The organism is Photorhabdus khanii NC19 (assembly GCF_000517265.1).
Lineage (GTDB): Bacteria > Pseudomonadota > Gammaproteobacteria > Enterobacterales > Enterobacteriaceae > Photorhabdus > Photorhabdus khanii.
Genome location: NZ_AYSJ01000004.1, coordinates 486,278 through 543,948 on the forward strand (window position 1 = coordinate 486,278; position 57,671 = coordinate 543,948).

Consider the following 57,671-nt stretch of genomic DNA (forward strand, 5'->3'; position numbering starts at 1 on the left):
GCCGGTAGCGTGGCAGGTTATTTAGGGACGCTGGTCTCCTTCTATGATGCCAATAACGCTTTCAAAGTGGGTAATAGTGTAGAAGCTTACAGTGATATCGCTATCGGAACAGGCTCCATTATCCTAACAACGGTAGGATTAGTCTTCTTTGCCGCCGGCTCGGTCATGACAGCAGGACTGCTGACATGGCTGGTTGTGGGAGCCAGTTTGCTTATCGGGGGCAGTATTGTCCAGGCCAGCAGCGCCTGGTCAGATTTGGAAAAAGTGCTGAATAACTGTTTTTGGGGGGCTGGAGATAAGTATGATTTTTGGCCTGTGGATGAACGACCATCTATATCAAATCAGTTACAAGATGCTAGAGAAATGAGTGATGTTATTAATAACTGTTTTATTATAGAAAACCAAGAATTTCTAAATCTGTTTATTCAGCCACAACTAAAAATACAGCAGGGATTTGGTGTCACCACCTATTGTTTTACCCTGCCAGCTTTTCAGATGGGTCTCTCAAATATCTGCGAGATCTTTGTGACTCCATTCAGAACTCCTCACTACCGGGAAGGAAAAATCAATTATGTTGAAATTAACCACCGCAAATATATCCCTGATACCTTCCGTAGTACCAAATTCAGGGAAGCTAAGAAGCAGGCCAAACTGACCCTGAATGGCGATACGGCAACGCTGGAAGTAGTCATCTCAGAAACAATGGGCGTTTACCCTCGCAGTAGCAAACTGTACTGGTATTATGAGCAATCAGAAAATGTCGTCGCCCCTATGCGTTATCTCCAGGGAGAAGAACCTACAGCAGAAAATACCATTAAGGGCAGTTTTGACGGAGAGCGCACACTATGAAGCAACGACTAAAAAGTTTACTTAAAAAATGGTTTCCTACTATTCATCCGCTGCCAGCTAAACGGCTGGCCCGCTGGGAAAAAGAACTTCTGGCCGCACCACCAGATATTAAGGATGAAGAAACCATTAAGCATGTGGAAATACTGGACTACCTTGATAATAAAGAATGTCATATCCGTAATCCACAACGCCGTTTTAGGAGCATTAATCTAATCCCAGTCACACTAGGAATTATCAGTAGCCTAGTGTTAAACATTAATGATTTCATGGAATCGCGAAAAAAAAATGAGGAAGCTATTCATCGATGGGTTGGTTATGCAAAAAAAAATATGGCGAAGAATTTTATCTGCGCAATGATCTACCTGCTGATATGGAAGATATCCGTTATATCGGTAATGATAAAGAAATTTCACTAAGAAAATATTTATATTATCGTTATACTTTTTACCCAAGTAGTACTCGACTCCTCATTATTGATATAAGCTTCCTGCTGCTCTATCTGCTGATTATTCCACCTTTTGTCTATTGTGTATTTTTCTGGCAGAGACAGGCACCATTAATTATCGATCGGGAACGGCAGATCTTTTACACCTGGTATAAAGGTAAAGCCTATGCTGCCCGTTATCCACAATTAGGCATGTTGGAAAAAACTAATATTCTGTATTTCAAAGTCTACGGACTGGATGAAAATAATAACCTTATCGAGCGTGTCTTTATCCCTAATGTCAGCAGTTATACCTTTGCTTTCTTAAGCAGTGGCAATGATAAAGCGCTGGCAGTCGCCTTTATGGTGAAATTCTTATTAAACGGCAAAGAAGCTGTCAGTAAGGTGGATTATAAACGCCGTGGACCGCTTATCTGGTGGAGCAAAGATAAAAGACCCGCGGATTTAGACGCACAAATTCCGTTGATTTTGGCAGAATTGGATCGCTTAGGTCCCCCTGATGAAGATCTTTCCGAATGAACGCAACATTAAAAAATCTACTCAAAAAATGGTTTCCCACTATTCATCCACTGCCAGCCAAACGGCTGGCTTGCTGGGAAAAAGAACTTCTGGCCGCACCACCGGATATTAAGGATGAAGAAACTATCAAACATGTGGAAATACTAGACTACCTTGATAATAAGGAATGTCATATTCATAATACTCAACGCCGCGCCCGGAGTATTGCCTTGATCCCGGTTACATTAGGAATTATCAGTAGTCTTATCCTAAATATTAACGCGTTTATCGGAGAGAGAAGAAGTGGTGAAGCATACATTCACCGTTGGGTTAATATAGTCAAAAAAGAATGTGGTGAAAAATTTTATCTACGCAATGATTTTCCGGATTATATGAAAGGTGCCCGTTATATCGGTAATGATAAAGAAATTTCTCTAAAAAAATACCTGCACTATCGCTATAATTTTTATGAATATAGCAATGATATTTTAATAACCGATATGACATTTTTACTGCTTTACCTACTGATTATTCCACCTTTTGTTTATTGTATCTTTTTCTGGCAGAGACAAGCACCATTAATTATCGATCGTGAACGGCAGATCTTTTACACCTGGTATAAAGGTAAAGCCTATGCTGCCCGTTATCCACAATTAGGCATGTTGGAAAAAACTAATATTCTGTTCCTCAAAGTCTACGGCCTGGACGAGAACAATCAACTTATCGGGCGTGGTTTTATCCCTAACGTCAGTAGTTATTCCTTTGCTTTCTTAAGCAGTGGCAATGATAAAGCACTGGCAGTCGCCTTTATGGTGAAATTCTTATTAAACGGCAAAGAAGCGGTCAGTAAGGTGGATTATAAACGCCGTGGGCCCCTTATCTGGTGGAGTAAAGATAAAAGACCCGCTGATTTAGAGGATCAGATTCCGTTGATTTTGGCAGAACTAGATCGCCTAGGTCCCCCTGATGAAGATCTTTCCGAATGAAGTTTGCCGACATCAAGACCATCATTGAGAAAGATATCAATGCACTGGATTTAGCTGACATCAGAATTGATACGTAGACCATTCAGGAAAGCTAGATGCTTCATCCGCGGAGTCGATAATATTTTACTGGGCATAGGACATTTCCGGCAACCGTCCGCGCTCCTCCCGGTCAAGTAAATTATGCCCATCAACTTCCTCAGAAAGCCATCAACCGGATAACCCAACAATTCGTTCGCCCTGTGTTTTATGACAGACGGGCTTTAAACTGTTATTAAAAGTCATTGTTTTAACTTACGGTTTTAATCAGTATAAAGTTTTCAACGTTGTTTTTACCGATTTTAATGCCTGCTTTTTATTAAGTTTAATCATCATCGGATATCATGTTCTATGTTTAACCAACGTTAATCATACTCACCTTTTATCTTTACTGATGCTGTTTTACCCGTAATCTTAAACAATTTTAATAAGCCACCATTTTCTGTTTTTTTCAGATAATCACTTCCTTTTTCAGGGCTTAAATCCTGCTAAATTAACCGTTTTATCCATTTTTTTATTGCATTATTTTTAAGGTTTTCTTCATAAAATAACAACGAGAAATCGCTTAAATACCCATTTGATCAGATAATATTTTTTACATGCTGATTTTTCTCAACTCACTATTAATGGTTTTCAATTAAATGCAATTAACTCTCTTTTTGAAAACTTAAATTTATTGAGTTAAATCCACTATTTATATAAAAGTTTTAATATCTCTGCATTCGTGCTTTTAAATGATTATAACAGGTTAGGTAAATATATGATGGGAAAGCTTTAAATGTTATTATTTTATATAATTTTAATCAGTATAGAGTTTTAACGGTTTTTTACTACTTTTAACACCTGATTTTAATCATCATGGGGATATCGTGTTTTACGTTTAATCAACGTCAATCATACTCACTTTTTATCTTTACTGATGTTGTTTTACCGGTAATCTTAATAAGTTACCACCCTTTATTTTGTCTTCATAAATCAGCAAGTAAATGATCTGATGAGATAAAAACACCCCTTTTTGTTTTTATAGTTTTCTTCATACAATAATGACGAGAAACCGCTTAAATGCCAGCCTAGTAAAATACTATTATTTTGCATACTGGTTTATTCTCAATTCTCTATTAATGGTTAATGATTTTTTATTAAATGCAATTAATTCTCTTTCTGAAAAGTCGTATTTATTTAAATCCACCATTTATACAAAATTTTTAATATTTATTCATTCACTCTCTTAAATAATCATAGCAAATTAGGTAAATGCAAAATAAACCGAGTATATAATCTCTGATAAATGAATTAAAAATAGCAGGGAATAACCCGCTTTTAGTCACCCTGTATCTCTTAAAAATCTGGCATTAATCGAGGATCTATTTTTTTCACCCTTGGCTGATAGATAACTGAGTTAATTACCGATAAAAAGAAGCTTGCAATCTCCCCAAAAGGGAAATGCAAGCAAAAATAGAAAGCGAAAAATGTTAAAATACAGGCTCAGCGAGTATAGTAATTATCATTCCGAGGATTTTATTATTTTTTAATTAAAAACTCATCTAATGAATGGCCTTCATTGAGCAGTTTTTGTAAACCTAATGGTCTTTTTCCGTTTCCTGACCAGTATTTAACCTCTCCATTTTCATTAAACTGATACTTAGGTTTTCTCGGTTTTCCTTTTCCTGTATTTGATTTTTTAGGTTTAAAACCAGATAGGGTAATAGGTATGTTAATGGTATTAATATCAAAGCCCATTTCTTCAATAATTCTTAATACTTCTAAACGTTTTTGTTCTTTTTCTTCTATTTCTAATCTGGCTAATCTGGAGGATTCCCGGCTTTCGTCAACGATTATCTCTAGTTTTTGGTAAACTTCTTTCAGCCAATCGAAATCTTTTGTTTGAGCAAATTTTCTTAATGTGGTTAATCCTGTTAAATGTTTTGATACAATCTCATATTCTTGTTCTTTGGTTAACTCTGTCATTTTGTCACCTTGTTAATATATTTAAAATCCGTTTTTCCTGATGTTTTCTCTTTCAATGTCAGTATATCACCGATTTTTTTACCTACTTAAAAAAATCCTTAATCATTTCTGTTTTACCTTTAATAATTAAAGTTTTTATCTGTTTCTTCGTAATACCCTTGCCCTTTTTTCAGATTTTAAAACCATACTGATTTTGTCTCAAAGCAATAGCCCTACGGATAAATCCGAAATCAACGGCAGTATCGATTTTACGAATCAGATAATTGTGAAAAACAAGATCTTCAAGCAAGCCCTTTCAACAAGAAAAGTTTTCGTGGAGGAGTATTCTTAACATGGCGGCAAGCTCCGTTTGGCGAACGGAACTTGATTAACATAAAGCGCCAGATAAATAATCAGCACTTCGTCTGTAATCTGAGCGCCAATAGCGCTCAATTATGACTGAGCAATTAAACCTGATACATTTTGCATAAATAGCAGGGAACAGCATCATTAGCATTTGAGCCAATGACGTCCATATCTGGCAGGATATCTTTCAAACGTTGGTGAGCATCCTGCATGATGCAGCCCTTACCAGCCATCGTCAGCATTTCCAGGTCGTTCATTCCATCACCAAAAGCGATGCAATCACTGAGTTTATAGCCCATAGATTTAGCTACCTGTTCAAGGGCATGACCTTTGGAAACGCCACCAGCCATGACCTCCAGGCAATTACGTAACGAGAAACTGACATTCACCCTGTCACCCCAACGTGCGTTGATTGATTCCTCTAATATGAGCAATAGATCATGATCTTCACAGGTAAAATAAACTTTACATACACCATCAGTCTTAAAATTATCACGCTCAAAAAGCCGATAATGAAATATTGACTCCTGGAAAAATTCTTCCTGCTCAGGACTTTCACGATTCATATACCAGTCATCATGACGGTAATAATTGGTCAGAATATCAGGGTTATCAAACTCCATCAGACACAAGTCATTCACAATATCAGGATCAACGTTGTGGCTGAAAACCAGTTCACCCGCGGTATTATGTACCCTGGCCCCATTGGAGGTGATCATATAGGCATCAATACCAAGCCCATCGCGAATTTGGGAAACATCCACATGATGACGGCCGGTAGCAAAAATAAAATGAATGCCTTTGTTTGTGAGTAAGTTAAGGGTTTCCTTGGTATAAGACGTTAATTTGTGATCAGGAGACAGCAAAGTACCGTCTAAATCTGAAGCAACAATGTGATACATAGTTATCGTTCCTATTAATTGAATCAATTCTGGTCAAAAAAGTCACAAATAGCATTGAGTGCCTGGCTGCGTAATTTATCTTTTTCAAATAGGATCTCATGATGCGCCCCCTGAATAATCAAAGGTGACTGCCCTTCAATGAAAGTTCTCTCTTTCCGATGTGATTCACAAAAAGCCCGTAGCTGCTGATTATTAACGACTTTATCTTCACTGGCTTTTAAGACCATCAGTGGCGTCTCAATTTTTCCTGCTTTTTCTATCAATATATTGCCGATCCGCATACTTTCCCGCATCCAATGATATGTCGGCCCGCCTATGCGTAATTCCGGGTAATCCGCGTAATAACGGAGATAGCGACTATAACGTTCATAACTGTGTGTCAGAAGATTTATCAAATAGGGCAACGGTCGCCATTTTCCAGTCAGTATTGCGTAGTTATTTCGTCTAGCCGGTCGCCTTTCTGCCCGGTTCACCAGCAAAGTAGCCAACCAGTGCGGCATTGGTAAGTTAATACCAAACATAGGAGCACAAAGGGCCACTGCATCAAAAATCTGACTGTGACGTAATAAGAATCCCCCTAATATTGCCGCGCCCATTGAATGAGCCAACGCATAACAGTGAGAATAATAACGAGGGAGAATTTCTCTTTCTATGAACGTTTCAACGTCATCAATATAGTCATCAAATTTTTCTACATGCCCTTTTTGTGGATCTTCAAGCATCCTGCCGGATCGCCCCTGTCCACGATGGTCAATGATAAAAACGTCGTAACCAAGGTGATAAAAGTCAAATGCCACCTCCGGGTATTTGACATAACTTTCACTACGGCCCGGCAAAATAACGACTGCTCTATGATTCCGGGTTGTTGCACAAAAACGGACATAGCGTATCAGTACATTATCAACACCGATAAACTCATGCTCTTCCCTGGCTTGCCAGAAATCTAACAGAGGCCCGTTGGCAAAAGCAGAAAACTGTATCTCACGATTAAGCCAGCTCTCTTTCAACATTTCGGGCTTCATAAATCATCTCCAAGCTATTCACACTCCTCCAGATGTTTACAGATCAAGGCCATAAAAACGCTACCAAAACGTTCTAGTTTTCGTTGTCCAACCCCGTTGATTAATAACATTTCTTCAGCCGTAACCGGGCATTGCTCTGACATTTCAATCAGCGTGACATCGTTAAATACAACAAAAGGCGGGATATTATCTTCGTCAGCAATAGACTTCCGTAATTTACGCAGCTTGGCAAATAATTTGCGATCATAATTGCCACTATATGATTTACTCTGCTGGCTGCGCCCTTTCAGGCTCTGTATCCGTGGAACAGCCAGTTTCAACGGAACTTCACCACGCAATACTGGCCGCGCAGCTTCTGTTAATTGTAATGCAGAATAATTGGCAATGTTTTGACTGATAAAACCTAAGTGAATAAGCTGCCTCAACACGCTGACCCAGTGCTCCTGGCTTTGATCTTTACCAATGCCGTAAACCGGCAAACGATCATGCCTTATATCGCGGATACGCTGATTATTCGCACCTCTGAGCACTTCAACAATATAACCGATACCAAAACGCTGACCAACCCGGTAAACACAAGAAAGCGCTTTTTGCGCATCCACCAAACCATCATAATTTTTCGGTGGATCAAGGCAGATGTCACAGTTACCGCAAGCGGTTTGTTGGCTTTCGCCAAAATAGTTCAATAACACCAAACGGCGGCAAGTTTGCGCTTCGGCAAAGGCCCCCATCGCATTAAGCTTGTGCCGTTCAATATCCTGCTGTGTGTCAGCCGTTTTCTCTTCCAAACAACGGCGAAGCCATACCATATCAGCCGGATCATAGAACAATACCGCTTCCGCAGGCAAACCATCACGCCCGGCACGTCCTGTTTCCTGATAATAGGATTCGATATTACGTGGAATATTAAAATGAACCACGAACCGAACATTGGGTTTATTGATACCCATACCAAATGCCACGGTCGCCACCACAACCTGCAAATCATCACGCTGAAACGCATCCTGTACCCGGGCACGTTGGCTGTTATCTAACCCAGCATGGTATGGCGCTACACTTAAACCACGTTTTTGTAAACGTTCTGATATCTCCTCAACTCGATTGCGACTGTTGCAGTAAACAATGCCGCTTTTACCTTTCTGACCGCGGATAAATAACCATAATTGATCTAATGGTTTGTATTTTTCTATCAAGGTATAACGAATATTGGGGCGATCAAAACTGCTGATATGAATAAGCGGATTATTGAGATTCAATAGTCGGGCAATATCATTGCGGGTTGTTTCATCAGCGGTCGCCGTCAACGCAATGAAAGGTAATGTTGGAAAGCGTTGTCTGAGTTGTCCCAGCGCCCGGTATTCAGGCCGGAAATCATGGCCCCATTGTGAAATACAATGAGCTTCATCCACAGCCAGCATAGCAGGTTGCCATTCCAAAAGCTGTTCAAGGAAGTTATCCATCATTAAGCGTTCTGGAGCGATATACAGCAATTTGATCACGCCCTGACGACAACGCCGGATCACATCCATCTGCTGTTCACGGGCCTGAGTTGAATTCAGGCAATCAGCCGCAACACCATTCGCCCGCAGTTGATCCACCTGATCTTTCATTAAAGAGATCAAGGGAGAAACAACCAGGGTTAATCCTTCCTGCACCAGCGCCGGGATTTGGTAACACAGTGATTTGCCACCACCCGTCGGCATAATGACCAGACAATCACGCCCCTCAAGAATGGTATTGATGACTTGTTGCTGACCAGGCCGAAATTGCAGATAACCAAAGGTTTCCCGCAATACTTGCTCTGCCAGTGATATCGTATTGATGACTTCTGCGGTAGACACGCTTTTCCTCAACCATTAAAAAATCACAGACGCTTAAGCATCTGCGCATTATGTTATCTTACTCTCGCAATAATTACTTCAACAACAAGCCCGCGACATAACAAACACCGTTGTCATTTATAAAGCGTCAAAAAGGCAACACAGATTATTTTACACACGAACTTTAATTTTGCTCAGATTGTTTCTCGAGACGCCTCGCAAACTGGTAAGGTTGGCAATAAAAGCATAACATTAACAATTTATTAACTATATAAAGTGGTATTAATAACACGTACCTTTATTTGGAGATAAATTAAATGTCGACAACGCAAGTCACCCTGGAGCAAGCCCGCCAGCTAATTGGTAATTTTTTTATTTACCATATGCCTTTTAACCAGATATTAGGGCTTGAGCTGCTCCGGTTTGAACAGGATTACGCAGAAATACAGTTCCATAATCAGAGTAAGCTGGTAGGGAATACCGCACAGAAGATTTTACATGGCGGTGTGATTGCATCAGTGCTGGATGTCTGTGCCGGATTGGTCTGTGTCGGTAATGCCTTAGCCCGTATAACACCCACTCCACGAGAAGAATTAGAAAAGCGAATATCAACAATGGGAACGATTGATTTGCGGGTGGATTATCTACGCCCCGGTCGTGGTGAAGTGTTTACAGCCACCAGCAGTATTATCCGCAATGGAAATAAAGTTTCTGTCGCCAGAGCTGAGCTGCATAACGAGCAGAGAGCACATATCGCCAGTGCAACAGCGACTTACCTGGTCGGTTAGTCATATCATTTTATATATTAATCCCTTGCGTAATATTCAGCCCGGTGACATATTATTTTCATGTTAACGGGCAGAAACCCATTACATCACTCACACCATTTATTAACATTAGGATAACATGAATAAGCCACAAACTACCAAAGGCGTTCTGTACGCCTTCGGTGCCTGCTTTATTTGGGGAATCGCCCCAGTTTACTTTAAGTACATTCAGCAAGTACCTGCCGACGAAATCCTGACGCATCGTATTATCTGGTCATTTTTCTTTATGTTGCTGCTGCTAACAGTAACCCGTCACTGGTCACAGGTATCCAACATTTTTCGTCAACCTAAAAAAGTACTGCTATTGGCAGTGACGGCGACCATTGTTGCCTGTAACTGGCTGATTTATATCTGGGCAGTGAACCACGGCCATATGCTGGAAGCCAGCCTGGGTTACTTCATTAGCCCACTGGTTAACGTTTTGTTTGGTATGCTGTTTCTGAGTGAACGTTTTCGCCGGATGCAATGGGCTGCCGTTGCTCTGGCCTTCACTGGCGTGTTAATCCAGTTATGGCAATTTGGCTCCGTACCTGTTATTGGGTTAAGTCTGGCCGTCACTTTCGCTCTGTATGCCCTGCTTCGTAAGAAGATGAATGTTGATGCTAAAACGGGTATGACGATTGAAACACTGTGGTTACTACCCGTTGCATCTATTTACCTGTTTGGTTTTGCCAACACCCCAACCAGCGACTTAAGTGCCAACTCAACGACACTGAATTTACTGCTGATTGCCGCAGGCATTATCACCACGGTTCCATTACTGCTATACACCGAAGCCGCTGCCCATTTGCGTCTATCTACGCTGGGTTTCTTCCAGTATGTCGGCCCAACGTTGATGTTTTTACTGGCAATACTGGTCTATGACGAGCAAATAGGTACGGACCGCCTGATTACTTTTGGCTTTATCTGGGCAGCATTAGTGCTGTTTACGCTGGATGCGCTTTATACACAGCGCAGGTTGAAAACATAGCAGAATCACTTTATTACATGGAAATAACCATCAGACTGGCCAAAATCGCAGAACGAGCTGCCCTTGAAGCACTCCAGTTACGAGCATCTCTCATGTGGGAAGAAGATCGAGAATTATTATTAGCCAATCCCCACATGATAGCGCTCCCTATAGAACATATTGAAGCAGGGTATGTTTATATTGCAGAACAAGCTGGCGTCATTTTGGGATTCAGTGTTGTATTACCACATTCTGATGGAGAGGCAGAACTTGATGGATTATTTGTTGAACCCACTGTCTGGCATCAAGGTATTGGCAGACAGTTGGTGACAACAGCACTGAATAACGTTCATACTAAAGGAGGAATATTATTATGGGTGCTGGCTAATCCTCAAGCCGCAGGGTTTTATAGTGCTCTTGGCTTTGAACGTTTAGGGGAAGAACGTACTCAATTTGGAACAGCGATTCTTATGATAAGTACGTCTCTGGAGAAATAAGTTATCTAGAGGAGAAATCGTTATTTATATAAGGGAAATTGCCAGGCATGGAAAAAATTAAGTTAATAATTTGGTTAACCAAATTGAGCATTATCAAGCTTTTCATTTGATTTATTGGCTGACTAAAAAAACCAGAACTAAAATAGTTGTCTCTTTTTTCCATTGTCTTAACTGACTTCGGATTAAGTATTTAATAATCTCAACGAATATTTTTGTCATTAAAATAGGCGTTGGTATTATCTGCCAACGCCTTTATTTCTACTGTGGCTTATCTATCTACAACCAATTCTTCCGCTTAAAGTAAAGATACGGCGCAAGACCAGCAGCGATCATCAGCCCGATCGCGCCCGGATAACCGAACGGCCAATGAAGCTCCGGCATAAACTCAAAGTTCATACCATAACTGGAAGCCACCAGCGTTGGGGGAAGGAATACCACAGATACCACCGAGAAGATTTTGATGATCCGGCTCTGTTCGATATTGATAAAGCCCATTGCTGCCTGCATCAGGAAGTTAACTTTCTGAAACAGGGATTCATTGTGTGGCAGCAGAGATTCGATATCCCGCAGAATTTCACGGGCCTGCTCAAGCTGGTCGCCCGGCAGACGGGCTCGCCGCACCAGAAAGTTGAGCGCACGCTGAGTATCCATAAGACACAAACGCACTTTCCAGCCAATGTCTTCCTGTTCAGCAAGGCTGGACAGGGCGATATCAAATTCATCTCCCTGCTTCCCTTCCATAATGACCCGGCTCAAGGATTCCAGAACGCTGTAAATATTTTCGATAACATCAGCCAACTGTTCGATTTTGGTTTCAAACAGATCCATCAGCACTTCATAGGCATTACCATCAACCAATGTCTGATTACGGGCCCGCATACGGTACAATCGGAATGCAGGGAGTTCACGCTCTCGCAATGTATAGAGACGACCATCACGAATAGTAAATGCAACTGTTGCGTTGCCAGCATGGTCTTCCGCATCTTCAAAGTAGAAGAACGAATGGACATGTATCCCGTCTTCATCTTCAAAGAAACGCGCTGACGCCTCAATGTCATCCAGTTCCGGTCGGGTTGCCAGAATTTGGCCTAATTCATTTTGAACTTGAAGCCGATCTTGCTCTTCCGGTTCGACCAAATCTACCCACAAGGAATCAGATAACTTTTCTCCCTCTTCGAACTCAAGGCGGAGCAGGCGATTATTCTCTAACTTAAATGCGCTCAGCATGTATCATAAGTCTCCTTTACTCCCTACGTGATCGTAAGGCGCGAATGTTACGCTTAGAGGAAAAAGCCTGTCAACATTCAACCTGGATATTATTTTCAGACCGTTTCAAGTCTGGCATAAGCAGCAACCAGCCACTTAATCCCTTCCCCATGAAACGCGATTTGCAGCCGGCTATGTTCACCACTCCCCTCCATATTGACAATGGTTCCTTCACCAAATTTAGGGTGACGAACACGTTGTCCAAGGGCATAACCGCTGTCATTGGCACTGATTGGCGTACCTAACCGACTGTGGTTGACTGGACGAGAGACTGTCGCACGCAACCGAACTTCTTCAATACATTCTGGCGGCAGTTCCCTAATAAAGCGAGACGGACGATGATAAACTTCTTTACCATATAAACGGCGGCTTTCTGCATAAGTGATTGTTAGCTTTTCCATTGCACGTGTCAGGCCAACATAAGCCAGTCGACGTTCTTCCTCCAGACGCCCGCCTTCTTCAATCGACATCTGGCTTGGGAACATGCCTTCTTCCATTCCAACAATAAATACCTGTGGGAATTCCAGCCCTTTGGCTGAATGCAATGTCATCAGTTGCACCGAATCCTGATAAGCGTCAGCCTGACCTTCTCCTGATTCCAGCGCAGCATGAGAAAGAAATGCCTGTAATGGCATCAGATCTTCGTCCTCATCCTGATAACTGAACTGGCGGGTCGCAGTGACAAGTTCTTCAAGGTTTTCGATACGCGCTTGTGCTTTTTCACCTTTCTCCTGCTGGTACATCGCTCTCAGGCCAGAATCGCGGATAATTCTGTCAGTCTGCACATGTAACGGCATATCGCTGGTTTCTGTCGATAATGCTTCTATCAGTTCAATAAAGCGCTGTAAGGAAGACGCTGCCCGACCAGCCAGCACTTTCTCCTGAAGCAATATTTGACAGCACTCCCACAACGTTTCCTGCCGTTCACGAGCAGCCTGGCGCACTATATCCAACGTTCTGTCACCGATGCCACGGGTAGGCGTATTCACCACCCGTTCAAACGCCGCATCATCATTGCGGTTAGCAATCAGGCGCAGGTAAGCTAACGCATCTTTAATTTCCTGGCGTTCAAAGAACCGCTGACCACCATAAATACGATACGGCATTGATGCCTGTAGCAACGCTTCTTCCAGTACACGGGATTGGGCATTGCTGCGGTAAAGTATGGCGCAGCTTTTCAGTGCACCGCCATTTTCAAGCCAGCTTTTAATCCGGCTGACAACATAACGGGCTTCATCAAGCTCATTAAATGCACAATACAGGGAAATCGGTTCACCTTCTACACCGTCAGTCCACAGATTCTTGCCCAGGCGATCACTGTTATTGGCAATCAGTGTATTGGCAACTTTCAGAATATTACTGGTGGAGCGGTAATTTTGCTCCAAACGGATAGTTTCTGCGCCGGAGAAGTCTTTCAGGAAACGCTGAATATTCTCAACCTGCGCCCCACGCCAGCCATAAATAGATTGATCATCATCCCCGACAATCATCACTTTGCCCGTTTCCCCCGCCAACAGATGGATCCAAGCATATTGAATGCTGTTGGTGTCTTGAAACTCGTCCACCAAAATATTCGTAAAGCGGCCACGGTAGTGTTGCAGGATCTGCGGTTTATTCAGCCACAGTTCATGAGCTCGCAGCAGAAGCTCTGCAAAGTCTACTAATCCCGCACGATCACACGCTTCCTGGTAAGCCTGATAAATTTTCTGCCATGTCGCCTCAACAGGGTTGCCATAACTTTCAATATGCTGTGGCCGCAACCCTTCATCTTTTTTACCGTTGATGTACCACATACCCTGACGAGCCGGCCATTGTTTATCATCCAGATTCATCGCCTTGATAATGCGTTTGAGCAAACGATGCTGATCTTCGCTGTCAAGAATCTGAAAATCCTGCGGCAAATTGGCATCCAAATGATGCGCCCGTAACAAACGATGAGCCAATCCGTGGAATGTACCAATCCACATTCCTCCCTGACTGGTACCGATCAAGTTTTCAATCCGGTGGCGCATTTCCGCAGCCGCCTTATTGGTAAAGGTCACAGCCATGATGGAAAATGGCGAAGCATTCTCCACCGACAACAACCAAGCAATTCGGTGTACCAGAACCCGGGTTTTACCACTCCCCGCCCCGGCCAGTACCAACATGTTGGTCCGCGGAGCAGCTACGGCTTCACGTTGTTTGTCATTCAGACTTTCGAGCAGATAGGAGATGTCCATAGTTACCATCAGTTGATTAAACAGCGACCACAGCCTGCTGTGTTTTTATACAGAATAATTTCATGATTATATCAATGCTGTCAAAGAAGCCAAATCGTAAATCTCAATGTGCGGCAGCAGGCGGCTCTCAATCGTCTGCAATAGTTTTTTATTTTCTGTATTAATCCAGCAAGCCTGCATACCACTACGAAGTGCCCCTTCCACATCAGTATTCAGGTCATCACCAATATGCAAAATTTTCCCAAGTGGTAAACCCAGGCGTTCTGCTGCCAGACGGTACATATCACTGTGAGGTTTTGAGCGCCCATCAGGGCCTGCTTTCAGCACAAATTTAAAATAGGGAGCAAGGCCACAGGCCGCAGGTTCTGCATTACCATTAGTAATGGCGACCAATGGCATCTGTTCAGCAAGCGCAGCAAGGGTTTTATGTGTTGATTCCGGCACATCAATCCGGCTGCGCCAGTGGGAGAAATGGGCCATGATATCATCCGCGCCCCGGCAGGCATCTTCACGGCTAAAACCGTAATGGCAAAACATCAGCTTTGCAGACTGCCAACGCCACAAGGTCATGTCATGGCAGATTTCAGGATCTTGCTCAAATATCACTTCACGGAAAGCATACAGATCCTGACGATCAAGGTGACTGAACTTAGGATCATATTGCCGTATAAAATTCAGCACCTCTTGTTCCGTCTTATCTAACACTGGGCGATTGTCATAAAGGGTATCATCCAGATCAAATGTCATTGCTGAGACTGGCGCAAGAGGCCGGTAAAAACGCATTACGATTTCCCCCGTTTGGCTCTGGGATGGGCCACATCATACACTTTTGTCAAATGCTGGAAATCCAGATGGGTATAGATTTGTGTGCTGGATAAGCTGGCATGACCAAGAAGTTCCTGAACTGCGCGCAAATCACCACTGGATTCCAGAATGTGTGTGGCAAAAGAGTGGCGCAATTTATGAGGATGAATATGGCTGTTCACCCCCTGACGTATGCCCCACTGCGCAAATCGTTTCTGTACATTACGGGTTGATATCCGCCGCCCGCGATTTGAGATAAAAACCGCATTATCCTCCGGTTCGAACAGTTCCCGCATCTCCAGCCAACGATTAAGCCATTCAACAGCGGTCTGTCCCAAAGGAACCTTCCGTTCTTTACTGCCTTTACCTGAAACCCATACTTCTCCACTTTCAAGATCCAGATGCAGGCAATCAAGCCCCACCAGCTCTGACAAACGTAACCCAGCACCATACATTACTTCCAGCATCGTCCGGTCACGCACTGATAATGGATCATTGAAATTGATGTTCAGCAGTTGATTCACTTCATCCACATCAATATTTTTCGGTAAATGTCGCTTGGTTCCCGGCGTACTGACGGTCTTTGCCGGATTAACGGAAATCTCTCCCTGAGTAACCTGCCAATCAAAAAAACTGCGCAGAGAAGATAAGCGTAAAGCCAGGTTAGCAGACTTCAAGCCAGCACGACGACTACGTGTTACCAACATTCTGATTTTCGCAGGATCAAAATCTTTCCATTGCCTGACACCTATTTCTAAAGCCATCCCAGCCAATGTGGAAAGCTGGCGTCGGTAATTAGTGATAGTCACCGGACTTAGCCGGCGCTCTACCCTGAGATACCTCAAAAATGCCTCAACCGGCTCCAGTAACAGATCAATTCCCTGCATCATATCCGTTTAATCCAACGAGAGAGTATATCCGGCAGTAATTTAGCCAGATGATCAAGCATGTCAGTTCCCATGCCGTCTTGATAATGCTGATAATTACGACTGTTAAATATCACCATACCCAGTTCTCCCCTCGTTCCCAGTAGAGATACAGCAACCGAACCGACATGACGAACCTGTGGTAACAACAATAAAATTTCCGGCCCGTTCAACATACCAAGATAATGGTTACTATTACCAAAACGATGAATACGGATTGGCTCAAAAGAGTTACGGGAAAGCGCTAAATCAGGCGCATTAAGCGGTGCGCCAATATGCCATTTATCACTGAAAAGACGAATACTGGCACTGTTTAACCCCAGATTCTTAGCCCATAAACTCAATCGACTAAGCATATCTTGTAAACTCTCTGCCGCCGCTAAATCAACAAGTAGTTTAAGCAACTGTTCGAACAGTTGCTCGTTCACTCTAGCCTGCTCCATTAGCAGGGTTATATTTTCTTCCAGATAAGCAATACGTGTTCTCTGGCGGCTCATATACCATTCAACCAAAGAAACCGTCTCTCTTATCGGGTGAGGAACCCGTATTTGTTCAACAATACATGCATTGCGGATAAAGAAATTGGGGTTTTCCAACAAATAATCCACAACAGTTTGATCATCAAGTGTACCACCGATGTTTAACTGCTCTTCTTTTTTCTCCATCTTCCGATGCCCCGCAGTTCAAAACAAAATCGATTACAGATGAATTGTGCCATCATAAACATGCGTCGCCGGCCCAGTCATATAGAGAGGTTTTCCCGGCCCTTCCCAACAGATAAGCAGTGAACCTCCCGGCAAGTCTACCTGAACATGACTATCGAGCAGTTGCTGCTGAATGCCGACGGCTACCGCTGCACAAGCACCACTACCACAAGCCTGCGTTTCACCAACACCACGTTCATAAACCCGTAAGCGAATATGACCACGGTTTAGAATTTGCATGAAACCAATATTAGCCCGCTCAGGAAATCTTTCATGGCTTTCCAGAGCTGACCCCAGAATTCCCACTTCGGCAGTTTCCACATCGGCTACCTGAATCACACAATGAGGATTCCCCATAGAAACCACGCCACAAAGAACCGTTTTTTCTACCACTCTTAAAATATAGGTTTTTTCTGCCTTTAACGCGCGAAATGGCACATGATGTGGCTCAAATTCAGGTTCCCCCATATTAACGCAAACCTGATCATCATTGGTGATACTCAATACCATACGTCCCGATTGCGTACTGACTTTAATATCACGCTTATTAATCAACCCCTTAAGGCGAACAAAACGGGCAAAACAACGCGCCCCATTGCCACACTGCGCCACTTCACTGCCATCAGCATTAAAAATGCGATAGTGAAAATCCAGATCCGGATCATAAGGTGCTTCAACAACTAACAACTGATCGAAACCCACACCAGTATGCCTGTCGGCCAAACGGCAGATCAGTTCTGGTGAGAAATAAACATTTTGGGTCACAGCATCAACGACCATAAAGTCATTACCAAGACCATGCATTTTGGAGAACTGCATATAATGCTCCACCGTAAGCCGCAGTACTAACTACCAGCTTATTTCTGAGTGCCGCTATCCACTTTCTGCCCTTGTTGCACAGTCTTCACGGGAGCCTGAGCTGCGGTCTTAGTCTTCTCTGCCGATGGTTGTTCTGGAGGAAAATAGAGCGGGCCTTTTAGTCCACAGCCGGAAAGTACAAATAAAGTTATGATAGCCAGAAACCCGCGTAATTTTTTCTTCATTGCAATAATGCCTGTAATTCATACGTCAATATTCTCTATAATCGCAGTTAGGCCCCGAAAAGCAAATAGGAATTGAAGATGAACGACAGTGAATTTCATCAGTTAGCTGACCAACTAATACTTTATATCGAAGAGCAACTGGATAATTATGATGGCAATGCTGATATCGACTGTGAAACCAATGGCGGTGTCATGACCCTGAGCTTTGATAATGACAGCAAAATTATTATCAATCGTCAGGAACCTTTCCATCAAATCTGGCTGGCAACCAAAAACGGTGGTTATCATTTTGTCTACAAAGATGATCAGTGGATTTGTGACCGTAGCGGTGGCAATTTCCTGACCATGTTGGCGCAATCCATCACAGAACAGAGTGGTGAACCATTCAATTTCTAATGATTGAACCTACCCCGCTGCGCGGGGTAAATCAGTAATGCGACACAGAACGATAAAGTTCCGGCTGCTCTTCTCCACCGGTTTCCCCATCATCAGCCACACACAACTGTGAAAAATAGGATCCACTGAATGGAATCACCTGAATCTGGTCTTTCATTTGCACAATCTGATAAAACTGTGGCAGGTTAAAGTTGATAAAACTTGATCCGTAAGTAAATCGATCATGCGATGAAGAATAAAACCGACTGACGTCACGTACCAGTTCTTCCTTACTTCCCTCACAATGAGAATAGATTTCCACCCGGTTGGTTTCATCCAGGATATAAATATTAAAACTTTTATTATCTTGAGTATTTTCGAAGAAAAACTGAATGATGCCCTCGCTGGCAAAACCATCAACCACAGCAGGCAAATGTGTCTCTTTAGTATTAATTTTTACCGGCAACCCATGCAGTTTGTTATTAGAAATTGCCCCATAGAATTCCACGGCATTCTCCAATTTCTGCACAGAGACGTTAAGACGTTCAAAGAAAAGCCCCCAAGTCTGGCCCGCAATGCGCAGTGCTTTAAAACGGCCCGGATCCTGACGATTGCTGGATAAACGCAACTCAATACATTCAGATACCAGTTGCTGGATCCGGGTTCGGATAAGCCCGCGTAAATGTTCACAATAACAGAACACTTCAACAGCCGCCGGCGGTGCAGCATCTTGATGCATTTTACCCAATATGGTTTTCAATGCTTCCAAAACAGACTGCTCGCCACTAAAATGCAATGTTCTCACTTCATTCCATGAATTGCGGTAAAGCAAGTCGATGCTTCCCACCAAACACTGTTGCGATTCTCCAAAACTGAATACATCAAGCTTGCGGAAGTCAAAATGCACAACCTGATTAGAGAACGCCGCGGTCGGATCTTTCTCCAGATTAACAATAATCGCCAAGTGGCGGATTTCACACGGACTATAGAGCGCTTTTGGCGTCGGTGCAGGTAAACGGATAGGAAAATGAGCGGAAATATCGTTAATCAGTTCATGCAACTTCAGTTCATCACACTGGGCTTCACCATGATGAATATGAATACAGGATTTTTCTGTCAATAAGCCGTTAAAATAGGTCCACGACACCAATTTATTTAGGTAACGATTATATTCCAGAGGCTGATGACCGATAATTGATTCAATTATCGGTGCCTGATTGTAAAGATACCAGCCGCCGCGATTTGCACGTCCTTGAGGCACATAAATAAATGTTAAATGTCTCTCTGACAGGTCCGGTGAGATCTGTGGATTAACCAGCGTCACCTTACCCGGCAACGCTTCAAATGCAGCGTAGAGTTTACGGGTCAGCACACCAATATCCTGTGGACTGGCACTGACACTCAGATTATTACGGCGGGCAAAACGGATAAGGTTACGGTAACTCTGCATCATGGTATCAAGCAGTTCATTATGGGCATCACGAACCTGCTCAATTTTCCATGAATTGCGGTTATCCAGAATGCCCAACCGCTCTGTATCCCACTTCCACTCATATACCAACTGAGTCAAAACCTGACGTCGCCAACCGGTACAACCTTCATCATCCTGGTTTAGAGAGAGCTTTTCACAAACTTTTAAATAGAAGCATCGACGTATTAAATCTAAGCGAGTCGTATCATTAATTTCTATCAGATAGCGGGTAACACGCTCAAGCATCATGCTGTATGCATCAAGGCCAAATGAAACTATTTCACCCGCATGCAAACGCTGTTTCATCTCCATTGCCAGTAATTTACCATTGGGATATTCCCAGGAATATGCCTCCAGCAACAAGCTTTTCAATACGGCTTTATAAGGAGAGTCGATACTTTTGTAAAGTTGCCATAAGCTGGCGCCAAAGTATTCTTCAGCGGATAGTTCTCCTAATCCACCGAGATCAAGCCACTCATTTGGCGTCAGAACACCTTGCGCATAAAGAGATAAAACATATTCGTCATAATGGCGCTCTTCTTCTACAGGCACCATTTCCCATAACAAACGCTTACCTGCCATACGCACCGCAGTACGGTAAAATTCATCAAGTAACAGAATATGCTGAGTAGAACCGCAATCTTCACCGCCAAGACGACCACTGGCATTATGGCGAAAGCGGTTTTCATCAATAAGAAAAAAATTGACTTCGATACCAAGCGCTGCCGCCCATTGTTCAATAAGCGTACACTTACGTTGCAACAGGAGGCGCTCATCATTATCAAGCCACGACTGATGACATACCCAAATATCCAAATCAGAACAACTACTTTGCCCGATTGACGAAGTACTCCCCATTGAGTAAATACCCGTAATAGGAAGCTGACCATTAGCAGGCTGTTCTATGGAGTGTTCTAATTTACTTTCTAAATCATTAAGATAAGATTTTTGTGACTCATCATGCACGAAAAAACATACGCCGTAAGGAACATTATCATTAATGTAACCTGGCATCATCGGATGATGATAATGCAATAATACTGGCAGTAAACTGTATACCTGTTTAAATTCCGCACTCATGGCGGTGGAGGCGCGTTCTAACCTGAGTTGGTTTATCGCATCCAGTCTCTGCTTCAGTGTTTCGATGTAAAGGTACAAGACGTCTCGCCCGATTGAGTTCCAGTGCCCAGATAAATCCCCCGCTTCCGGCTGTTATAACTTAATGGAATTATTTAGAATGATTTTTACCAATTTATTACCGGAAACGTGATCAATTTAACATCTTGTAGATAAACCGTAAAGTCAGTAAAGCAATTGAATTGCGATGTGACACCAGACAAAAAACAGAATAACTTATTGTTATATATAACAATAACCTAAAAAACCATACTTTTTATACTTTCTTTTATGAAGGAAATTTTCTCTGCTCATTTTTCAAGTCATGTATCTAATGCTTTTTTATCAGCCGCCTCATAAAAATAACCCATTAGCTATATTTTAATTAGTCATTCTTTTCATTCAAGATTTTCTAATTACAGAAATAATTTACTGAAAAAGTTAATTCATATTTAAATTAATCTACTTTATATAGATATAAAATAATTTAAAAATTAAAATTTATTTTATATTTCAACCTAATCTGCACACTTTCTTCTCAGGCATTAACTGGAAAAAAAACTGCTGAAGTGTTAAAACGAGTGCTAGTTTTTCATTTATATGACGGCAGAAAAGCCTGAGAAATCTAAACATCTATGTCAACAAAAACCATCCGAATCGCAACCCGTCAAAGCCCTTTGGCTATATGGCAGACACTTCATGTTCAGCAAAAATTACAACAACATCACCCAGACTTGGAAATTCAACTGGTTCCGATGGTAACCCAAGGCGATATCATTCTGGATACCCCTCTGGCAAAAGTGGGCGGCAAGGGGCTATTTGTCAAAGAATTAGAATGGGCTTTGCTTGAAGGGCGGGCCGATATCGCGGTTCATTCAATGAAAGATGTACCGATCTCTTTTCCTGAAGGACTGGGCTTGGTCACTATTTGTGAACGTGATGATCCGCGCGATGCTTTTGTTTCTGTTAAATATAATGCTCTTGATGAACTACCAACAGGCAGCATTGTTGGCACATCAAGTTTACGCCGTCAGTGCCAACTCCGTGCATTACGTCCCGACCTGATTATCCGTGACCTTCGGGGTAATGTCGGCACCCGTCTGAATAAGCTGGATAATGGTCATTACGATGCCATCATTCTCGCTGTTGCAGGATTGAAAAGGTTAAAACTGCATGAACGTATCCGTATGCCGTTGTCTGTAGAACAATCATTACCTGCCGTTGGCCAAGGCGCTGTGGGAATTGAATGCCGCCTTGACGACCAGCAAACACAAGCTCTGCTGGCACCATTAAATCATTATGATACAGAAATCTGTGTTCTTGCCGAACGGGCAATGAATACCCGTTTGGAAGGAGGCTGCCAAGTACCAATAGGCAGCTATGCCATCTGGCAGGATGAGAAAATCTGGCTACGGGCATTGGTTGGAGCACCGGATGGCAGCGTTATTATTCGTGGTGAGAGAACCGCATTAGCAAAAGATGCCAGTCAGGCAGGGATTAAACTGGCAGAAGAGTTGCTGGAACGGGGAGCGAAGGCAATTCTGACCGACGTTTATCAAGGAAATCCCCCCACATGAGCATTCTGGTGACACGGCCTTCTCCTGCCGGAGAAGAATTAGTCAAAAAGTTACAGGCAGCGGGAAAAACTGCTTTCAGCGCACCTTTAATCAATATTCACCCAGGTTCAGAGCTGCCACAGCTAGCTGAGAAGCTCAGTCAGCTGAATGCCGGTGATATGGTATTTCTGTTGTCAAAAAATGCAGTTCATTATGCAAATTCACAGTTAAATAAAATTAATCTGTCATGGCCTGACAAGCTGATTTATTATGCTATTGGCAGATCAACCGCACTGGCTTTTCATCAATTGACTGATATAAATATTATCTGGTCATTAGAGGGTGAAACCAGCGAAATCCTGCTGGAACTACCATCATTACATCAGATTGAAAATAAACTGGCTTTGTTGCTCAGAGGAAATGTCGGGCGTGAGGTTATTGCCCACACGTTGACAGAAAGAGGGGCCTCAATTAGTTATTGTGAATGTTATCTTCGCCAGCCAGTAGACTATCCGGCAGCAAAATTCAGTGCCCACTGGCAAAAATGTGGAGTACAGACTTTAATTGTAACCAGTGGCGAAATACTGCAACTGTTATATAACTTAATTCCCGAAAGTGATCGGAATAGGTGGTTATTAAATTGCCGCCTTGTTGTGGTAAGCGAGCGTCTTGCACACACCGCCCAGAACTTGGGCTGGCAAGATATTAAAGTTGCAAAAAGTGCAGACAACGATGCCTTAATTCAGGCACTAGAATAAACTGACATGGGATGCCCACTATGACGGAGCAAAAACAGTCCGCAGAGACGGTTGAAAAAACAATAAATACGGTTGGAAACTCGCAACCGCCCGAAACAGTGCCTCAAAAGCAAGAATGTTCTGGCACTCTGAGAAGTATTATTACTATTGCAATTATTCTGGCAATCGGTGGCGGCCTTTATTACTACGGACAACAGCAAAGCCATTTACTCAGTGCGGAAAACCATGAACTGCGCCAACAATTGGAATCCTTGAAACAACAGCAATCACAAGATAAACAACGTATTGAAATTCTATTCAAAGAACAATCGCAAGCTTTAAACCATTTTGCCTCACAAGCAGCACAAAATGATCAATTGGATAATCGTCTGCAAGAGTTACAAGCCAAAATCTCTTCGTTATCCAGTTCTGACGTAAAAAGCTGGCTACTGGCGCAAGCTGACTTTTTAGTCAAAATGGCCGGCCGGAAATTATGGAATGATCAAGATGTCGTCACCGCCGCAGCCCTACTAAAAAATGCAGATGCCAGTCTCGCTGAGATGAATGATCCAAGCCTGATTGAAATCCGTCGTGCAATTACACAGGACATCAGCGCATTATCTGCCATCAATCAGGTTGATTTTGATGGTGCCATCCTACGGGTTAATCAACTCTCTAACCAAGTAGATAACCTGCGTCTGGCTGACAACACAATTGATGGTTTACCTATGGATGAAGACAATGATGAATTAACCGGTTCATTATCTGAATGGCGTCAGAATCTGAATAAAAGCTGGAACAGCTTTATAGATAATTTTATTACTATCCGTCGCCGCGATACCACAGCAGAACCATTACTGGCACCAAATCAGGATATCTATCTACGGGAGAATATCCGTGCCCGTCTGTTGATTGCAGCTCAAGCAATACCGCGTCATCAGAGTGAAGTTTTTAAACAATCACTGGAAACGGTTTCAACCTGGGTCAGAGCTTACTTTGATATCAACGATCCAAATACCAAAGCATTCCTAGAAGAAATTGATTCACTCAGTCAGCAACCTGTTTCCATGACGGTACCCAATCATCTTTCAAGTCAGCCTTTACTGGAAAAACTGATGCAAACCCGGGTTCGCAACTTGCTGTCCCAGTCCTCTGAAACCCATCTGGAGGGCTAAGTTATGCTAAAAGTTTTGTTACTGTTTGTTGTACTGATTGTTGGTATTGTGCTTGGCCCAATCGTTGCGGGTCATCAGGGATATGTTCTGATTCAGACTGACAACTACAATATTGAAACCAGTGTTACCGGCCTGTTCATTATATTTGTTCTGTTACAAATGGTGCTCTGCTTCCTTGGCTGGTGCTACCGTAGAGTTATGCATACAGGCTCCCGTACCCGAGGTTGGTTCCTCGGACGTAAACGCAACCGCGCTCATGCTCAAACAAAGGAAGCGTTAATCAAGCTGGCCGAAGGTGATTTTAAACAAGTTGAGCAATTACTGACCCGTAATGCTGATCATGCAGAACAACCTGTAGTCAACTACTTGCTGGCAGCCGAAGCAGCCCAACAACGTGGAGATGAATTCCGTACTAATCAGTATCTGGAACGTGCGGCAGAAGTCGCAGACAATAATCAGTTACCTGTGGATATTACCCGTGTACGTATTCAACTGGCACAAGGTGAAATTCATGCAGCTCGCCACGGTATAGACAAACTTCTGAATCAAGCTTCACGCCATCCAGAAGTTTTACGCCTGGCTGAACAGGCTTACACAAGATCGGGAGCTTACCAGTCACTGATTGATATACTGCCAACAATGGAGAAAATCCATCTGCATGATGAGTTACAAATTCATAAACTACGCCAACAAGCCTATATCGGTCTGATGAATCAATATATGGCAGAACAAGGCAGCGAAGGTTTAAAACGCTGGTGGCATGATCAAAGCCGTAAAATTCGCCATAACGTGGCTTTGCAGATTGCAATATCTGAGCATTTGATTGAATGTGATGACCATGAAACAGCACAAAAAATCATCCTGGAAAGTTTAAAACGTCAATACGATGAACGTTTATTGTCGTTGATTCCACGGTTAAAAAGTGAAGATCCAAAGCCGGTACAAAAAGCGCTGGACCATCAGTTAAAGCAACATGGCGCAACCCCTCTGCTAAACAGTACTCTTGGACAGGTTGCTTTACGCCACGGAGAATGGGAAAAAGCAACAAAAGATTTTCAAGCCGCATTAGATCAGCGGCCAGATGCCCATGATTATGCCTGGTTAGCAGATGCATTGGATAAGTTACGCAAACCGGAAGAAGCGGCACAGGTTCGCCGTGAGGGATTGGTGCTAACTTTAAAGCGCGAGAGTGATGTAGCTAATAGCCAATAGTGCCAGCTAACCTCTAGTTTCATAATCTATCCATCACTATTCCTTTAAGATATTCATTTCATTGATTAAAAATGCCCTCCACACGAGGGCATTTTTCTAGCCATACTTTCTGGCAAAATCTTCATCAGAAGTGCAAAGATAAATAATAAATTCAATAAATGAGATAAAATAGGGGATAAATGTCCAGCAAAATAACAAATATAAAATCCCCATACCAATTTTACCCAGATAAAATTTATGAGCACCAATAAAGCCAAGAAAAAATGCCAACAATGCAGCAACAATTCTGCTTTTACTACCAGAAGAATATGCCTTTATCACCGCACCACAATGCGGGCATGATTGTGCCGATTCATGCAACATTTGACCACAACCAAAGCATCCGATCATTTTTGACATCTCTATTTCCTTTAAATAAGTTAGGAAGAAATAACTGTAACTAAGTCAGTTTTATAGCAGAAACCAATAGTCGTATTTCCTGTTTTGCTTATATTAATATCTAAACAGTATATAAATCTATCAGAGATTCCCTAACGATAGACAAAAAAAACACCTACCCTAGAAATAAAGATAGGTGTACAAATACAATCAGGTCTACAGACGGATAGTGCCTCACTCAACGTTAAGTCCGATCGGCGATGAAAAGATGGCTATATCTTACTCATCTGTGACATGGACAATAGGCACCGATAATCGGCTCTGCATCATCCCTGGGTTTATGAAGCATATGCTGTCATAAGAAATAGGATGAGCATCTACGTTTTGTAGTAATGCATTTAACATGCCAACTTTTATCCGGATGATAAATCGCTTCACCTCATCGGTTATTTCTCTATTTATTACAACGAGAAAGCAAATCATCACAAAATCCACTTCATTGACTGTCTCTTATTTGAGACAACGTATAACACATTTATTATTTTTCATTTTAATTCAATATGTTATAAGTCTCTTATTTGAGACAGCTAATATATCAATCGTCGTCAAAATACAACAAGATGAAAAATTATTATATAAAACAAGTAGCTAATGTCGGAAAACAATTCACTGAACTTAAATTGAATCAAGCACACACTACGAGTAATGAACAGAAGGGGAAACAAAAAATAGGAAAGGAGAAAGCAAAAAACCCTGCATTGCAGGGTCCTTCAGAATTTGGTCGGCGAGAGAGGATTCGAACCTCCGACCCACTGGTCCCAAACCAGTTGCGCTACCAAGCTGCGCTACTCGCCGAAATTTTTTTCTTTTTTATGGTGCGAAGGGGGGGACTTGAACCCCCACGTCCGTAAGGACACTAACACCTGAAGCTAGCGCGTCTACCAATTCCGCCACCCTCGCGTGTCATAAAAAAGATGGGGTGGCTAATGGGACTCGAACCCACGACAACTGGAATCACAATCCAGGGCTCTACCAACTGAGCTATAGCCACCATAACAGCTATTTTACTACTATATTGCAACTTACAAACAGCGGAAATACACCGCAGCTCTTGCACGCAAATTAATGGTGCGCCCGACAGGATTCGAACCTGAGACCTCTGCCTCCGGAGGGCAGCGCTCTATCCAGCTGAGCTACGGGCGCTTAACGCCGTTGCGGATGGGGATAGTACGGATTTAATGATATACTGTCCAGCGCTTTTTTTAAGAAATGATGCGTTTGATTACACCTTACTCACTTCGTTGATAAAGCCAGCTATCACGCCACTACCCGCTACAGCTATGACAGTAAATCAGACTGTTGGTTTTCTGCTGCAAAAAAACCTTACTATCCAATAAATCAGCGACACTATCAGCAGAAAACCTCCACCTACCAGCAATGAGAAACGAGTATCCGGGTTAATTGCCATACCTACCAATACACAGCATAAAAATGCCAGTGTCAGATAATTCACATAGGGGAACAGGATAGATTTAAAACTATGTTGCTTCAGTGCCTCTTGATGGTACTGACGAAAACGCAACTGGCTCACCAGAATAACAAACCACGGAATCATTCCCGGCAATACACTGGCACTGTAAACATAAACAAAAACTGCCTGTGGATTTGGGATCAGGTAATTCAAACTGGAACCTATCAGCAAGCACAAAATTGTAATGGCAATACCGATTACCGGCACACCATTCTTTGACAATTTTGTTAGCGATGAAGGTAACTGACGGTTTTGCGCCAATGCGTAGAGCATCCGTCCACCGCTGTACATGCCACTGTTACAACCAGAAAGTGCAGCGGTCAATATCACAAAGTTAATCACAGCTGCCGCTGAAGTGATACCCACTTTGGTAAAGGTCATCACAAACGGACTACCCTGTGAACCAACTTCTATCCACGGAAATAAGGTAACAACAATAAAAATCGCCCCCACGTAGAAAATCAGAATACGCCAGAGAATATTATTAATCGCTTTTTTCAACGTAACCTGTGGATTCTTAGCTTCACCCGCAGTGATGCCTACCAGTTCCACACCCTGATAAGACGCAACAACAATACAAAGCGCAAACAGAAACCCTTGCCAACCACCAGCAAAAAAGCCACCATGAGCAGTCAGATTATCCAATCCAATAGGTTGCCATTGATTACCAATACCAAAAAATATCAATCCCAAGCCAATCAGGATCATGACGATAATTGTGGTCACTTTAATCATAGCAAACCAAAATTCCAGTTCACCATAAAGACGTACCGCCGCGAGGTTCGCTAAAGCGACTAATGCCACCGCAATCAATGCTGATACCCATTGGGGAAGCTCAGGAAACCAGAACTCGGCATAAACTCCGATAGCTGTTATTTCTGATATCCCTACTGCCACCCACATAAACCAATAACCCCAAGCGGTCAGGCATCCCCAATATGGGCTGAGATATTTATGACCAAAAGAAGCGAAAGAACCCGTGACAGGCTCAAGAAACAGCATTTCACCCATGGATCGCATAATGAAGAAAACAAAAATTCCGGCAATAATGTAAGCCAGCAAAACAGAAGGACCAGCCCATTTCAACGTGCTGGCTGAGCCCATAAACAGACCGACACCAATAGTTCCACCTAATGCGATTAGCTCAATATGACGGGCTTCTAAACCTCGTTGTAGGCCCTGTTGTTGATCTGCCATAAATTCCCTGTCCATTGTTATGTGTTTTAATGTGCAATAGTTCAAAATATACAAGACTGGTTTTGACCAGCCATAAAAATGGCAAGGATCAAAACACGTTTTTCCGCTCAGTGAAATAAAAAATTACCTAATAATTAGTACAGATGACAAAAGCCCGGCAGGATCAAACGGTTATATAGACGCTGTGAAATGAATTTTTTAACAGCCTGCCGCAAATTGTTATACGACAGGCAGACAACATATTTACAGACGATTGCGGTAGTAATATCCCAGAAATTTCAATAACTTAAACTGACGACGGACACGACTTGGCTGTGATAACAAACGATAAAACCACTCAAGCCCTAGGTTCTGCCATACTTTTGGCGCACGTTTTACGTGGCCGGTGAATACGTCATAAGTACCACCAACTCCCATATAGAGAGCACCGCAATGAATTTTACAACAGTCACGCATGAAAATTTCTTGCTTAGGCGACCCCATTGCAACTGTCACAATTGCGGCTCCGCTAGCATGAATCCGTTCAAAAACAACATCACGCTCTTCTGACGTGAAATAACCATTCTGACTACCAACAATATTAACGTTCCACTGAGTCCGCAGTTTGTTTTCCGTCTGTTCCAATATCTCTGGTTTACCGCCAACCAGAAAAACGGGGGTGCCTTCTTTGCCAGCACGCTCCATGATGGCTTCCCACAGATCAGCACCGGCTACGCGGGAAACTTCAGCATCAGGGTATTTACGGCGGATAGCGCGTACAATGCTGATACCATCAGCATACAGATACTCTACTTCGCCCAGCAGTGTACTTAACGCTTTATCTTCCTCTGCCGTCAGAACTTTTTCCGCATTAACCGCAACCAGAGTACCGGTTTTTACCTGCCCACTTTGAAAAATATGGTCAAGAAAGTGTGCCATATCGCGGAAGCCCCAAATATTCAGACCGCGAATACTATATTTGGGAATATTGTTTAGCCCCATTTTCTTTCCTTACATTGCAACAGACGTTTTTGCGATACAGCCAGGTTACTGGTCAGGTATTTTCTAATAAGCCCTGCACTCTCAAGTAACCAATACAACAACTTAGCAACCACCAGACATAAACCAAAAATAATACAGAAAAATACCACACGGGAAACAAATGAATCCAATCCTTCACGAGCCAGTACTATCATGTTGAAGATCGCGCCAAAGCAGAATGCCTGCAAAATAGCGGCCTTATAACGATTAGTCTCCTGTTTCCCTAACTCATAAATCCAGTCAAACCACTTAATTATCAACCCAACAACAATCGCACCAACCGGAACAAACAGTACCCCGCCCATAACCACCAGAGAACCTATCAAAGTCGGGGAGATTGCCAGACCAGAGTGGTTATCCAGTACTTCCCAGGTGAAGTAATTCGCTGAATTCAACACCGCATCAGGGCGCCCAGGCCAGAGCCAGCTTGGAATAAAAACATAGAAATCACGGATAATCGGTGCTAACCCCTGAAAATCGATTTTGTCGTAGTTATTCAGCAATAACGCCAGATTTTCCCACGGCGAGAAAGTATCCCTAGTGAGGTAGAGGAAGGTATAAAACGCTTCTGCACCATTGACATCCAGGCTATAACGTTTGAGCGCCAACCAGAACATGCCAACAATTCCCATTACTCCCGCAGTCATCAGCATCCACAAGGTTATCCAGCCACGAACAATGCCGATAAACAGGAATAACGCAAACGCAATAATAATATTAGCCCTTGTTCCCCCAACAATGACATAAGTCAGAATCCCAAAAGCAACCGTGCTCATCAGAAAAAACAACCAGCGTAATTGTGTCGGTTTCAAGAAATAAACTACTAACATGGCAGGAATAAAGAAGTAAAAGAACCGCTTTAAAGCAACACCAGAAACCTGACTGGAAAAAATCTGACTGTACGACTGTAATTTAAACAATAGAAAACCGTTTTGCATAAAGAACAACCCAACGGTCACAACCGCAACCAATACCAGCAATAACCATGTGAAGTTCGTTTCTACCCGGTTCATGGTGAATACGGGTGTTTTAAGCTGTATAGACGGCTTTCTTAGCCGGGTTTTATAACTGACGTAATAAATTCCATAAAAACAAGTTGAAGCCAGCAGAGCGTGTAATAAGGAATCTACAGGTACCACCTCAACATCGAATTGAAAAACCAACAAGCATGTCAGAGGGAAACCAAAATAAAATGTTAGCAAATAAAGCAATGAGAAGAACACGTTAAAATTAAAGCGTACACGCCGGAATTCCTGATAAGTCAACGTCAGGATAAAAACCAGTGATATCAGATAAACAACAAATAATCCGCCAAATTGCGTTAAAGTCATTGCTGCTCTCCTGCCGCTTTTACCAGCGCTTGCCGCCAGCCATCAACAAAATTCGGGCTGAAGAAAGTTATCGCATTTCTATCTAAGGAAAGCATCTGCCGTTGTGCTTCCATAATTAGTTGGTTATCTAAAGAATCATCGGAGAAAAATACCGGAACCTGCTGTTCTGTTAAATCCTGCCAAAAAAGATTCTGACGGCTAAGCACAAGCGGCACACCAAATTGTATCAACAGACAAATTGTTCCAATCCCCTGCTGGCGGTTAAAAATGAAATACCCTAAATCACAACGGCGCAATAATGCCAAATAATCATCAAACGCCATATTTTGCTTAAGAATTGTTAAATTCTCCGGCCGGAACAGCGATAAAGCAACCTGCTCAACCTGCTCAATATAAGCCTGATTATTTTCCGGATAACCCATTGGGATGACTATTTGTACCTTATCACCAAACTGCTTATGAATAGCTTTCAGTGCAGCAATATGACGATTTGATCGATCACCGGAGTTCCCCAACAAAATTGCCATTTTGTTATCGTCAGAAGGCACTTTTTCTGCAATCGTCAAGGCTGGGTCCATTCTGGTTGGGAAATAGAGCAATGACGTTGGTACTTTCGGATGATGTTGAGAATAAAAATAGAGATCTCCCCGAACCGCAAATACATGCCCTACCCGACGTTGCGCCAGGCGACGCAGGAAATAAAACAGACGGAATTTTAACTGACAGGAGTCTTCATAAAGATCGGCGCCCCAAGCATGCCACCAGAATTGATTGCGTTTGATTTTTCCTGATAACAACGCTAACCACAAACCCGCATTAAATTGCCCATGAAAAAAAAATCGGCAATCCCGGTCTGACTGGGCTTTAACAATAACAGCTTGAGACAGAGATTTTTTACTGTCGAAAAATGCCATATCCAATGCCGGGCAATCACCCAATGAAGCTCGATCCCTAGCCACTACCATAAACTTTGGTTTGGCTGAAAAACCAATTTCTTGCGCTAAGACGTCATTAAAAAAGCGCAATACCGTTCGATTATGATGGGGGATATCAGATCCCAGGACGTGAATTAGGGTTGTCATGCTCGCCTGCGATAAATAAGAAATGCACCACAACAAAGGGTGAAATAAACAATATAAGTTGCCATATAAGCTTGCGCTGCACCTAACGATCCATTAACAGGAATCAGCCAGTGGGCAAAACCAGTAAGCAGCAAAAACTGGCTGACTTCAGTCAGCACATAAAAACGCAACGCCGCTTTGGCAATCACCAGATAACCAAAAACGTAAGCGCCCACTTTCAATACATCACCAATCAATTGCCAAGCAAACAAATCACGCATAGCAGTAAATTTGTCAGAAAACAACAACCAGATGGCAAAATCGCGCAACAACCATACGGTAAAACTTGCAAATGCCACTGCTGGCAAAACAAATTTCAACGCTTTAACTATTTCATTTGATATTTCGCCTTTACCCTTCAATCGTGAAAGCGTTGGCAACAGATAAACGCTGAAAGAAGCAGTGATAAATTGCAGGTAAGCATCGGAAATACTGCTTACACCTTGCCAAATACCCACATCATCCCAACTATAATGCGCTGCCAGCAAGTTTCGCATCATAATGTAAGCAACCGGTAAGGTAATGGAAGTCAACAGAGCCATAAGGGTAAATTTGCCGAGCTCGCTAGCCAGTACCTTATCCCACATGGGCTTAAGATATGAGAATGAAATCTCTTTACGACGCAAAAGCATCAATCCCGCTGGAAATATTATCAGCGCCGGCACTAAGGCCAAACCAGCTAAAGCACCTTCATACCCACCAAGGGTGAAACAGAAATAATAGGCAATCACTCCTATCAAACTACCGAGAATAATCGCCAGCGCATTCCCCTGAGCATCCCGGTATCCTTTCAAAATAGCCAGAAAATAGTTAGCACAGGCAATACCCATTTGAATAAATGAGAGCGCCTGCACAACTGGCTCATAATCCCTATGACCAAATAACCCAATACTGATCGGCCCGCTAAACAACAGAAAAATCACGGCCAACAGAGTGGAAAACCCGAGAATAATGGCAGAAGAAGTCCCCAGTACCGCACGCAACCTTTCTGGTTGCTGCTGATACTCCGCAACATATTTAGTCACACCATTAAAAATACCGGCACCAGCCAACACCCCAAGGACAGTAATGAGCTGACGGAAGTTACCTGCCTGCCCAACCCCGCTAGGGCCGAAAGCAACGGCCAGTAATTTAACGATTAAAAGCCCCACACCGATTTTTATCAGTGTAGAGCCCGCAGTCCATATTGATGCTTTAGCCAATGACATATCAGGCGAAGTATTCCCTGATATGTTCGATAACACTCTGCTGTTCAGCATCTGTTATGTTGTAAAACATTGGCAAACGTACCAAGCGATCACTTTCACTGGTAGTGAAACGATCTTTTCCGTGGAAACGGCCAAATTTTTCACCGCCCGGGCTGGTATGCAGAGAAACATAATGAAATACCGTCAGTACACCAGCATCTTTCATATAGCTATTAAATGCAGAACGCTCTTCAACATCTTTCAGTTTGATATAGAACATATGAGCATTATGTTCCAATCCTTCCGGTACTACAGGTAATGTCAGGTAACCAGCATCAGCCAGCGGTTTTAATACCTGATAATAGGTATTCCACAAAGCAAGACGACGTTCATTGATTTTCTTAGCTTCTTCGAGTTGCGCCCACAAATAAGCAGCTTGAAGATCTGACATCAGATAACTGGAACCAATATCGCGCCAAGTGTATTTATCAACTTGACCACGGAAAAACTGGCTACGATTCGTTCCTTTTTCACGGACGATTTCAGCACGCGAGATCAGGGATTCATCATTGATAAGTGCTGCACCGCCTTCACCACCAGAAGAGTAGTTTTTGGTTTCATGGAAACTGTAGCAACCAATGTGCCCGATAGTTCCCAATGCGCGCCCCTTATAAGTAGACATTACCCCCTGGGCTGCATCTTCCACGACAAACAGATTATATTTCTCTGCCAGAGCCATGATGGTATCCATTTCACAAGCCACACCAGCGTAATGAACCGGAACAATCACTCGTGTTTTATCTGTAATCGCCGCTTCGATTTTGGTTTCATCAATATTCATGGTATCTGGACGGATATCCACAAAAACAACGGTTGCCCCACGCAGTACAAACGCATTAGAACTGGAAACAAAAGTGAAACTCGGCATGATAACTTCATCACCGGGCTGGATATTCAGCAAAATAGCCGCCATTTCCAGAGAAGCTGTGCAGGATGGCGTCAGCAAAACTTTCGGGCAGCCGAAATGTTGTTCCATCCACTCTTCACAACGTTTGGTAAAACCACCGTCCCCACAAAGCTTACCGCTCTCCATTGCCTGCTTCATGTAATCTAATTCAGTGCCGACTACTGGTGGTCTGTTAAATGGAATCATTTCGTCCCCTATATAACCAATAAGCAGTGCTTTCAACAAGTGCACCACTGCGTGTATAAAGGCGCAAAGCAGCGATGTTGCTGGTTTGTGTTGCAATTCTTAATTGCTGTATTTGATGGTGTTGACACCACTGTTGCGCCACCGACATTAATTTTGAACCAATTCCACCGCCGGTATTTCCTGGAAATACGGCCAGCAACCCCATACGAGCCTCACCATTCCCTAAATCCCGCAAAGTAACAAACCCTGCGGGTTGTCCGTTATCTCCGTTTACCAGTAAACATTGATGATCAAATGTCCCTAATACCGCTTTCTCAACCCAGGTAGCATAGAAACGGCCACTATCCTGCGGCTGATACCACGGGGCACGGAAACGGCTTAAAGAAAATATTTTGGCAGCTATCTCTTTCAGAATCGGGATATCCCGCTGTTCCGCCGGGATCAGCACATTCTTAGAGTTGTTACTATGAGTAATATAAGCATTTTCTATGCCAATCCTTAAGGAAAGATCAACTTCCCCCTCCACCAGCGAAAAACCCAACACGGATAACCCATCAATGAGATCTAATCGTTGTGCGGGCACTTTGGCCTGCACCAAAGCGTACTGTTCTAATTGAGGTAAAGTTAACAACCTGGCATCAGGTGTGAAATCAAGGCGAGCAGTGGGCAACCCAAAGTAATGACTATCCCACTCTAATGGTTCAATACTGGCGCGAACGGACATGAAGTAGATCCAGCAGATATTGACCGTAGCCAGTTTTTGATAAGGATTTTGCTGTCTTTCTTAACTGCTCATCATCCAACCAGCCATTACGCCAAGCAATTTCTTCAAGACAAGCAATTTTAAAACCCTGACGTTTCTCAACAGTCTGCACAAAAGTGCTAGCCTCAATCAAGCTGTCATGAGTACCCGTATCCAGCCAGGCAAAACCACGCCCTAACAGTTCAACATTCAACTCACCACGTTCCAAATACATCTGGTTAATGCTGGTAATTTCCAACTCACCCCGTGCAGAAGGTTTTACCTGCCTGGCAAAATCCACGACCTGATTATCATAGAAATAGAGACCCGTTACCGCCCAGTTTGATTTTGGATTTTCCGGCTTTTCCTCTATGGAAAGAACGTGGAACTCGTCATCAAATTCCACCACACCAAATCGTTCAGGATCCATCACCTGATAACCAAAAATAGTCGCCCCTTTTCCACGGGAAACAACTTTTTTCAGTTTTGGGCTAAACGCTTGCCCGAAGTAGATATTATCTCCCAATACCAAGCAACTGGGCTCCCCGTTAATAAACTCTTCACCAATCAAAAAAGCCTGAGCTAAACCATCTGGTGATGGCTGTTCTTTATAACTCAAGCGAATACCAAATTCGTCACCATTGCCAAACAGCCGGCGGAAAGAAGGTAAATCTTCTGGTGTGGAGATAATCAGAACATCACGTATCCCTGCCAGCATCAGTACTGACAAAGGATAGTAAATCATCGGCTTATCATAAATTGGCAGTAGTTGTTTGGAAACACCTCGTGTTATCGGATGCAACCGGGTACCCGAGCCCCCTGCCAGAATAATGCCTTTCATGTTACCTCCAGAGTAGCTTAGTTTTCACCTAACCCAAGACGTTCACCAGCATACGATCCATCCTGAACCCTACGCCACCAATTTTCATTTTCCAGATACCATTGAACTGTTTTGCGAATCCCGGATTCGAAGGTTTCCTGTGGTTTCCAACCCAGCTCATGCTCAATTTTCGCAGCGTCAATGGCATAACGCATATCATGACCAGGACGATCTGCGACATGAGTAATCAAGTCACGATAATAAGCAGTACCTGCTGGCTTCTCAGGACGAAATTCTTCCAGAAGCTCACAAATGGCACAAACCACATCAATATTTTTGCGTTCGTTATGACCGCCAATATTATAGGTTTTACCCGGTTCAGCTTCTGTTACAACCAAATAAAGCGCTCTGGCGTGATCTTCCACGTACAACCAATCACGGATTTGCTTCCCTTCGCCGTATACCGGCAAAGATTTGCCTGCTAATGCATTCAAAATTATTAATGGGATCAATTTTTCCGGGAAATGGTAAGGGCCATAGTTATTTGAACAATTGGTGATAATTGTCGGTAAACCATAAGTACGGTGCCATGCTCTTACCAAATGGTCACTGGATGCCTTGGACGCTGAATATGGACTGCTTGGCGCATAAGGTGTTGTTTCAGTAAAGAAACCATCCTCACCATGCAAATCTCCATACACTTCATCCGTTGAAATATGATGGAAACGAAAGGCAGCTTGTTTCTCTTTACTCAGTTTCTGCCAAAAAGCCCGAGCAGCTTCCAACAAAGTATAGGTACCAACAATGTTAGTTTCGACAAATGCCGCAGGGCCATCAATAGAGCGATCTACATGGCTTTCTGCCGCAAGATGCATCACACAATCCGGCTGATACTGCTCCAAAACCCGATCCAGTGCTTCACGCTGACAGATATCAATCTGTTCAAACGCATAACGTGTGCTATCCGTAACAGAGTCAAGAGACTCCAGATTACCAGCATAAGTCAGGCTATCAACTACAACCACGCTGTCTTCTGTATTATCAATAATATGCCGCACAACAGCGGAGCCAATAAAACCTGCTCCACCTGTGATTAGAATACGTCTCAACGCCAGACTCCTTTTGTATCCACAATCCATTTCTGTTTAATTTCACAACCATTTACAGCTTTAAACTGATTATGATCCACCAGCATCAACAAGATATCAGCTTCTTCCAACGCTTTTTCCAGGTTAATCAATTGAGTCATTCCTTTCAAGGAAGCAGGTAATTCATGGACATTAGGCTCTACAGCCAATGTCTCACCTGCATGCCATTGAGCAATCATACGAGTGATATATACCGCTGGACTCTCACGTAAGTCATCAATATTTGGCTTAAATGCCAGGCCAAAACAGGCGATTTTCACTTCGCTTGCACGCTTTCCACTTTCAGCCAGACAATCCGCAACAGCCGCTTTTACTTGATCCACAACCCACAGTGGCTTGCCATCATTAACCAGACGTGCTGTATGGATAAGACGTGATTGTTCCGGATTTTGGGAAACAATGAACCACGGGTCAACAGCAATACAATGCCCCCCCACTCCAGGGCCGGGCTGAAGAATATTTACACGGGGATGACGGTTTGCCAGACTGATAAGTTCCCACACATTGATGCCTTGTTCAGCACAAATCAGAGAAAGTTCGTTGGCAAATGCAATGTTCACATCCCGGAAACTGTTTTCTGTCAGCTTACACATTTCTGCTGTTCTTGAGTTAGTGATAACACATTCACCTTCAAGGAAGATTCTATACAGTTCACTGGCTCTGGCCGAAGATTTTGACGTCATACCGCCAATAACGCGGTCATTCTTAATCAGCTCGACCATAACCTGTCCCGGTAATACACGTTCAGGACAGTAAGCAATATCAATATCAGATTCATCTCCCACCTGTTGTGGGAAAGTCAGATCAGGGCGCTCTGCCGCTAACCATTCTGCCATCTGCTCTGTCGCACCCACTGGCGAGGTAGATTCCAGAATAACCAGATCGCCTTTTTTCAGAACCCGCGCCACGGATTCAGCGGCAGAACGGACATATGTCATATCCGGCTCATGATCACCTTTAAAAGGAGTTGGAACAGCTATCAGAAAAGCATCTGCGGGTAACGGAGAAACTACTGCTTTCAGGTAGCCACCTTCCACAGCAATTTTCACCACTTTATCCAGATCCGGTTCTACAATATGAATTGCGCCACGGTTAATCGTTTCTACCGCATGCTGGTTAACATCTACCCCAATGACTTTCTTATTGTGCAATGCAAACGCTGCCGCAGTTGGCAAACCAATATAACCAAGACCGATAACTGATATAGTTTCAAAACTCATAGTGTCACCTGATTTTCTTCAAAACGTCGAGAATACGTTGACAGGCATCGCCATCCCCGTAAGGATTATGAGCGCGGCTCATTTGCTGATAGGCAGTATCGTCTGTCAACAATCGAGTCACCTCCTCCACAATTGTTCTTGTTTCTGTCCCTACCAGACGTACCGTTCCCGCATCCACCGCTTCTGGCCGTTCAGTAGTATTACGCATCACCAGTACAGGTTTTCCTAAAGAAGGTGCTTCTTCTTGAATACCACCGGAATCCGTCAGGATCATATAGGCATGATTCATCAAATAGACGAATGGTAAATAGTCCTGTGGTTCGATGAGAATGATGTTATCAATATCATGCAAAATACGCTTTACCGGCTCACTGACATTCGGGTTTAGATGGACCGGATAGACTACCTGTACTTCTGGATGGGCGCGGGCTATCTGTGCCAATGCTTCACAAATTCGCACAAATCCACCACCAAAACTTTCACGACGATGACCCGTTACCAAGATCATTTTTTTATTAGTATCAATAAACGGGTAATGTTCCGCCAGCTTATTCCGCATAGCTTCATCATTCATTATTCGATCGCGTACCCACAACAACGCATCGATCACCGTATTACCCGTGACAAAAACTCGATTATCTGCAATTGATTCTTTCTGTAAATTCTTGCGAGAGTTTTCCGTCGGAGCAAAATGATACATTGCCAAATGCCCGGCAATCTTACGGTTTGCCTCTTCCGGCCAAGGGGAATAGAGATCACCGGTTCTTAGTCCAGCTTCAATATGACCAACAGGGATACGCTGGTAGAACGCAGCCAAACTGGTCGCCATAGTTGTTGTGGTATCTCCGTGAACTAATACAACATCAGGCTTAAATTCTGTCAAAACGGGCTTCAATCCTTCCAGAATACGACATGTAATATCCGTTAAATCCTGCCCTGATTTCATAATATTGAGATCAAAATCGGGAGTGATCTCAAAAAGATGTAACACCTGATCCAACATTTCCCGATGTTGGGCGGTGACACATACTTTTGCTTCAAAGGCTTCATCCCTTGCCAATGCATGTACCAGCGGAGCCATCTTGATGGCTTCCGGCCGGGTACCAAACACAGTCAACACTTTCACAGTGACTCTCTTATTGGTCAGTAACTTGCAGACTTTCCTGCAAAAAATACTCTTTGATGCTATTTACTTCTGCTTCTGGAGTTGCAGAAAATATCTCTAAGAAGCAGTTATTCATATAATTATTTGATTATTTACGTGAACGTCGTATTAATGCCACGCCAGCACCAACCAAGGCACCAACTGCGCCCCACATGATTATCAAAAACACTCTGCGAGGACTGTCTCTGGTAACGGGTTCCTCTGGTGTTCTCAAATAGCGGTAAGTCTGAAATTGATCCTGTAATGTCGGACCAACATTTAACGTCGCTAACATTGCAATATTCTGGTCATAATCCACATCATAGTCGGGACCTGTCGCTTCCAGAGTTTCAAGCTGAGCCTGTAATAACGGCGCACCTAACATAAACATTTTTGAGTCAGGCAATTGATCCATCGGAGTATCAGTTTGATTACGCCGAATTCCTTGTTTTTCTGCAACCTTCAGCGATTGCTGTAACACATTCATTTCGCGGTTATAAACCGCTTTAGCAACCATTTCCTGGCGCTTAACCAATGCTGTCATAGACTGAGTGCGGGTAGCCCATGCCCCTTTTACTTCATCATTCAAATGAGTACTGGCACGACTGTTAGCAAAAGCAATGTACTGGCGCAAGAGTTGATTTGCTTGTGCAGAAGATTCTGCTGTCAGTTTAATACTGTCATTCAACACTTTTTTATCATCATGAGGAATGAACTGAATATTGTTGACTAATTCATCTAATAAGGCCGCGTCAACTCTGACATCACCTTTCTGATGCTGCTTGTAATAATCAGATTTTAACCAGAATTCACGGCGAGTATCATATGCCGCGACCTGAGTAACGAATTCCTTATAAGCTTCTTCCGGAATAGACGGTAACTGCGTTTCCGGTGAAATGTTAATGTGAGTATCCAAATTGCGCAAAAACTGCTGCTGAGAGTAATAGCTCCCCAAATGACTAGTGGTAGGCAAGTCAGTAGTGGCCGTTGCACTCCATTTTTGTTGCATCAGATATGTCACACCAAGAGCTATAGCAACGAAAATAACTGTCAGTACGACAATCCATATCTTTCCGCGCCATAGAGCACTGCACAAGGCTCTGATATCCAGCTCATGTTCCAGAGCTTGTTCATCCTGAATAGATTTCGTTTCTGATTTTATCACTGCACAAAACCTCTGTTAGATAGATGTTTAATGGTTAACTGAACGGCGCATACGACGTTTTTGCCGTTTGATGAAACGAGCCACCCGCCATGCGTGCTTGATGCAATAGCCATACAACATAAATGCAAGCAAAAAAAGTGCCAACATTACCCATTCAGGCACAAACTCCAACCATTCCCCGGTAATTCCAATAGCAGCGAATAAAGCTGCGGCAACAGTAATCAAGATAAATGCCTGACGTGATGAGAATCCAGCCCGCATAATCAGATGATGAATATGTTGTCTGTCAGGAGAAAATGGGCTCATCCCTTTACGTAACCGACGGTACATAATGGCAACCATATCCATTAATGGAATGGCGATAATCCATAATGCAGTCACTGGATTAACCGGATGCTCATTCCCCTGAGTAGATTCAATAAGCAACCAGATAATTGTAAAACCAATCAATGTACTGCCTGCGTCCCCCATAAACACTTTGAAACGCTGGCTTAATAAACCAAGATTAAAAATAATATAAGGGAGAATGGCAGCAATAAATGCAAAACACCATAATGCCAGTGCAGTGTTACCACTTTGATACAGTAAGATCCCTAAAGCACCGAAAGAGACGCAGGATAATCCACCCAACAATCCATCTATTCCATCAACCATATTGAATGCATTGATGGCAGCCCAGACAGCAAATAAAGTCACAACATAACTGAACGGCCCAAGTGTCATGTCCCAAGAGCCAAAAGCATAACCAAGACTATTTAATTTCAAGCCGGCAAAATACATCATCGCAATACCAACCAGAGCCTGGATAGTTGCCCGGATCTTAACGCTGATGTCAAAACGGTCATCCAATGCGCCAATAAATACCAGCACACCAGCACAAACCAAATATAACCACTTATGAGGAATAAATTCTTTAGTGATAACAAAAGCAAAACAGACCCCGGTAAATACTGATATCCCTCCCACCAAAGGCACCAATCCCTGATGACACTTACGATAATTGGGTTTATCAACGAGACCGATTTTCTTTGCTACTTTGCGCGCTATAAACAAAAACGCAAACGAAAACAGAAAAACGCAAAAAACTTCGATATCCATGCTGAAAATATTCACGATAACAACTCTCTGTAAAAATAAAGACACCCTGGTTATTTATTATCCAAAACCCAATCCCACAAGCACTCCAGCTTGCGAAAACACTGCTTTATTATGGAAAAATTAATGGCCTTTATATCATTTTTGTGACATTTAATTTTAAATAGATGGCAGTATGTGAAATGTTTGCAAAATACATACCATATTTACAACACCATAATCATGGATGCAAAAAACGCCACGAAATCGTGGCGTTTATTAAAATCATCGTAAAGTGAGTTAGAAACTACGAACGTTTCATCATGTCAAAGAAATCGTCGTTTGTTTTGCTCATAGCCAACTTATTGATAAGGAATTCCATCGCATCAATTTCTCCCATCGGGTGAATAATTTTGCGAAGAATCCACATTTTCTGTAGCTCTTCAGTCGTGGTGAGTAGATTTTCTTTACGTGTACCGGAACGGTTGTAATCGATAGCTGGGAAGACACGTTTTTCAGCAATTTTACGGGAGAGGAGCAGTTCCATGTTACCAGTGCCTTTGAACTCTTCGTAAATCACTTCATCCATCTTAGAGCCCGTATCCACCAACGCAGTCGCAATAATGGTCAGGCTTCCACCCTCTTCCACATTACGTGCAGCACCGAAGAAACGTTTTGGACGATGTAACGCATTAGCATCTACACCACCGGTCAGTACCTTACCAGATGCAGGGACAACCGTGTTATAAGCACGAGCCAAGCGGGTAATAGAATCAAGCAGGATAATAACGTCTTTTTTATGTTCAACCAGGCGTTTTGCTTTCTCAATGACCATTTCTGCCACCTGAACGTGACGGGAAGCGGGTTCATCAAAAGTAGAAGCAATAACTTCACCTTTCACCAGACGTTGCATTTCGGTTACTTCTTCTGGACGTTCATCAATCAAAAGTACCATCAATACACAATCTGGATGATTGTGAGCAATGTTAGCAGCAATATTTTGCAGCAACATGGTCTTACCCGCTTTTGGTGGCGCTACGATAAGACCACGTTGTCCACGGCCAATCGGTGCAGCCAGATCCAGAACACGGGCTGTCAGATCCTCAGTGGAACCATTACCACGCTCCATACGCAAGCGATTATTAGCATGCAGAGGAGTTAAGTTTTCAAAAAGGATTTTACTACGGGCATTTTCTGGTTTATCAAAGTTAACTTCGTTAACTTTCAACAGTGCAAAATAGCGTTCACCTTCTTTAGGTGGACGGATTTTACCTGAAATTGTGTCACCGGTACGGAGGTTAAAACGGCGGATTTGGCTGGGAGAAACGTAGATATCATCGGGACCGGCAAGGTAGGAGCTGTCTGCTGAACGGAGAAATCCAAATCCATCCTGCAATATCTCCAGCACACCGTCACCGAAGATATCTTCTCCACTTTTTGCATGCTGCTTAAGGATAGAGAAGATAATATCTTGTTTACGCATACGGGCCAGACTTTCTAGCCCCATCTTTTCGCCGAGTGTAATCAGTTCAGATACCGGCGTATTCTTTAATTCGGTAAGATTCATAATGGTGGGTTCTTAAACTCGGGGTATATCTCGAACTATGAACGTGAATAGTATGGCAGCGTCATCGGTGCCTGTTTATTTTGTACAAAAAACAAATAAGACCTTTAATACATTATTCATATAAAAAGGTAGTAATTTGAAGTACTAAGATTGAGCTCAAATAAGACTGACAGGCTGTCAAAAACGCTGTTGAGATAATGCTGAAACATTACTGATTTCTATAAAAAACTATCTCAACGTAACGAGCTATACGCCAGATTATTCCCGTATAACCCATTGGATACTTTAGACTATCCAGAGATAACAGACTTATCAGACACTACAGATTGTTCAGTATGCAACATACTTCTAACAGATGTATGTGATACAAGCAGTGGCGCTAACTTATCACGCTTCTTTACGGACGTCTAGCAGTCAATGAAATAAATAATAGTATACGCTAAACGTCCGGTATTAATGTGATCTTACTTCAATCAGAGATTGGCATCCAAAAATTCTTTCAATTGAGTTTTTGACAATGCTCCCACTTTGGTAGCGACAACCTGACCGTCTTTAAACAGTAACAGCGTAGGAATACCACGGATACCATACTTAGGAGCAGTTGCCGGATTGTCATCAATGTTCAGTTTAGCAATCGTCAGTTTACCTGAATATTCTAGGGCGATTTCATCTAAAATAGGTGCAATCATTTTACATGGTCCACACCATGCCGCCCAAAAATCGACAAGAACCGAACCAGCGGCTTTAAGCACATCAGTATCAAAGCTAGCATCACTCAAATGAATAATTTTATCGCTCATTTTTTACTCCAAAGAATAATTTTTTACCATGCTAGTGTAACATTACTGACATAAGCTTGCCTTTATTTCAGTGGATACACTTTCGTAAAACAATGGTTAACTGATATTCTACCACACTATGAGTAAAACACACTTGACAGAAAAGAAGTTTTCCGACTTCGCCTTGCACCCCAAGGTCATAGAAGCTCTTGATAACAAGGGTTTTTCTAATTGTACGCCGATACAAGCACTGACATTGCCTTTCACTGTCGAAGGTCGTGATGTCGCGGGGCAAGCGCAAACCGGTACTGGGAAGACGTTAGCATTTTTAGCGTCTGCTTTTCATTATTTACTGACTCATCCCGCAGCGAAGGAGCGTCAGACCAATCAGCCAAGAGCGCTGATTATGGCTCCTACCCGCGAACTGGCTGTACAGATTTACTCTGATGCAGAAGATCTGGCACAGGCAACGGGATTAAAGATGGGCCTGGCCTATGGCGGTGATGGTTACGACAAGCAGCTGAAAGTGCTGGAATCCGGTGTTGACATTCTTATCGGCACAACTGGACGTTTGATTGACTATGCCAAACAAGAGCATATCAACCTGAATGCAATTCAAGTTGTCGTTCTTGATGAAGCTGATCGTATGTACGATTTGGGTTTTATCAAAGATATTCGCTGGCTATTTCGCCGGATGCCGGCTGCAAATGAGCGCATGAACCTGCTGTTTTCTGCCACGCTCTCTTACCGAGTCCGGGAACTGGCATTTGAGCAAATGAATCATGCAGAATATGTAGAGGTGGAACCGTTACAGAAAACAGGGCACCGCATCCGCGAAGAGTTGTTTTATCCCTCTAATGAAGAGAAGATGCGTCTACTTCAAACGTTATTAGAAGAAGAGTGGCCTGATCGCTGCATTATTTTCGCCAACACAAAACATCGTTGTGAAGATATCTGGGCTCATCTGGCTGCTGACGGGCATCGTGTTGGCCTGCTAACCGGTGATGTGGCACAAAAAAAACGATTACGCATTCTGGAAGAATTCAGCAACGGCAACATTGATATTTTAGTTGCAACGGATGTCGCAGCCCGCGGATTGCATATTCCTTCCGTAACCCATGTTTTTAACTATGACTTACCAGATGACTGCGAGGATTATGTTCACCGCATTGGTCGTACTGGTCGTGCAGGTGAAAGTGGTCACTCAATCAGCCTGGCCTGTGAAGAATATGCTCTGAACCTGCCAGCGATTGAAGATTATATTCAGCACCATATCCCTGTCAGCAAATATAACAGTCATGCATTGCTGAAAGATTTACCGGTTCCTAAACGCCGCCACCGTTCGCGTTCAGGAAACCACCAGCGCCGTAATAATTTATCGCATCGCAATAATACACCACGTAATAACCGTAAACGTTCAGGCTGAATTAAATGATGCTGAGTTCTTCTTCGCTCTATGCGGCTATCGACTTGGGTTCAAACAGTTTCCATATGCTAGTTGTGCGTGAAATATCCGGCAGTATTCAGATACTGACACGAATCAAACGCAAAGTAAGACTGGCCACGGGACTGGATAAAAATAACCACCTATCTCAACAAGTAATGGAGAGAGGTTGGCAATGTCTCAGGGTTTTTTCTGAACGCTTACAGGATATACCTCCATCACAAATCCGCGTTGTTGCTACAGCAACTTTGCGTATCGCCGAAAATTCAGGTGAATTTGTGAAAAAAGCATCAGAAATCCTTGGTTGTCCGGTTACAGTAATCAGCGGCGAAGATGAAGCTCGGCTTATTTATCAAGGTGTTGCCCACACGACCGGTGGCCCTGAAAAACGTTTAGTCGTAGATATTGGCGGGGCAAGTACAGAACTAGTCACTGGGAATGGGGCAAAAGCCACTCAGTTATCCAGCCTGAGTATGGGCTGTGTTACCTGGCTTGAATGCTATTTTCATGACCGGAGCCTAACGGAAGAAAATTTTGCCAAAGCCGAAGCGGCCGCACATGAAACTCTGAAAGCTATTGCTCCAAAGCTTATCGAACAAAGCTGGCAAATCTGTGTCGGAGCTTCCGGCACAGTTCAGGCTCTGCAAGAAATCATGATTGCTCAGGGTATGGATGAGCTGATCACTTTGCCAAAACTCCAGGCACTCAAACATAAAGCAATTGAGTGCGGTAAGTTGGAAGAGCTGGAAATAGAGGGATTGACGCTGGAACGGGCTCTGGTTTTCCCAAGCGGTCTTGCTATTTTGATAGCTATTTTTCAGGCATTAAATATTGAAAGTATGATGCTTGCGGGCGGCGCTTTACGAGAAGGTCTTGTCTACGGCATGCTGGATTTGCCGATAGAACAAGATATTCGCACCAGAACCCTACGTAATATACAACGTCGTTTTCAGTTGGATGCTGAACAGTCTCAACGGGTCAAACAATTGGCTGGACACTTCTTACAACAAATTGCTAAACCTTGGGAGTTGGATAGCCGATGTCATGAATTATTACAGAGTGCTTGTCTGATACATGAAATTGGGCTGAGTGTTGATTTCCATCAAGCCCCATCACACGCAGCTTATCTTATCAATTACCTCGATCTTCCTGGCTATACTCCCGCACAGAAAAAACTATTAGCCACACTGCTGAAGAACCAAAGTGGCACGATTGATTTGATTTCCTTCAGTCAACAAAACGCTCTGCCTCTGATACAAGTTCAACGTTTATGCCGCCTGCTGCGGTTGGCTATCATATTCACCAGCCGTCGCCGAGATAACACACTCCCAGCTCTGGGTTTAAAAGTGAGTGGTGAAACGCTGATGGTAACGCTGCCTCATGGCTGGCTAATGCACCACCCTCTGCGGGCGGAATCTTTACAGCAGGAAATTCAGTGGCAAAGTCATGTTCAATGGCCACTTGTTTTGGAAGAACAGATTAGCTAAAACCGAAACTCAACCATTTTCCCTGTATCTCTCCGATACAGGGAGTCTTTAATCTATTTACTGCTTATTTTTTTGCCCAAGGCCTAAACGCGATTTGATATCCGCAATGCGCGACTGCCCTTTTTGCATTCTCTCTTCAGCAGTAACTATTTTTTTATCTTGCGGCCAATGTAAATCATCCTGTGGCAGCTCATGTAAAAAGCGGCTTGGTTCAGGCCGGATTAATTCACCATATTGGCGACGCTCTTTACATAAAGTAAAAAATAACTCCCGTTGAGCGCGAGTAATTCCCACATAAGCCAGTCGCCGTTCTTCATCAATATTTTCTTCATCAATACTGCTCTGATGAGGTAATAGCCCTTCTTCCATACCGACCAAAAATACATAGGGAAACTCTAATCCTTTAGAGGCATGCAGAGTCATCAATTGTACTTGATCAAACTCTTCACCCTCTTCTCCCCGCTCCAGCATATCCCGCAATGTGAAACGCGTAACTACCTGAGATAAAGTCATTGGTTCGTTCAATTCATCACCCTCCAGCATTTCACTCATCCAAGTAAATAGCTGATTAATATTTTTCATCCGCATTTCAGCGGCTTTCGGGCTCGGTGATGTTTCGTACAGCCAGCTTTCATAATCCATACCATGCAACAAATCACGCACCGCCAGCAAAGGTTCCTGCTCAACCTGACGGGCTATCTCATCCATCCAATGGGTAAAACGCTGTAGTGCCGCCAACCCACGACCAGTCAGGCTTTGTTCCAAGCCAAGATCAAAACTGGCCTGATAGAGGCTTTTATTACGCTGATTCGCCCACTCACCCAGTTTTTGAATTGTAGCCGCACCGATTTCACGTCTTGGCGTATTAACAATCCGCAGAAATGCACTGTCATCCTCAGGATTAGTCAACACCCGCAGATAAGCCAGCAGATCCTTAATTTCAGGGCGGGCAAAGAAAGAAGTACCGCCAGAAATCCGGTAAGGAATGCGGTTTTGCATCAACATTTTTTCAAACACTCGGGATTGATGATTGCCCCGATAAAGAATAGCGTAGTCTTGATATTGGGTTTTATTGATAAAGTGATGTGCAATCAGTTCTCCGACCACCTTTTCCGCTTCATGTTCTTCATTATTAGCCATAATGACTTTCAGCGGATTACCATAACCCAGTTCAGAAAAAAGCCGCTTTTCAAACACATGAGGATTATTAGCAATCAAAATATTAGCCGCTTTTAGAATGCAACCGGAAGAACGGTAGTTTTGCTCTAGTTTGATCACATTAAGCTTCGGGAAATCCTCTTTCAGTAATACCAGATTTTGTGGTCTTGCACCGCGCCACGAATAGATCGACTGGTCATCATCACCCACCACCGTAAAACGGGCCCTTTGTCCCACCAGCAATTTAACCAGTTGATATTGACTGGTATTGGTGTCCTGATATTCATCTACCAACAAATAACGGATACGGTTTTGCCAACGTTCCCTTACCTCTTCATCACGCTGCATCAGCAATGTCGGTTTGGTAATCAGATCGTCAAAATCCAGTACATTACAACTCGCTAGGTGCAAATCATAACGGCGATAACATTCAGCAAACTGATGCTCTTGAGCAGAACGAGCCAATGCTGTAGCTTGTTGAGGAGAAAGCAGATCATTTTTCCAGTTTGAAATGGAAGAGATCAATTTTTGCAGTAAATCTTTATCTTCTTCCAGTAAATCAGCCGTCAAATCTTTCAGCAGAGCCATCTGGTCCTGATCATCAAACAATGAGAAATTGCTTTTCATTCCTAGAGCTTTGTACTCGCGCTTAATAATTTCCAATCCCAAGGTGTGGAAAGTCGAAATCATCAGCCCCTTAGCCTCTTTACGCCCCAGAGTTTGCGCCACACGCTCTTTCATTTCCCGTGCTGCTTTATTCGTAAAAGTCACAGCGGCAATATGCCGAGGCTGATAGCCACAAATACGGATAAGATGAGCAATCTTATTGGTGATCACTCTGGTTTTGCCGGAACCTGCCCCCGCCAGAACCAGACAGGGGCCCGTAACAAATTCAACTGCTTGTTGCTGGTTGGGATTTAATCGCATGGTATTTAATGAGTTATGTCAAAGCAGTACTTCAAGAAATGAAATTGTAGCAGAAAGAAGGATACGGAATGCCGTTTTATTTCAAAAGCAAACAGCCCTCCTTGTTAATCACCGATAAAAAAGGGAAATACAAGTAAAAAGAGAAAATGCAAACTAAGCAATGATAGTCGAGACGCTAGAAATCAACAATCTGAGAGGGAGAATGTCTCCCTCTTTCTCTTTAATCAACCACCAACAGAAATACGTTTCATATCTGTCATATAGCCACGTAACACACGGCCAACAACTTCAATTGGGTGGTTACGAATAGCTTCGTTAACATCACGTAACTGGGCGTTATAAATACCACTATCGGCAACAGACTTACCTAAATCACCAGCCTGTAGTACATCCATAAACTTCTCTTTCAGCAGTGGAACCGCTGCATGAGAAAACAGATAGTTACCATATTCGGCGGTATCAGAAATAACCACGTTCATTTCATACAGGCGCTTACGAGAGATAGTATTCGCAATCAACGGCAATTCATGCAGAGATTCATAATAGGCAGATTCAGCAATAATACCGGTATCAACCATAATCTCGAATGCCAGTTCAACCCCGGCTTTCACCATAGCAACCATTAAAACACCGTGATCAAAGTACTCCTGTTCACCGATTTTGCCATCATATTGCGGTGAATTTTCAAACTGAGTGTTCCCGGTTTCCTCACGCCAACCTAACAGGTTCTTATCATCATTAGCCCAGTCAGCCATCATACCGGAAGAGAATTTACCCGAAATAATATCATCCATATGTTTCTGGAACAGTGGCGTCATGATCTCTTTCAATTGCTCAGACAACGCATATGCACGCAATTTTGCCGGATTAGACAAACGATCCATCATCAAGGTAATGCCACCTTGCTTCAATGCTTCCGTGATGGTTTCCCAGCCGAACTGGATCAGCTTTCCTGCATAACCTAGTTCAGCGCCGTCTGCTATCAACTGGTCATAACACAGCAGTGAACCCGCCTGTAGCATACCGCACAGAATGGTTTGTTCACCCATCAGGTCAGATTTCACCTCAGCCACGAAAGAAGACTCCAGAACACCTGCACGGTGACCACCCGTTGCCGCTGCCCATGCTTTGGCAATCGCCATACCTTCACCTTTTGGATCGTTTTCCGGGTGAACCGCGATCAAGGTAGGAACACCAAAACCACGTTTGTATTCTTCACGAACTTCAGTACCAGGGCACTTAGGCGCGGCCATCACAACAGTGATGTCCTTACGGATTTGTTCACCCACTTCAACGATATTGAAACCGTGAGAGTAACCCAGCGCAGCACCTTCTTTCATCAGCGGCTGAACTGCGCGAACAACAGAAGAATGTTGTTTATCTGGCGTCAGGTTGACAACCAAATCAGCCTGCGGAATCAGCTCTTCATAAGTACCCACCTGAAAACCATTTTCGGTTGCTTTACGCCATGAAGCTCGTTTTTCTTCGATCGCCTCTTTACGCAGGGCATAAGTGATATCCAAACCGGAGTCACGCATGTTCAAGCCCTGATTCAGCCCCTGCGCACCGCAACCGACGATGACCACTTTTTTACCTTTTAAATATCCTGCCTCATCAACAAACTCTTCCCGCGCCATAAAACGACATTTACCTAACTGTGCCAACTGCTGACGCAAATTCAGCGTATTAAAATAATTAGCCATTAGTGACTCCGTTATCATCATGTTGTACTCAGCAATCAAGTGCTGCGACTGTTTTTTAGATTTCCCACCCTGTGAGGTGTTTGCATATTTTTAATATATGACATGAAAGCCATTGCTTAAATTGATATATTAACAATACTATATTGCATTTTATGCAACACTGATTATTGGGCAGGAATAAGGTGAATAAACTATGGATATACGTGATCTCAAATTGTTTCTACATCTGGCTGAAAGCTGTCATTTTGGCCGCACAGCAAAAGCAATGCACGTTAGTCCATCTACACTATCCCGCCAAATCCAGCGTATTGAAGATATATTGGGGCATTCATTACTCTTACGGGATAATCGCACCGTAAAGCTGACATTTGCCGGCGAGCAATTTAAACAGTTCTCCCAACAGACACTATTACAATATCAGCAACTACAACACTCATTGAATCAGCAAAGTCCTTCTCTAAGCGGCGAATTACGTCTGTTTTGTTCAGTGACCGCAGCTTACAGTCACTTACCACAGATCCTTGATAGCTTCCGTGCAGAACATCCTCTGGTTGAAATCAAACTCACCACCGGTGATGCCGCAGATGCGGTCAATAAGGTACAGTCTAATGATGCCGATTTAGGCATCGCCGGTAAGCCGGAAAAACTGCCAGATAATGTCAGTTTCACCAAAATCGGTGAAGTACCGTTGGTACTGATCGCGCCTTCCCTGCCCTGTACTGTACGGACTCTCGTCACACAAGAGTGCCCCGACTGGAATAACATTCCCTTTATTTTGCCGGAGCACGGCCCTTCACGTAAGCGCATTGAGTTCTGGTTTCGCCACCATAAAATTAACAACCCATTGATTTACGCTACAGTGTCTGGTCACGAAGCCATTGTTTCTATGGTTGCATTGGGTTGTGGCGTTGCATTAATTCCCAACGTAGTTGTGGAGAATAGCCCCGAACCAGTACGCAGTCGCATATCGTTATTGGACAATATTTCTCTGGTGGAGCCGTTCGAGTTGGGTATATGTGTACAAAGAAAACGACTTAATGAACCCTTGATTAAAGCGTTTTGGGGGTTGTTATAAGAAACTGCGTTAGCAGGTGTTTTTATTCATTACAAGTCCGATATCACCCACTTTTGGCATTATGCCAATATGCTTATGATTCATGTGACATAATTCACAAAGAACATAAAAAAATAACCATATTGTTTTCATGATAATATGTTTAAGATAAGTTATAAGTAATCAATAATAATTATATGAAAAGATTAATCCCTCATTAAATTTTTGGTCATTAATTATGTTACGAAAGAAAATACTTTTAATTATATCAATTGAATAACAGCCATTTAACTCTGAGAAATTCAGACATTGTTAAAATTGGCTAGTAAAAACAACAACATTGAATATTCCACCGTCTAAAGACACAGTGGGGAATAATTCTTTTTCCATGTCATAACAATATCTTATAATAATGAAATAATTTCTTACCGGATATTACAGGAGGGTACTTTAAATTTCATAGAAAGCATTTAATAATATTCCGACGATATAGTTACCAATAATGATTACTTGACGATTTAATTTAATTAAAAAATAATATCACTAATTCATCATAATTATATAAAACAATTAATTCAAACACACAAAATGATTTAATAAAGGACAACATTATGTTACATAAAATAGACAAAGCGCCATATTTTATTAAATTCTATAAATTCCATCTACAAGATCTCGTTTTCTCTTATAATATGAAAACAGAGTGGCATCACCATCCTTGCATACAATTAAGTGTATCACCACATAATTCACTCATGAAGATTGACACTGAAAATGAATCGAGACAAGCGCATGGATTCATTATTTCTTCTAATATTAAACATAAATTACATTCAGAAGGACAACTCTGTTTTAATTTACTGATAGATCCAGCGAATCCCCTATATCATCTATTATCACATCAGATGATGGGTTCAGATATAGTATATTTAAGCCAAGAATCATCCGATTTGATAGCCAACTATTTTATTAATTGTTTACAATCAGAAACCTCTCCAGATATTTTTATCTTAAACAATCTGTTAGGTGAAATAGAAGACTGTCATTGTTATCAGGATAAACGGATCATGAAAGCAGCCTCTCTTATTACTGAATTACCCGTTAAATGTATATCTTCCCGTGAAATATCAGATCAACTCTATTTATCAGAAAGTCGGTTCTTACATCTATTTCGAGAAAAAATGGGGACTAATTTCCGTAGTTATCTATTATGGAAGCGCCTACATCATGCCATTAATGAGATACATTTATCTGACTCACTGACTTTATTAGCGTGTAATAGTGGATTTTCCGACAGTGCACATTTTAGTCGTACCTGTATGATGCTATATGGGTTAAGACCCTCTGAATTGAAAAATGCCAGTATGAACAGAACGCAACAATCACAACAAAAACAATCCAATTTTTCATTAGCATTGGCGGATTTGAATTTTCCAAAGCAGAATATCTAAATCACGAATAAATAGTATTTTTGATAAATCATCTAAAATAAATAAATCCTATTTATAGTTGTCATTATCAAAGCCAGTACGTTAGCGATTCTGTATCATTCTATTCCTAATATTATGTGATTTTAGTAATGATACAGAATTCAGGATAACACCATAGCAATACCACCCAATAATTCATGAATCCACAAAAAATAGAATATACAGAGTGGAATATCACTATCCTGTATTAATTATTCATTTTAATGATACATGCTCTTTTAGATAATTTTCTACCCATTTAGCTACTCGACTTGTATCTTTATAAGCACCCAACATAAGTTCAGAACCACGGCTACTCAACCATTTCCGCCCGACAATAAATAACCCAGGATAAGGTGTTTTCCCACCTTCTTCATGCCCATTTTTACAAACGAATCCGTTAGCATCCGCAGCACCAGGAAGAGTTAACCACACCGTATTATCTTTATACCCCAAACACCAGATAACAGTATCGACCTCATATTGATTGCCAGACAAATCACATAAATTATTATCTTTTATATCAACTAATCTATTCGCTATTTTTATACCAAAAGCGGCTAACCGATGGTTTTTTAGCTCTCCACAAGGAATGGGATTACGCCGCCGCATGATTTTCCCTACCAAACTGTAATAATTGGCAAACAACAGACCGCTTTTACTTAACCACCAAAAGATATCTTTGCCCATTATTCTATTAGGTAAGAGAGGACGGGAAGAACCACAAAATAACGTCACCTTCGCAGTCGCCGCTAAATCTTTGGCAATCTGGCGACCACTGGCGCCATCACCAACAACAGCAACTCTGCTGCCTGCTTTAATTTGTTTAGGTTCCTGATACTTATCCGCACCAATTTGTTGTATATCAGCAGAAAGTTGCCCAGAAAGTACCGGAATATCAGCTAATTGATTAGCACCTGTTGCATTAACCAGACAAAGTGCATTAAATACTTTCCCGTCTTTTGTTTTAACGCTATAGACATTTTTATCATGCTTCACTTCAACCACTTCAGTTTGAGTATGTATCGTCAGGTTATGGTGTGAAGCATAACGCTCAAGGTAATCAGCAACTTCATTCTTATCCGGATAGCCATCTTCAATTCCAGGAAATGGCAGGCCATGAAGCTGAGTCATACCACGTGAAGTGAATAACAGCATATTATCAGGACGCCTGCGCCACACATCGCCAATACGCGTTTCTCGCTCTAATATGCAGACATTTATATTCTTAGCAGTGAGGATAGCAGCTAAACTTAATCCGGCTTGACCGGCACCCACAATTAAACAATCCATTTTCATCATGCGTACTCGTTTTTAATTCGGCATTATCTATATTTTATTTTTATCATTATATTAATCTTAGGACAATGAAAAAATTTATAAAAAAACATTCGATAGATCAAAAATCAACGAACTTCACAAAAATATAAAACACAATGAAAAAAATTACTTGAATTAACTGGTCACATTCACATTAAAGTGAGCATTTTGAATAAATCAGCTATTTTTATCATAATTTTAACAATATTTACAAATTCATATAATAATCAGAGCAATAATATAGCCAATTTATTCAATAAAATGAAATTATTAATCACTATCCTTTTTTCCTACATAACTTATGCTTTATTGCTATAACTTATAATAAACAAAGATGAGTTTATCTACTCTTTACCCTACCGGAGATGAAAAAATGGAAAATATCAAAAATATATATGATGGTATAAAATCCCGTGGTGGCAATCCGCTGAAATGGTTAATGGCAGATGTCGACTTTCTCTATAAGCTGTCTAAAGAAGAACAACAAGAACTAAAAACCTGTCTACTTAAGGATGCTTTTCATTTTCATTATCATAATAATCCTTACTATAGAGATATTTGTGAGAAACAAGGTATTAAGCTAGAAGATATCCAGGGTTATAATGATTTAGTTCGCATCCCACTAATACCCGTTGCAACTTATAAATCAGCCGAAAGTCATCGTTTATTAAGCAAACCACTGTCTGAAATCGAACATGAAATGCGTTCAACCGGTACAAGCGGAATTCCCAGCGTTTATCGTCGTTGCCACGATACGATGGATCACACAGTATTGGCTGTTTATTCTAATTACCGCAGCATGTTCAAATTATCTGGTGGTGCAGGCCTATGCTTATGTCCTTCAACAGAAGATATTCCAGAAATGGCACTGGTTAAGATATTTAATTTCCTGACAGGTTTGTTAGATACCCGACGCTATATGATTAATCAGGATCGTTTTTCCCCAGAAGACACACTGAATCAATTAATCCAGTGGAAAGGTAAATTCACCCGGCATTTAATTGGCCCGCCATTCATGATCCATCGTTTTATTACTTTCTTAAAAGAGAATAACACCAGACTCACTTTAGATCGCGATAGTATGGTGATTACGATGGGCGGCTGGAAACGTTTTTCCGGGGATATGATCTCCCGCGGCGAATTAAATGCAGATATCGAAGAATGGATGGGAATTCCAGTATCCCGAACACGTGATATGTATGGTCTGGTTGAAGCAAACGTTCTCGCCATAGAAGATGAATATAACCATAAGCATGTTCCTCCTTATATTCACTTCTCCGTCCGTGATCCTAATGATTTATCACGTGAACTACCTGATGGCGAAACAGGGCAATTGGTGATCCTAGATCCACTTTCTGTTTCCACCCCAGGTATGTTACTGACAGAAGATTTGGTCTACTTGCGTACCGACCCTAACAAATCCTGGCGTAATTCTCAGCGGATTCAGTTTGTTATGCGTACTGCTGCCGCTAAAGAGTTTGGTTGTTGTGCAGTCAACCTTGAGAGAAAAATGTCAGATGATGAAACTGCCCCAGCTACATCCGCAGTATAAATAGCAAGGTGGAATTATGTTTAACAACATCATTATTGACAACTTTTGCAATCCTGACTGCCAGGGGACGTTATCCAGCCCGGCAATTAAACTGGCGTTAGGCAATCCTGTCTGTGGTGACAAGGTTGATATCGACCTGACACTGGATAGTCAAGGGCGGGTAAATAATGCCTGTTTCCGCGCATGGGGATGCACAGCATCCCTAGCAATGTCGAACCAGTTTTGTCGCCATGTTAAAGGTAAGACTCTCAAAGAATTGAACACATTATCACCTGAAGGCATTGATGCGTTATTAGGTGAGTTAGAACCCGCCCAGCAACACTGCCTTGATATGCTGCATAAGCTATTTGAGCAGTTAAAGGGAAAAATATGACAAGCCTATACTTCGATTACAACGCCACGACACCGCTAAGTGTTAAAGCCCAGTTGGCGATTAAAGAGGCTTTGTCTGTTTTTGCTAATCCGTCCAGCCACTACAGCTTAAGTAACATGGCTAAAAATTTGCTCACTGACGCCAGGAGATCTATGGCGTCATTAATGGGCACTGTGCCTGAACAAATCCTGTTTACATCAGGAGGAACCGAAAGTAATAACCAGGCATTGTCCAGCCTGTTAGCAACGCTTCCCGGTTCGGATCTGTCTGCATATCATGTTATTAGCTCTTCTATTGAGCACCCGTCTGTTCTAGCGCCGTTACTCTGGTACCAGCAACGCGGACTTCAACTGACGCTGATCGATCCTGATAATCAGGGGCGGATAAGTGTACAAAGCATCCGTGAAAACCTGCGGCCACAAACACGCCTGATCACATTGATGGCGATTAACAACGAAACCGGAGTGATACAGCCCTATGAAGCTGTCGCCTCTTTAGCAAAAGAGGCTGGTATCTATTTACACATAGATGCAGTACAGGCTATTGGTAAACTTCCTTTTAGCTGTGACACGCTTTCTGGCATAACGACTGTCTCTTTCTCCGGCCATAAGTTTAATGGCCCAAAAGGTATCGGTGGGCTCTATCATGCGCTAGGTATTCAATTGAACCCCTTGCTGCACGGTGGCGGACAAGAACAAGGAATACGCAGCGGCACTGAAAACACTCTGGGCCTTGCAGGACTGGCGGCGGCAGCTAAAGAATCACTGAATGGATTGCAAGAACATTTCAATACCTACAAAACGCTCAGAGAAACCTTGCTATCTCTGCTGGAACAGCACCATGTTAGCTACTTAATTAA

The 57,671-nt window shown here is 42.6% G+C and carries 50 protein-coding genes and 4 tRNA genes (1 of these 54 cut by a window edge); 19 read left to right on the forward strand and 35 right to left on the reverse strand.

Translation table 11 applies throughout. The features are described 5' to 3' along the window. The 4 genes from PTE_RS06640 to PTE_RS06655 all read left to right on the forward strand — a co-directional run. The coding region (locus PTE_RS06640) for a hypothetical protein (protein WP_036844151.1) at positions 1–849 on the forward strand (849 nt) is incomplete at its 5' end. Next, positions 846–1,265 (forward strand): hypothetical protein, encoded by a 420-nt coding sequence (locus PTE_RS06645; protein WP_036844152.1) that lies wholly within the window; start codon positions 846–848, stop codon positions 1,263–1,265. The genes PTE_RS06640 and PTE_RS06645, both read left to right, overlap by 4 nt. Then, complete coding sequence (locus PTE_RS06650; protein WP_131818742.1) at positions 1,154–1,813, forward strand: hypothetical protein; 660 nt, start codon at positions 1,154–1,156, stop codon at positions 1,811–1,813. Before PTE_RS06645 ends, PTE_RS06650 begins: the two co-directional genes overlap by 112 nt. Beyond that, entirely contained in the window at positions 1,810–2,778 is a 969-nt protein-coding gene (locus PTE_RS06655) for a hypothetical protein (RefSeq protein ID WP_036844154.1), read from the forward strand. The genes PTE_RS06650 and PTE_RS06655 overlap by 4 nt, the downstream gene beginning before the upstream one ends. 1,557 nt (positions 2,779–4,335) lie before the next feature. Here PTE_RS06655 and PTE_RS06660 read toward each other — a convergent pair. The 4 genes from PTE_RS06660 to recQ all read right to left on the reverse strand — a co-directional run bounded on the left by PTE_RS06660 (position 4,336) and on the right by recQ (position 8,892). Further along, entirely contained in the window at positions 4,336–4,782 is a 447-nt protein-coding gene (locus PTE_RS06660) for an H-NS histone family protein (protein ID WP_036844155.1), read from the reverse strand. A gap of 446 nt (positions 4,783–5,228) precedes the next feature. Then, on the reverse strand, positions 5,229–6,029 hold the full coding sequence (yigL, locus tag PTE_RS06665; protein ID WP_036844156.1) for a sugar/pyridoxal phosphate phosphatase YigL: 801 nt from the start codon (positions 6,027–6,029) through the stop codon (positions 5,229–5,231). Positions 6,030–6,052: 23 nt separating this feature from the next. Beyond that, positions 6,053–7,051 carry a lysophospholipase L2 gene (gene pldB, locus PTE_RS06670; protein WP_036844157.1) on the reverse strand — a complete coding sequence of 333 codons (999 nt, stop codon included), beginning with the start codon at positions 7,049–7,051 and terminating at the stop codon, positions 6,053–6,055. Positions 7,052–7,065: 14 nt separating this feature from the next. Continuing rightward, complete coding sequence (gene recQ, locus PTE_RS06675; protein ID WP_036844158.1) at positions 7,066–8,892, reverse strand: ATP-dependent DNA helicase RecQ; 1,827 nt, start codon at positions 8,890–8,892, stop codon at positions 7,066–7,068. A 296-nt stretch (positions 8,893–9,188) separates the two neighbouring features. On the opposite strand from recQ, the gene PTE_RS06680 reads away from it, so the two are divergent. The 3 genes from PTE_RS06680 to PTE_RS06690 all read left to right on the forward strand — a co-directional run bounded on the left by PTE_RS06680 (position 9,189) and on the right by PTE_RS06690 (position 11,144). Further along, the gene (locus PTE_RS06680; protein WP_036844159.1) at positions 9,189–9,659 is read left to right on the forward strand and encodes a thioesterase family protein; all 471 of its coding nucleotides are present in this window, start codon (positions 9,189–9,191) and stop codon (positions 9,657–9,659) included. Between the two features lie 118 nt (positions 9,660–9,777). Continuing rightward, positions 9,778–10,668 (forward strand): EamA family transporter RarD, encoded by an 891-nt coding sequence (rarD, locus tag PTE_RS06685; protein WP_036844160.1) that lies wholly within the window; start codon positions 9,778–9,780, stop codon positions 10,666–10,668. A gap of 17 nt (positions 10,669–10,685) precedes the next feature. After that, positions 10,686–11,144 carry a GNAT family N-acetyltransferase gene (locus tag PTE_RS06690; protein WP_036844161.1) on the forward strand — a complete coding sequence of 153 codons (459 nt, stop codon included), beginning with the start codon at positions 10,686–10,688 and terminating at the stop codon, positions 11,142–11,144. A gap of 276 nt (positions 11,145–11,420) precedes the next feature. Here PTE_RS06690 and corA read toward each other — a convergent pair whose 3' ends face one another. The 7 genes from corA to lptM all read right to left on the reverse strand — a co-directional run bounded on the left by corA (position 11,421) and on the right by lptM (position 18,106). After that, entirely contained in the window at positions 11,421–12,371 is a 951-nt protein-coding gene (gene corA, locus PTE_RS06695) for a magnesium/cobalt transporter CorA (RefSeq protein ID WP_036839270.1), read from the reverse strand. Positions 12,372–12,466: 95 nt separating this feature from the next. Continuing rightward, positions 12,467–14,629: a DNA helicase II gene (uvrD, locus tag PTE_RS06700; protein ID WP_110742811.1), complete on the reverse strand. Its 2,163-nt coding sequence runs from the start codon at positions 14,627–14,629 to the stop codon at positions 12,467–12,469. Between the two features lie 66 nt (positions 14,630–14,695). Next, positions 14,696–15,412, reverse strand: coding sequence for a 5-amino-6-(5-phospho-D-ribitylamino)uracil phosphatase YigB (gene yigB, locus PTE_RS06705; protein ID WP_036844163.1), 717 nt, complete (start codon positions 15,410–15,412; stop codon positions 14,696–14,698). After that, positions 15,412–16,323: a tyrosine recombinase XerC gene (xerC, locus tag PTE_RS06710; protein ID WP_036844164.1), complete on the reverse strand. Its 912-nt coding sequence runs from the start codon at positions 16,321–16,323 to the stop codon at positions 15,412–15,414. Before xerC ends, yigB begins: the two co-directional genes overlap by 1 nt. Further along, on the reverse strand, positions 16,320–17,024 hold the full coding sequence (locus PTE_RS06715; protein ID WP_036844165.1) for a DUF484 domain-containing protein: 705 nt from the start codon (positions 17,022–17,024) through the stop codon (positions 16,320–16,322). Before PTE_RS06715 ends, xerC begins: the two co-directional genes overlap by 4 nt. Before the next feature lie 33 nt (positions 17,025–17,057). Next, positions 17,058–17,882 carry a diaminopimelate epimerase gene (gene dapF, locus PTE_RS06720; RefSeq protein WP_036844166.1) on the reverse strand — a complete coding sequence of 275 codons (825 nt, stop codon included), beginning with the start codon at positions 17,880–17,882 and terminating at the stop codon, positions 17,058–17,060. A 38-nt stretch (positions 17,883–17,920) separates the two neighbouring features. After that, positions 17,921–18,106: an LPS translocon maturation chaperone LptM gene (gene lptM, locus PTE_RS06725; protein ID WP_036844167.1), complete on the reverse strand. Its 186-nt coding sequence runs from the start codon at positions 18,104–18,106 to the stop codon at positions 17,921–17,923. 78 nt (positions 18,107–18,184) lie between these two features. Between lptM and cyaY the strand changes: the two genes are divergently transcribed. Then, positions 18,185–18,502: an iron donor protein CyaY gene (gene cyaY, locus PTE_RS06730; RefSeq protein ID WP_036844168.1), complete on the forward strand. Its 318-nt coding sequence runs from the start codon at positions 18,185–18,187 to the stop codon at positions 18,500–18,502. A gap of 31 nt (positions 18,503–18,533) precedes the next feature. Here cyaY and PTE_RS06735 read toward each other — a convergent pair whose 3' ends face one another. Continuing rightward, on the reverse strand, positions 18,534–21,110 hold the full coding sequence (locus tag PTE_RS06735; RefSeq protein WP_036844169.1) for a class I adenylate cyclase: 2,577 nt from the start codon (positions 21,108–21,110) through the stop codon (positions 18,534–18,536). A 593-nt stretch (positions 21,111–21,703) separates the two neighbouring features. Here PTE_RS06735 and hemC point away from each other — a divergent pair. Genes hemC through hemY form a run of 4 tightly spaced genes read left to right on the forward strand, consistent with a single transcriptional unit; the run spans position 21,704 to position 25,748 of the window. After that, complete coding sequence (hemC, locus tag PTE_RS06740) at positions 21,704–22,645, forward strand: hydroxymethylbilane synthase (RefSeq protein ID WP_036844170.1); 942 nt, start codon at positions 21,704–21,706, stop codon at positions 22,643–22,645. Beyond that, the gene (hemD, locus tag PTE_RS06745; protein ID WP_036844171.1) at positions 22,642–23,382 is read left to right on the forward strand and encodes a uroporphyrinogen-III synthase; all 741 of its coding nucleotides are present in this window, start codon (positions 22,642–22,644) and stop codon (positions 23,380–23,382) included. Before hemC ends, hemD begins: the two co-directional genes overlap by 4 nt. Before the next feature lie 20 nt (positions 23,383–23,402). After that, entirely contained in the window at positions 23,403–24,536 is a 1,134-nt protein-coding gene (gene hemX, locus PTE_RS06750; protein WP_036844172.1) for a uroporphyrinogen-III C-methyltransferase, read from the forward strand. 3 nt (positions 24,537–24,539) lie between these two features. Then, positions 24,540–25,748 (forward strand): protoheme IX biogenesis protein HemY, encoded by a 1,209-nt coding sequence (gene hemY, locus PTE_RS06755; RefSeq protein ID WP_036844173.1) that lies wholly within the window; start codon positions 24,540–24,542, stop codon positions 25,746–25,748. A gap of 96 nt (positions 25,749–25,844) precedes the next feature. Here hemY and PTE_RS06760 read toward each other — a convergent pair whose 3' ends face one another. The 20 genes from PTE_RS06760 to trxA all read right to left on the reverse strand — a co-directional run bounded on the left by PTE_RS06760 (position 25,845) and on the right by trxA (position 44,346). After that, positions 25,845–26,147, reverse strand: a complete 303-nt coding sequence (locus PTE_RS06760) for an NINE protein (RefSeq protein ID WP_036844174.1) — start codon at positions 26,145–26,147, stop codon at positions 25,845–25,847. Between the two features lie 757 nt (positions 26,148–26,904). Next, positions 26,905–26,981, reverse strand: a tRNA-Pro gene (locus PTE_RS06770). Between the two features lie 18 nt (positions 26,982–26,999). Continuing rightward, positions 27,000–27,086 (reverse strand) — tRNA-Leu (locus PTE_RS06775). Between the two features lie 15 nt (positions 27,087–27,101). Further along, positions 27,102–27,177: transfer RNA gene (locus tag PTE_RS06780), tRNA-His, on the reverse strand. 75 nt (positions 27,178–27,252) lie between these two features. After that, positions 27,253–27,329, reverse strand: a tRNA-Arg gene (locus PTE_RS06785). A 148-nt stretch (positions 27,330–27,477) separates the two neighbouring features. After that, on the reverse strand, positions 27,478–28,854 hold the full coding sequence (gene thrP, locus PTE_RS06790; protein ID WP_036844176.1) for a bifunctional threonine/serine APC transporter ThrP: 1,377 nt from the start codon (positions 28,852–28,854) through the stop codon (positions 27,478–27,480). Positions 28,855–29,097: 243 nt separating this feature from the next. Then, positions 29,098–29,835 (reverse strand): lipopolysaccharide N-acetylmannosaminouronosyltransferase, encoded by a 738-nt coding sequence (gene wecG, locus PTE_RS06795; protein WP_036844177.1) that lies wholly within the window; start codon positions 29,833–29,835, stop codon positions 29,098–29,100. Then, positions 29,826–31,205 (reverse strand): ECA oligosaccharide polymerase, encoded by a 1,380-nt coding sequence (wzyE, locus tag PTE_RS06800; protein WP_036844178.1) that lies wholly within the window; start codon positions 31,203–31,205, stop codon positions 29,826–29,828. Before wzyE ends, wecG begins: the two co-directional genes overlap by 10 nt. After that, positions 31,202–32,287, reverse strand: a complete 1,086-nt coding sequence (locus PTE_RS06805) for a TDP-N-acetylfucosamine:lipid II N-acetylfucosaminyltransferase (RefSeq protein WP_036844179.1) — start codon at positions 32,285–32,287, stop codon at positions 31,202–31,204. Before PTE_RS06805 ends, wzyE begins: the two co-directional genes overlap by 4 nt. Beyond that, entirely contained in the window at positions 32,284–33,534 is a 1,251-nt protein-coding gene (gene wzxE, locus PTE_RS06810; RefSeq protein ID WP_036844180.1) for a lipid III flippase WzxE, read from the reverse strand. Before wzxE ends, PTE_RS06805 begins: the two co-directional genes overlap by 4 nt. A 1-nt stretch (position 33,535) precedes the next feature. Next, on the reverse strand, positions 33,536–34,666 hold the full coding sequence (rffA, locus tag PTE_RS06815; protein ID WP_036844181.1) for a dTDP-4-amino-4,6-dideoxygalactose transaminase: 1,131 nt from the start codon (positions 34,664–34,666) through the stop codon (positions 33,536–33,538). After that, entirely contained in the window at positions 34,653–35,390 is a 738-nt protein-coding gene (gene rffC, locus PTE_RS06820) for a dTDP-4-amino-4,6-dideoxy-D-galactose acyltransferase (RefSeq protein WP_036844182.1), read from the reverse strand. The genes rffA and rffC overlap by 14 nt, the downstream gene beginning before the upstream one ends. Then, the gene (gene rfbA, locus PTE_RS06825) at positions 35,368–36,249 is read right to left on the reverse strand and encodes a glucose-1-phosphate thymidylyltransferase RfbA (RefSeq protein WP_036844183.1); all 882 of its coding nucleotides are present in this window, start codon (positions 36,247–36,249) and stop codon (positions 35,368–35,370) included. The genes rffC and rfbA overlap by 23 nt, the downstream gene beginning before the upstream one ends. A gap of 17 nt (positions 36,250–36,266) precedes the next feature. Continuing rightward, a complete protein-coding gene (rffG, locus tag PTE_RS06830; RefSeq protein ID WP_036844184.1) occupies positions 36,267–37,337 on the reverse strand; it encodes a dTDP-glucose 4,6-dehydratase in 1,071 nt (356 codons plus the stop codon). After that, positions 37,334–38,596, reverse strand: coding sequence for a UDP-N-acetyl-D-mannosamine dehydrogenase (gene wecC / locus PTE_RS06835; protein ID WP_036844185.1), 1,263 nt, complete (start codon positions 38,594–38,596; stop codon positions 37,334–37,336). Before wecC ends, rffG begins: the two co-directional genes overlap by 4 nt. 4 nt (positions 38,597–38,600) lie before the next feature. After that, positions 38,601–39,722 (reverse strand): non-hydrolyzing UDP-N-acetylglucosamine 2-epimerase, encoded by a 1,122-nt coding sequence (wecB, locus tag PTE_RS06840; RefSeq protein WP_036844186.1) that lies wholly within the window; start codon positions 39,720–39,722, stop codon positions 38,601–38,603. A gap of 127 nt (positions 39,723–39,849) precedes the next feature. Beyond that, positions 39,850–40,905, reverse strand: a complete 1,056-nt coding sequence (gene wzzE / locus PTE_RS06845; protein ID WP_036844187.1) for an ECA polysaccharide chain length modulation protein — start codon at positions 40,903–40,905, stop codon at positions 39,850–39,852. 27 nt (positions 40,906–40,932) lie between these two features. Next, positions 40,933–42,003 (reverse strand): UDP-N-acetylglucosamine--undecaprenyl-phosphate N-acetylglucosaminephosphotransferase, encoded by a 1,071-nt coding sequence (wecA, locus tag PTE_RS06850; RefSeq protein WP_152963479.1) that lies wholly within the window; start codon positions 42,001–42,003, stop codon positions 40,933–40,935. 283 nt (positions 42,004–42,286) lie between these two features. After that, complete coding sequence (gene rho, locus PTE_RS06855; protein ID WP_023043607.1) at positions 42,287–43,546, reverse strand: transcription termination factor Rho; 1,260 nt, start codon at positions 43,544–43,546, stop codon at positions 42,287–42,289. Between the two features lie 473 nt (positions 43,547–44,019). After that, positions 44,020–44,346: a thioredoxin TrxA gene (gene trxA, locus PTE_RS06860; RefSeq protein WP_036844189.1), complete on the reverse strand. Its 327-nt coding sequence runs from the start codon at positions 44,344–44,346 to the stop codon at positions 44,020–44,022. Between the two features lie 118 nt (positions 44,347–44,464). Here trxA and rhlB point away from each other — a divergent pair, with 118 nt between their 5' ends. Then, the gene (gene rhlB / locus PTE_RS06865) at positions 44,465–45,751 is read left to right on the forward strand and encodes an ATP-dependent RNA helicase RhlB (protein ID WP_036844190.1); all 1,287 of its coding nucleotides are present in this window, start codon (positions 44,465–44,467) and stop codon (positions 45,749–45,751) included. An 8-nt stretch (positions 45,752–45,759) separates the two neighbouring features. Further along, positions 45,760–47,256 (forward strand): guanosine-5'-triphosphate,3'-diphosphate diphosphatase, encoded by a 1,497-nt coding sequence (gppA, locus tag PTE_RS06870; RefSeq protein WP_036844373.1) that lies wholly within the window; start codon positions 45,760–45,762, stop codon positions 47,254–47,256. A gap of 57 nt (positions 47,257–47,313) precedes the next feature. On the opposite strand, the gene rep is transcribed toward gppA, so the two are convergent. Together rep and ilvC are read right to left on the reverse strand one after the other, a co-directional pair. Beyond that, a complete protein-coding gene (gene rep / locus PTE_RS06875) occupies positions 47,314–49,341 on the reverse strand; it encodes a DNA helicase Rep (RefSeq protein WP_036844191.1) in 2,028 nt (675 codons plus the stop codon). Between the two features lie 224 nt (positions 49,342–49,565). Next, on the reverse strand, positions 49,566–51,044 hold the full coding sequence (gene ilvC / locus PTE_RS06880) for a ketol-acid reductoisomerase (protein WP_036844192.1): 1,479 nt from the start codon (positions 51,042–51,044) through the stop codon (positions 49,566–49,568). Between the two features lie 193 nt (positions 51,045–51,237). Between ilvC and ilvY the strand changes: the two genes are divergently transcribed. Together ilvY and PTE_RS06890 are read left to right on the forward strand one after the other, a co-directional pair. Then, the gene (ilvY, locus tag PTE_RS06885) at positions 51,238–52,119 is read left to right on the forward strand and encodes an HTH-type transcriptional activator IlvY (protein ID WP_036844203.1); all 882 of its coding nucleotides are present in this window, start codon (positions 51,238–51,240) and stop codon (positions 52,117–52,119) included. A gap of 590 nt (positions 52,120–52,709) precedes the next feature. Continuing rightward, a complete protein-coding gene (locus PTE_RS06890) occupies positions 52,710–53,549 on the forward strand; it encodes an AraC family transcriptional regulator (protein WP_036844205.1) in 840 nt (279 codons plus the stop codon). 234 nt (positions 53,550–53,783) lie between these two features. Here PTE_RS06890 and PTE_RS06895 read toward each other — a convergent pair whose 3' ends face one another. After that, positions 53,784–54,869 (reverse strand): flavin-containing monooxygenase, encoded by a 1,086-nt coding sequence (locus PTE_RS06895; RefSeq protein ID WP_036844207.1) that lies wholly within the window; start codon positions 54,867–54,869, stop codon positions 53,784–53,786. 391 nt (positions 54,870–55,260) lie between these two features. Here PTE_RS06895 and PTE_RS06900 point away from each other — a divergent pair, with 391 nt between their 5' ends. The 3 genes in view from PTE_RS06900 to PTE_RS06910 are tightly spaced (at most 16 nt apart) and all read left to right on the forward strand, a layout consistent with a single transcriptional unit that may run on beyond the window. Then, on the forward strand, positions 55,261–56,439 hold the full coding sequence (locus PTE_RS06900; protein WP_036844209.1) for a LuxE/PaaK family acyltransferase: 1,179 nt from the start codon (positions 55,261–55,263) through the stop codon (positions 56,437–56,439). 16 nt (positions 56,440–56,455) lie between these two features. After that, positions 56,456–56,812: an iron-sulfur cluster assembly scaffold protein gene (locus PTE_RS06905; RefSeq protein WP_036844213.1), complete on the forward strand. Its 357-nt coding sequence runs from the start codon at positions 56,456–56,458 to the stop codon at positions 56,810–56,812. Beyond that, positions 56,809–57,671 carry the 5' portion of a cysteine desulfurase family protein gene (locus PTE_RS06910; RefSeq protein WP_036844215.1) on the forward strand. The gene runs 328 nt beyond the window's last position, so the window shows 863 of its 1,191 coding nt (coding positions 1–863); its start codon is at positions 56,809–56,811; its stop codon lies beyond the right edge, outside the window. The genes PTE_RS06905 and PTE_RS06910 overlap by 4 nt, the downstream gene beginning before the upstream one ends.

Coding starts and splice junctions, on each gene's coding strand:
- PTE_RS06645 (WP_036844152.1), top strand. CDS start 846: ATGAAGCAACGACTAAAAAGTTTACTTAAAAAATGGTTTCCTACTATT.
- PTE_RS06650 (WP_131818742.1), top strand. CDS start 1,154: ATGGGTTGGTTATGCAAAAAAAAATATGGCGAAGAATTTTATCTGCGC.
- PTE_RS06655 (WP_036844154.1), top strand. CDS start 1,810: ATGAACGCAACATTAAAAAATCTACTCAAAAAATGGTTTCCCACTATT.
- PTE_RS06660 (WP_036844155.1), bottom strand. CDS start 4,782: ATGACAGAGTTAACCAAAGAACAAGAATATGAGATTGTATCAAAACAT.
- yigL (WP_036844156.1), bottom strand. CDS start 6,029: ATGTATCACATTGTTGCTTCAGATTTAGACGGTACTTTGCTGTCTCCT.
- pldB (WP_036844157.1), bottom strand. CDS start 7,051: ATGAAGCCCGAAATGTTGAAAGAGAGCTGGCTTAATCGTGAGATACAG.
- PTE_RS06680 (WP_036844159.1), top strand. CDS start 9,189: ATGTCGACAACGCAAGTCACCCTGGAGCAAGCCCGCCAGCTAATTGGT.
- rarD (WP_036844160.1), top strand. CDS start 9,778: ATGAATAAGCCACAAACTACCAAAGGCGTTCTGTACGCCTTCGGTGCC.
- PTE_RS06690 (WP_036844161.1), top strand. CDS start 10,686: ATGGAAATAACCATCAGACTGGCCAAAATCGCAGAACGAGCTGCCCTT.
- corA (WP_036839270.1), bottom strand. CDS start 12,371: ATGCTGAGCGCATTTAAGTTAGAGAATAATCGCCTGCTCCGCCTTGAG.
- uvrD (WP_110742811.1), bottom strand. CDS start 14,629: ATGGACATCTCCTATCTGCTCGAAAGTCTGAATGACAAACAACGTGAA.
- yigB (WP_036844163.1), bottom strand. CDS start 15,412: ATGCGTTTTTACCGGCCTCTTGCGCCAGTCTCAGCAATGACATTTGAT.
- xerC (WP_036844164.1), bottom strand. CDS start 16,323: ATGATGCAGGGAATTGATCTGTTACTGGAGCCGGTTGAGGCATTTTTG.
- PTE_RS06715 (WP_036844165.1), bottom strand. CDS start 17,024: ATGGAGAAAAAAGAAGAGCAGTTAAACATCGGTGGTACACTTGATGAT.
- dapF (WP_036844166.1), bottom strand. CDS start 17,882: ATGCAGTTCTCCAAAATGCATGGTCTTGGTAATGACTTTATGGTCGTT.
- lptM (WP_036844167.1), bottom strand. CDS start 18,106: ATGAAGAAAAAATTACGCGGGTTTCTGGCTATCATAACTTTATTTGTA.
- cyaY (WP_036844168.1), top strand. CDS start 18,185: ATGAACGACAGTGAATTTCATCAGTTAGCTGACCAACTAATACTTTAT.
- hemC (WP_036844170.1), top strand. CDS start 21,704: ATGTCAACAAAAACCATCCGAATCGCAACCCGTCAAAGCCCTTTGGCT.
- hemD (WP_036844171.1), top strand. CDS start 22,642: ATGAGCATTCTGGTGACACGGCCTTCTCCTGCCGGAGAAGAATTAGTC.
- hemX (WP_036844172.1), top strand. CDS start 23,403: ATGACGGAGCAAAAACAGTCCGCAGAGACGGTTGAAAAAACAATAAAT.
- hemY (WP_036844173.1), top strand. CDS start 24,540: ATGCTAAAAGTTTTGTTACTGTTTGTTGTACTGATTGTTGGTATTGTG.
- PTE_RS06760 (WP_036844174.1), bottom strand. CDS start 26,147: ATGTCAAAAATGATCGGATGCTTTGGTTGTGGTCAAATGTTGCATGAA.
- thrP (WP_036844176.1), bottom strand. CDS start 28,854: ATGGCAGATCAACAACAGGGCCTACAACGAGGTTTAGAAGCCCGTCAT.
- wecG (WP_036844177.1), bottom strand. CDS start 29,835: ATGGGGCTAAACAATATTCCCAAATATAGTATTCGCGGTCTGAATATT.
- wzyE (WP_036844178.1), bottom strand. CDS start 31,205: ATGACTTTAACGCAATTTGGCGGATTATTTGTTGTTTATCTGATATCA.
- PTE_RS06805 (WP_036844179.1), bottom strand. CDS start 32,287: ATGACAACCCTAATTCACGTCCTGGGATCTGATATCCCCCATCATAAT.
- wzxE (WP_036844180.1), bottom strand. CDS start 33,534: ATGTCATTGGCTAAAGCATCAATATGGACTGCGGGCTCTACACTGATA.
- rffA (WP_036844181.1), bottom strand. CDS start 34,666: ATGATTCCATTTAACAGACCACCAGTAGTCGGCACTGAATTAGATTAC.
- rffC (WP_036844182.1), bottom strand. CDS start 35,390: ATGTCCGTTCGCGCCAGTATTGAACCATTAGAGTGGGATAGTCATTAC.
- rfbA (WP_036844183.1), bottom strand. CDS start 36,249: ATGAAAGGCATTATTCTGGCAGGGGGCTCGGGTACCCGGTTGCATCCG.
- wecC (WP_036844185.1), bottom strand. CDS start 38,596: ATGAGTTTTGAAACTATATCAGTTATCGGTCTTGGTTATATTGGTTTG.
- wecA (WP_152963479.1), bottom strand. CDS start 42,003: ATGGATATCGAAGTTTTTTGCGTTTTTCTGTTTTCGTTTGCGTTTTTG.
- rho (WP_023043607.1), bottom strand. CDS start 43,546: ATGAATCTTACCGAATTAAAGAATACGCCGGTATCTGAACTGATTACA.
- trxA (WP_036844189.1), bottom strand. CDS start 44,346: ATGAGCGATAAAATTATTCATTTGAGTGATGCTAGCTTTGATACTGAT.
- rhlB (WP_036844190.1), top strand. CDS start 44,465: ATGAGTAAAACACACTTGACAGAAAAGAAGTTTTCCGACTTCGCCTTG.
- gppA (WP_036844373.1), top strand. CDS start 45,760: ATGCTGAGTTCTTCTTCGCTCTATGCGGCTATCGACTTGGGTTCAAAC.
- rep (WP_036844191.1), bottom strand. CDS start 49,341: ATGCGATTAAATCCCAACCAGCAACAAGCAGTTGAATTTGTTACGGGC.
- ilvC (WP_036844192.1), bottom strand. CDS start 51,044: ATGGCTAATTATTTTAATACGCTGAATTTGCGTCAGCAGTTGGCACAG.
- ilvY (WP_036844203.1), top strand. CDS start 51,238: ATGGATATACGTGATCTCAAATTGTTTCTACATCTGGCTGAAAGCTGT.
- PTE_RS06890 (WP_036844205.1), top strand. CDS start 52,710: ATGTTACATAAAATAGACAAAGCGCCATATTTTATTAAATTCTATAAA.
- PTE_RS06895 (WP_036844207.1), bottom strand. CDS start 54,869: ATGATGAAAATGGATTGTTTAATTGTGGGTGCCGGTCAAGCCGGATTA.
- PTE_RS06900 (WP_036844209.1), top strand. CDS start 55,261: ATGGAAAATATCAAAAATATATATGATGGTATAAAATCCCGTGGTGGC.
- PTE_RS06905 (WP_036844213.1), top strand. CDS start 56,456: ATGTTTAACAACATCATTATTGACAACTTTTGCAATCCTGACTGCCAG.